This is a genomic window from Desemzia sp. FAM 23990 (assembly GCF_045528485.1).
GTDB lineage: Bacteria > Bacillota > Bacilli > Lactobacillales > Carnobacteriaceae > Desemzia.
This window is the reverse complement of the sequence record NZ_JBGQQW010000029.1, coordinates 1-49863: the sequence shown is the minus strand read 5'-3', so window position 1 is coordinate 49863 and position 49863 is coordinate 1. Positions and strand designations below refer to the sequence as shown.

The following is a 49863-nucleotide window of genomic DNA, read 5'->3' as shown; positions in this document are numbered from 1 at the left end:
GCTTTTATTACTTTATATTTCTTATCTTCATTCATCGTTAGTATTATCCTTTTCATGATTTTATTTTATCATTTTGGGACATTTTATGCTTCGACCTACTTAGGACATTATCACGTTCGAACGATATTCTTTTTCAATTATTCATTTTCTGTATTGACAACCTTCCTGTGTATTGATACTTTTATAGTATTATTATTTTTTAGAAAAAGAGGCCGTTAAATGAACGAAGAAAATCGTTTAGGTACAGAAAAAATTCCGAAATTGTTAATGGAATTTGCTATTCCGGCTATTATTGGAATGATGGTAAACGGGATTTACAATATTGTAGACAGAATATTTATTGGAAACGCCCCTGGTCTAGGTTCGCTAGGTTTAGCAGCTGTGTCGATTACCTATCCGGTAACATTGGTGTTATTAGCCTTTGCGTTAATGGTTGCTGTTGGTGGAGCTACTATTTTCTCCATTAGCTTAGGTAAAAAAGAAACCGATAAAGCGCAGCATTATTTAGGAAATGCACTGACCTTGGCTATTCTTTTAGGGGCTCTATTTATGATCTTCGGAAATATATTTATTGAGCCGATTTTGGTTTTCTTGGGAGCTAGTGCTAATGTCCTGCCGTACGCAGAGGAATATTTAAGTATTATTTTATATGGAGCTATCTTCCAAGCTATTGCTATGACACTGAATAATTTTGCTCGGGCAGATGGTAGTCCTAGAGTTTCTATGATTAGTATGCTCATCGGAGCAGGTTTCAATATTATTTTTGACTATATCTTTATCGTCCAACTGGGTTGGGGCATGGCGGGAGCTGCTTATGCCACAATTGGTGGTCAATTTCTTTCTATGATTTGGCAGTTATTTTACTTTTTGAGTGCTAGAAGCAATGTTAAGTTAAAGATCAAAAACATGGCTTTAAAAAAATTCTACATCATCTCTATTCTTTCTATAGGTATCCCCGCTTTTATGCTCCAAATCGCTAATAGCGTGTTAAACATTATTCTAAATAATACTTTAGTAAATTATGGAGGAGATGTAGCCGTATCTGTGGCCGGGATTATTACCAGTGCCGTTACTTTGATTATCATGTTTGTTTCAGGCTTGATACAAGGGATGCAGCCGATCACAAGCTACAATTATGGAGCTAGGAAAGGTGACCGTGTCAAAGAAGTATTGAAATTGGGGTCCATTATTGGTGGAGCCATTACCACCCTTGGTTTTTTAGCGATTCAGATCTTCCCAGAATTTGTAGTGATGATGTTTAATCAAGAACCAGCAGTCGTTGAACTAGGAGTACCTGCTATTCGTATCTGGGTACTGGCATTTCCTCTAGTTGGGATTCAAATTGTCTGGGCCAATTATTTCCAAGCTATTGGCGAGGTTCGTCTGGCTAGCTTCTTGAACTTGATGCGGCAAATTATTGTGCTCATTCCATTAATTCTTTTATTCTCTAATCTCTTTGGTTTATATGGAGTCTATTTTGCAGTACCGACCGCTGATTTATTGGCTTTTGGGATTACAACTTACTTATTTAGAAGCCAGTTTAAAAAAGACCGTTTCTAAATTGCAAAATGCTTAATCTAAAAAAAGAGTCATTAGGTTTTCAACTCCTAATGGCTCTTTTTTTGTGAGCATTTGTTAACTAAATCCCCTATAACTCGTAATCTTACAATCTGTAGAGGTTATCTCCAGTCTGCTTAGATGCGTTGTGCTGACCAAAATTTACTCTCTCGTAAGTCTTAACATTTTGCTCCACGCTCTGGTTTAAACGCGCTAATCAAGGCAGCTAAACGCCTTGATTAGCGCTCTGGTTTTTCATTATAGTAGAAAACGCCTACTCCGCCGATTCCTATGTGTGGCCCGAGTACTGCTCCTATTTTGAACAGTTCTATGTTGGCTTCTGGAATGATCTCTTTAATTTTTTCACCAATTATTTTTGCGATTTCCTCATCATCTGCATGACTAATTCCAATTGTTTGCTGCGTAAACTCTCCCACCCCATTTTGGACATCTTTAAGAATGCGTTTAAACACTCTTTTTTCTCCGCGAATCAATTTTTGAATTTTTATCCTGCCCTCTTCTAACTTCAAGTAAGGTCTGATATTTAATGCTGTTCCAACTTGGCCTGCTACTTTTGGTAAACGTCCACCCTTAACCAACCATTCTAAATTGGACACTGTAAAGTGGTATTCCATATGATCCGCACTCCATATGGCAAAGTCTACAATTTCTTCATAAGCACAGCCTTTTTCAATCATTTGCAACAGTTGCAGTGCAATCAAAGCACTACCACCAGCTCCACCTTTAGAATCTACAGCAGTAAACTTTAAATCTGGGTATTTTTCTTTATAACTTTGCATGATTTGATACCCTAAGTTATACGTTCCTGAAAGTTCCGATGATAGAGCTAAATAAATCACATCTTCTTTTTCTGCAACGTATTTATCCAATGCTTTCATCATAGACTCAGCTGAAATTTGCGAGGTCTTGGGAACTATTCCTTGTCGCATATAATCATAGACTGTATCTAATGCGATCTCTTCACCATCTAAATACGATTTTTCTGCAATCGTGATGCTCAAAGGCACCACTTCATAGTCATAATTGGCTTGCATCATTTCATTTTGATCGCAGCCGGAATCTATCATCAATCTTGTCATTCTCTTCTCCTTCAAAGATTGGTTTACCACCCAACCGTTTCTTTCGCATTTCTTTTAGTTCATGCCATGCTCTTTCTGCAAATAGTCTACAGACTCATTGATCAAACGCGTTAAAGCATCTATGTGGATATCTGATAGACGTTTGACATACACGCAACCTTTTCCTTTAGTGTACTTGCCCAACTCATTCAATAGTACAACTTTTCTCTCTTCATTCAACCACAAATAAAGCGAAAACTTTCCTTTTCGGGGAGCAAAACTTGCTAGAGCACTGTCACCTTCATGTCCAGAAGGATATTTATAATGGTAACTACCGAAACCAATGATGCTTTCTCCCCACAGCTTAGCATCAAAACCAGTCGCTTCTCTAAATATCCAGATCAATTCTTTTGTTTCTTGTCTCTGCTGTTCATTTTCAATAGAATCTACGAATGCATCCACATTATGATCTGTTTCTTTTGTTTTAAGTTTTGCCACAATCTTCATCCCACCTTATCTTTATGGATGTATCTGTTGATTTCATTTTAATGGATAGTGTTAAAAATAGAAAGGGCTGTCTCAAAATCGAGTATGGATACTCGATTTTGAAACAGTCCCTTTCGGTAACTCTATTCTATTTGTTTATTTTCCATGACACTTTTTGTATTTTTTACCGCTGCCGCATGGACATGGATCATTACGTCCAACTTTGTGCACCGTTACAGGTTGTTTCACCGGTTTTAAATTAGCAGATTGAACCATTTTGCTTGAGGCTAATTCTTGAATCGTAAAACCGTGATTGTGCCAAGTTCTTGAATGTTCTCTCAGCTCTTTAAACAATTCCACAAATTCCATAACTTCTTCTTTGCTGTCGAATGAGAATCCACGCTTAGTCAAATCTTGGTACAGTTTTTCTCCAGATTTGCCAATAACAGCTCCTTCAACAATCGTATACAAAGCGATATTCTTCGTATCTTCACCAAACTCCTTACGAGTAAGGAAGTTTTTCATGTTCAAGTATTGCAATAAATCCGCATTTATCCAATGGTCTTCATAATACTGAATATCTTCTATAGTCGGCATGAAGTAAGCTATGTGAAGGATACGTTTCAGACTTTCTTGTTCAATCCCCTCTGCATCAAATAATACCGAAGTGATAAGATTCTCATTGAAGATGAACTGAATATCCCAATCCGCTAAGTGAGTAATAGACTCACTGGCATTTTCTTCAGTGATGGCTTCACTATGGTGCTCATTCCACACCTTCACAAATTGTTCTACTGTGTACATGCCGTATAAATGGAGCAATGCCGTCACATACATTGAAAACTCTTGGTATTTAGCAGCTTTTACTGTATATTCTTCGTTATCCTCTAAGCTCTCGATTATTTCTTTTACTTCATCTGCTAAGAAAGGTTGAAATTCACCATCTTCTTCTTCCACATATAAGTATCCATACTCAGCTAAGGCAGCTAAGGGTTTAGCATCTAGGACATCAAAAATCGTTTCATTTTCTTTAAACGAAAGAACCTTTCTAAGCGTTCCTTGACTGTTGTTATCCATAGAGCTTAATAGATGAGGAAGGTTTTCCAGCATCTTTTCTTTCATACTTTCAGCCATTTTAGTTTTTGTATGACTTTTGTAAACTTTTATAGTGTGCTTGTCTGCAATATTCATCATCACGTCTTTTGTGTTTGATTGCAGCAATGTTACCAGCCCATTAGTTGAAGTGCTGGCTGTTGTTTCTTTACCATTCATGAATATTACTCCTGACCTTTTTATATCTTTCATTAGTCTATCTTATTATTTGCTGTAATAGCAACCTTTTTTAGAAAAATAATGCTTTTTCAAATGATTTTTTCATTAAGATAAGATATTCTTCTCTTTCAGCATTTTGCCAGCTTCTTCTATTTCTAATTTTGTTTCATAATACCGATTCCAAACCGTTACTAAGTAATGGACATTTATGTAGCCGAATATTTGCTTAAAAGTTGCGGCGTTACGATAAAAAGAACCAAAATTACCTGTCTCATTGCTAGTTGATACAGTTGAGTCTTGGCTTATTTGTTCAGTCCACTCGTTCGGCATTTTCATTTTTATTTGTCCACTGTCTACATATACAAATAAATAACCTTTTTCAATCCATTTTTGCAGTTGTCTAAACTCTGTTTCTTCAGCATTCTGCAGTTGCAGAAACGCTTCTTTTTCGGTTGAAGAAAAGTAGCTCCATTCAGTTGAAAAATGTTCTTTGATTACTGGAATCAATAACTCGGTGATTTTTGCCTTAGTATAACTTTTTCTTACCTCTACTTGATGCTGTACAGCTAATTGGAACAAAGTATCTTTTTTGTAACTCATTAAGTGATCTGTTAAAGTTTCCTTAGGCATTCCCTTAATGATCCATAAATCTATTGCAGATTCCATACTAACCCCGACTTTCTATACATAATACTCTCATTTTACAACAAATTCGCCTTTTCGTAAAATAAGCGTCAAAAAAGAGGGCTCAACAACAGTCTCCCCCTCCTCACATTGTCCTATTTAGTTATCCATAGGTTGTATATTCTGTATTATCGAATTGATTGAAATCCATAAAACTAATTTCCCACAAATGACCATCTAAATCACTGATGCGTTTAAAATACATCATTTCTTCTTCTCCAGGATTTGATTTGTCTTTTCCTCCTGCTTCAAGAGCTTTATTGAATACTTCGTCTACTTCTTCTTTAGAAGAAAGATTAATGGCTAGGATATTTTCGTTTTCTTTAGTGGTATCTGTTATGCCTTTATGGGTGAAACTGCTGAAGAATTCTTCCATCAATAACATAACATACATATTAGGTCCCAAAACTAAACAAGCTGCATTCTCATCCGAAAAACGCTCATCAAACCCAAAACCTAGTTGCGCGAAAAATGTTTTTGACGCTTTTAGATCTTCCACTGGTAAATTAACAAATAGCTGACTGGCTTTTACTACCATCTGTTTTCACCTCTCTTCTTCATTATCCTGAGTTACCTAAGTAAGCACTGCTGCTTTTCAAAAAAGTCGCTATTTTAGGGCGCTCTGTTATTTGCTTACATTATACTGCTTTTTGTTTGATAGCGCGAAAGTTACGTTGTACATTTTTATATTCGTGAATACTGCTTATATTATTACTGGGTATAGAGTTTTCCGTTACTTCGCAATATCATATAAATTGACAGCGTTTAACACACTGTGCTAGATTTAGGATACTAGCATTAGGTTGCATTAAGGGAGTGACACACATATGGGTAGAGGTGGCGGCAGTAGAGGCGGCGGTAGTCGCGGAGGAGGAGGATCTTTCGGGGGCAGTCGTGGTGGAGCCGGCCGAAGCGGAGGCGGCTTCGGGAGTGGCAGAGGAAGCAGTGGCGGTTTTGGAGGCTTTGGAGGTTCTTCGAGAAACAGAGGTGGTTACAACCGCCCTTCAAGACCAATCTTTATTCCAACTCGTCCCTTCTATGGCTCAAGACCCCGCAGTGGACGTTATTATGGTACTGGTGGCGGCGGAGGAGGTTGCGGCAGCTCTGGTTGCAGCACCCTAATTATCGTTTTACTGGTTATCGGAGCTATTCTGTATTTCTTTGGTTCCAGTTCAATCGGTACCAGCGGCAGCAGTGATATCACCCGTTCCACTATAGAACGAGAAGCACTACCTGAAGGTTCTGTAAATGAAACTGATTACTACACTGATCAAGCAGGTTGGATTGGTAATCAAACCGTTATGACAGACGGACTACACCATTTCTATAATGAAACTGGAGTTCAGCCGCATGTCTATATCACAGATAACATAAACGGTTCTACATCACCTACCAGCGCTGAACTAGAGGAATTCTCGCGAAATTTATATGATGAATTATTTACCGATGAAGCTCATTTATTATTGGTATTCTTCCAAAGAAGTGAAGCTGACTACGGCAATTACATGGATTACTATGTGACTGGAACGCAGGCAAAAAGTGTGATCGATACTGAAGCCGGAGACATTTTGTTGGACTATCTGGATAGGAATTATTACGATGAGAGTCTAACTGAAGAAGAATTTTTCAGTAACTCGTTTCGTGATGCAGCAGATAGAATGATGGAAGTAACCCGCTCTCCATGGATCACCGTCTTTATCATTTTAGGTATCGTAATATTGATTTTCTTGCTTTACACTTGGTGGAAACGAAAACAACAACAAAAGAACTTAGAAGCTAAACGTACAGAAGAAATGTTGAGTAAACCTCTAGATACTTTTGGTGATTCTGCAGCAGAAGATTTGGCAAAAAAATATGAGAACGACAATAAAAAATAAACCCACTTTTAGGAGGAATGCAACATGGCAATTTTAAATCGGTTCCAAGATATCATTAGTGCAAATATCAACGCAATCATCGACAAAATGGAAGATCCGGAAAAAATGATTGACCAGTACCTGCGCGACATGATGGAAGACTTAGCAGAAGTGAAACAAAATACCGCTGGTGTTATGGCTGAAGAAACCAAATCAAAACGCTTAGTAGATGAGAATGAAGCAGAAGTTATGAAATATACAAACTTTGCCAAAAAAGCTGTTGAAGCTGGTAATGATGATGATGCTCGTGTTTTCCTAGCTAAAAAACAAGAATTGGAAGATATCGGGACTGGGTTGGCGAAATCATACGCTTCCGCACATGAAAATGCCTCAAAGATGCGTCAAATGCATGACAAATTGGCTTCGGATATTGAAAAACTTAGAGGCCGCCGTTCAATGATCAAAGCACAAATGTCTGTGGCAGATACACAAGAAAAACTTAATAATGTCAGTGACTCTATTGGAAAAACAGAAGGTGCTATGAGTGCTTTCCAACGGATGGAAGAAAAAGCATCTCGCAGATTGGATGAAGCCAATGCCATGTCTGAATTAAACCAAGAACCCGAAGATCCAGCAAAATCATTGGAAGAAAAATACTCTTCTCAAGGATCTGCTGCAGTTGAAGACGAGCTAGCTCGTCTAAAAGGGGAAATGGGTAAATAATCTTCATTTTAAAGAGCTGGATTCAGGATAGGAATTCCTATCCTGAATCCAGCTCTTTTTTTGATACGGTGATTAAATGGAGAGAAACATGTGCTTAGGATAGCCAGCATGACGGTTATGTTATGTTTATTCCTCAAGTAGGGCTTTATCTTATGTTCACTTGAGGAATAAATCTACTTTATTAGTCAAGTGATAGTTTAATTGGTTGCGGCTTGAAGAGTAAACGTACTTTATTAATCAAGTGAGCAGTCATATAATACTCAGTTGACTAATAATCCACGTTTTCTATTCGAATCCGTGCCCTTTTCTCTCCAGAAGCATTCATAAACATGACTAAAATTAAAATTGGCTGGCATAAGTCCAATAGAATCTCAAACCCAAACCAGCCAATCAGCTACGCATGAACTACACGCTGTTCCTTTGCTCTTTTCTTAAAAAAGTTGCGCAGATCTCTCATTCACGCTTCAAATCGTTCAATTTTATACACTTCTATTGCATATGTTTTTTCGATTTCGCCCAGCACTCTGTCTAAAACTGTATGGCATTGTTGATATTCATTTCCAACTACACTTATGCCAATAACACCCTGATTCAGCATATCCTGCTTGTCAATCTCCGCTATACTGATATTGAATTTGCCATGCATTTTATGAATCATGCTTTTGACTACGCTTCGTTTATCTTTTAGAGAAAACGAATCATCGATCCGAAACATTAATTCCATTCCAACTATTGCCATTGAGTCCACCTCGATTGCCTCTTTTGATTTAGTTATCTTTTTCAACTTCGCGTTTTGCAATGCTCAATGCTCTTAATTTAGGGGTCTTTTTGTATTCGTGCTCGTGCATTTGTTTAATGATTTCGGCTAAGAAGTCTACGCTTTCTACTAAATATTCTCCTTTATTCAACATCACACATTCTGAACGACTACCTTGGGCTGCATCCGTCACTTCTGCTCTAGTGGGGATTCCGCTGGCAACCATATTTTCCAATACTTGCGTTCCCCATACTACCGGCACGTCTGCCGCTTCACAAATCCAGAGAATCTCTTGCTGCAATTCAGCTAATCTCAAGAAACCAGCTTCAACTGCCAAGTCCCCACGAGCGATCATGACGGAAAAAGGATTTTGTCCGGCTGCTGCTACTATGATTTCAGGCAACTTCAGCACACCTTCAACGGTCTCTATTTTAGCCATCAAAGGAACAGAAAGAGCCTTTTCCTCCGTCATTCGTTTTTGCAATTCTTCCTGAATGTGCTGCACATCTTCTGCATTTTTTACAAATGAAAAACCTATAATTTCTGCATGTTTGCAGACAAAATCCAAATCTTGTTTATCTTTGTCAGTAAGGAATTCCATTTTTAATTCCGATTCTGGAAAATTCAGTCCTTTCTCTGCTTTTAAACGAACCCCTTTTTTAGAGTCCACTTTCTTGACCTCGATCATGACTCCCTCATCAATGACTTCTTTCACTATCCCTTCTACAATTCCATCATCTATTTTTATAGGGTCGCCCTTTTTTAAATCATCTAAAATTTCAGGAACACTGCAGCCTAATACCAAATCAACGCCATTTACTTTTTCAGGTATTTCAGCACCCGTTAATAGAAACTTATGCCCCACTTTTACTTTTGGTTTCTTTAACGTAGTGAAAGTCCAACTGACTCGAGCTTTAGGCCCAGCTATATCCATCAGCACCTGGCACTCTTGCCCCAATTTTTTCTCACATTTGCGGATCATTTTAATCATAGCTGACCAGGTTTCAGGGTCATCATGTGCACAATTGATGCGGCCGACATTCATTCCTGCTTTCATTAATTTCTCTATCAGAGAACTGTCTTTGGCCGCTTCATTAGGCAGGGTCACCATGATACGGGTAAAGCGTTCTTTTGGTTTCTTTCCAAATATCGTGGCTGTATTCTTTTCCAATTCTTCATTTCCAGAAATGTAGGACTCGATAGACGGATATTCCAGTTGTTCCGAGCCTATATCCTTTTCCAATATCTTTCCTAAGCTCAAAATAACAGCATTTAGATTGTCCAACACTCTGGATTCCAGTCTTCCAAGTGAGGATAGTCCCCACGGTGTTAAACCTTCTTGGATTTTACGGATGTCATGATTCCGCAGTACTAGATAATAAGCCAAATTACGAACACTTAACTCCTTATGCTCTTTTTTTAAAAACGGTTGCCATTTGTCATATAATTTATTGCCTTCTTCAACAACCTCTTCTCGTAAGGCAATCAGTTTGTCATACAATTTTTCTGGATATTCTAAATAGGTGTTTTTAGACACTTTAGTTCCTCCTAATTCGATTCTTGATGTTCAGCAATAATCTTTTTTGCTTGATTAATAAACGTTTCGAGCACTTGGATACGAGCGTATTTTTTATCTTTTCCTGCTACGATTGTCCATGGTGCTGTTGATGTACTCGTACGTACCAGCATTTCATTCATTGAATCAATGTATTCATCCCATTTTTTACGATTTCGCCAGTCTTCATCGGTTAGTTTGTACACTTTATCTGGCTCGTTTTCACGATCTTTGAAGCGTTGTAATTGTTCCTCTTTATCAATGTACAGAAAGAACTTGACGACAAGCGTACCAAAATTAGTCAACTGAGCTTCCATTTGATTGATTTCTTCGTATGCCCGGTCCCATTCTTCAACCGATGCAAATCCCTCCACTCTTTCGACCATTACACGACCATACCAGCTGCGGTCAAAGATCTTGATATCTCCTCTTTTAGGAAAATTCTGATAAAATCTCCATAGATAATGGTATTGTTCTTCTAACTTATTGGGCGCAGATGTAGTGATCACTTCATAGCCTCGAGGGTCCATTTCTCGAGTCAGTCGTTCAATAGCACCGCCTTTTCCAGCCGCGTCCACTCCTTCAAAAACAAGAATAGTCGGTATTCTTCTAGTATAGAGCTGGAAAGCCAGTTGTTGCGCTTCTAGTTGAAGGGCATCTTTTCGTTCGTCGTATTCCTGATCTGATAAACTAAGAGTCAAATCGACTTTTTCTAACGGTCTTTCTACCTCAGAGTATTCCCGAAAATGCTGAACGCCTCCATTTTTCATCCCCATGATACGGTCGATTCCTTGATGAATTAAATCTATTGACATGCCTAATACTTGTTCAGAAGCTGCTTTTTTATCTTCCGTAGAAATGATATGCCAACGACTGAAAGGAAAATCAGATTTTTCCAGAACCTGTTCAAAGTGTTCCAAATAATCTTTATAATGCTGATACTGTTCTTCATCCCGCTCACTGATCATAAATTCTCTATAAGGATCTTTTTTCAATTCATCGATCCTTTTTTGTTGCGTCTTTTCTTTTTGATGCAAGAAGAACTTCAAGATGATCGCTTTATCATCCAACAGTTCTTTTTCAATGAGACTAATGTCTTGAATTCCTTGCTCCAATTCCTCTTTATTGATCGACAAATCCGTTAATAATTTGAAATAAAAACTGCGGTCAAAAATAGCAACATCTCCTTTTTTAGGGATTTTTTCCCAAAAACGCCACAAAAATGGTCGGGCATTTTCTTCTTCTGTTGGTGTTTCAAAAACACTCACTTTATAAGATTTCGGATTTAATTCACGGACTAAGTCTTTGATGACATATCCCTTTCCAGAAGACTCCCAGCCGTCAACAATGATCAGCACAGGAATGTCCAAATTTTTCACTAGGCGTTGTGCTCTTGCTAACCGCTCCCCTAATTCTTTGCGTTTAAAATTGGTATACAGATTAGCGGTTTCTTTAAATGAAAAGTCCTTTAACATTCTCCCACCTCCGTTTTAGTGTAGCTTTGTATTTATTATAAATTCTTAGCGACATATTTACGAAGAAAACGGTTTATACACCTTCTATATACACAGTCCTGTCTTTGTCAATTGTTGATCATTAAAATAAAGAGGCAGCTTTTCCCTGATCAGAGAAAGCTGCCTGCTTAATTAATTATGCATCGTTCTTCATTCTTTTATCCTTCATTTGCCCAAAAGATCATTGGTTTTGGTGAATAAATAATGGTTCATTTTTTCTGAACTCCACGTCATGAGAATGATACTGAATAAAATATAATAGGGAAAAAGCGCAATGGTATTCATTGAAACTAATCCGCTGAAAACAAGCGGCATAATAGAACTCCCAATATAGGCAAATGCCACTTGCAGCCCCATGACTGACTGAGATGCACTTCTGCCAAATCGATTTGGCGTATCATGCATCATGCTGGGATACATAGGCGCACATCCTAAACCGACCAACAACAGTCCAATCATTGAAAAGAAGTCAGGCAACGGCAAAATCAATACCACACTACCAGCCGCACAAATCACTTGTCCGATACGAATCAAGTTTTTATTGTTGATCGTATAGGTTAAAAAGCCGGAAACCAGTCTTCCTACCGTTATGCCTAAGAAAAACAGCGACGTCCACCGAGCTGCCAGTTCAGGTGGTAAGGCTTTGTATTCTACGAGATAAGTACTGCTCCATAATCCAGTAGTCGTTTCTATGGCGCTGTACAAAAAGAAAGACAATACCGATAATTTAACACTCGATTGTTGGATAACACTTTTTTTAGATTGCTGTTTCTCTTCGTCTTCTGCAGCCATCCGAGTGTCAGCTTGCTCTATTTTCTTCCATCTAGGTAATGCAGTAGCTATAATCACTACTAAGGCCAGCTGTAGAATACCAATCGTTAAATATCCGTTTTCCCAACTGCCACGCGCAATGAAAAAAGACAAAATCAGTGGCCCGAGCGTTGCTCCCAATCCCCAGAAACTATGTAACCAGCTCATATGGCTGGCTTTGAAATATAATGCCACAAAGTTGTTTAGTGCCGCATCCACCGATCCTGCTCCCAATCCTAAGGGAATCGCTAAGACACATAACCACCAAAACGCAGGTAAAAAAGCAAAACCGAGTAAAGCAACCGCTGTAAGGAAGATACTGACCAGTGTCACTTTTCCTGTACCGAATCGTTTCAACATTCTCCCACTTAGTAAGCTGGACACCACTGTTCCTACAGTCGTAATAACCGAAATCCAGCTGACTGAAGAAATCGAAACCCCTAACCCCTGATACATAGCTGGCCAAGCAGAGCCCAGCAATGAATCTGGCAGTCCTAAACTGATAAAGGACACATACACAATCACCAAAATCAACGTCATTTAATTTATTCCTTTCATTCTTACAGAAATGTTGTAATCGCTTTTTATCTCTTTAAGTGTACTGTTTTTCTTTAAAATAGTACACGAAAAATAAAAGAAAAATCCAAGGATCTCATTCTTGGATTTTTCTTTTATTTCGATACGCTTAATTTGGGATTGTCAATATCTGTCCGATTCGAATCAGATTGAGATTAGCCATATTATTGGCTTTCGCGATCTCTAAGGCTGTCGTGTTGTATCTTTGTGCGATTCGATATAACGTATCTCCAGCTTTAACTGTATATTTGACAGGGGTCGTAGGCGGTGGTGTGGTTTGAGAGCGTGTTGGAATCGTCAATATTTGGCCGACTCGAATCAAACTTGGGTTGGTGATTTTATTTGCTACAACGATTTGTTGTACCGTTACACCATATCTTAGTGCAATCGCATAAAGTGTGTCTCCAGCTCGAACAGTATGTCTTAGACTAGTAGGAGGAGGTGTTGTCCCGCCAGATCCTGGAATCGTCAATACTTGCCCGACTCGAATCAAATTCGGATTAGCCAAGCGATTGGTTGTTGCCAGTTGTTGAACGGTCACTCCATAACGTAACGCAATGCTGTACAATGTTTCTCCTGCTTTAACAATATGTGTTCTCCCACTTGTAGAAGAACTTTGATACGTTAATAGTTGAGAAACAGTCACAAATTTATATCCCAAAGCTTTTAATTTACTGATCATTCCGGGTAAAGCTTCAGGAGTAAACGTATCTTGTCCTGCATGCATCAACACAATAGCACCTGGTACGATGTTATTAATCACTTTATTAGTCATCGTTGCGGCAGAGTCTCCTCGCCAATCAACCGTATCAATTGTCCACATGATCGTTTTGGTATATCCCATTTCTCCTACCGTATTCAAAACGGTAGTACTGGACGCACCAAACGGCGGTCTAAAGAGCGGCTTAGTTGTTTTCCCGGTAGCATTTTTGACCATGGTCTCGGTTCTATTCAATTGGTCTTTCATTTGAGTGGTTGAAATTTTAGTAAAATCAGGATGGTTGAAGGAATGGTTCCCAATCTCGTGGCCTTGATTGACAATATTGCGAATCAAATTAGGGTGTTGTTGAGTGGCGGCTCCAGTAAGGAAGAAAGTTGCTTTAATATTGTTTTTAACTAAAATAGCCAAGATTTCGTTGATATGTCCGCCATCACTTCCGTCATCAAATGTGAAAGAAACGACTTTAGTGGTAGTATTTACTCGATAAACAGCTTGAGAGGGTGCTGCAAAGACCGGCACTGCTAAAGAAAACATCACCAGCAAGGAGGCAACTAGTGCTGCAATTACTTTCACTAGTTGAAATTTTTTTATCATCTCTATCACCCATTCTTTCTCATTCAAGCCTTAGCATGCGGGTGTGGAATAAACAGACGACAAAAGGAAGGATAGCTTTTTTATCATGGACATTCCTCCTACAGCTCATTATTGGTTCATCTTTTTTCACCTTTATTATACTTTATTTTTGCATCCATATACATCACAACAGACTATATAACAGCACAAATTAATTCGTTTCTTGAAGGCGATACAGTTTGCCGTTGAAGTCTACAATAATCAATTCTCCCTTTTCATCTAAGCCAAATGAAGAAATCATTAAGTCTGTATCAGCAATCTCCACATTGTCTACAGACTCATTGTCCGTCACCCAAAGTGCCCATAGTTTTCCGGACACAAAATCTCCGTATATATACATCCCTTTTAGGCTGCTATTGTCTTCACCATTATAAACATATCCTCCTGTAATAGATTGCCCTTCAGAATGATCGTATTCCCAAATAGGTTCTTCCAGATCAAGTTCTTCCATTGAATCCTCAGACGCATATTCCATTGTACCTTCCATCAAACGCCAACCGTAATTTTTGCCGGTTTCTATCAGCTTGATTTCTTCCATAGCATTCTGTCCGACATCCGACAACCATATCCATTTACGTTGTACATCAAAGCTAAACTTCCAAGGATTACGCAGTCCATAAGCAAAAATTTCTTCTCGATAACCTTGATCGTTTCCAGCAAATGGATTATCTTCAGGAATCCCGTAAGGCAATCCGTTTGTTGAATTATCTACATCAATCCGCAGCAATTTGCCATAAATTTCATCTAGTGATTGTGCATTGTCTTGAGGATCTCCGCTTCCTCCTCCATCTCCGGTTCCAACATACAAGTAGCCATCTGGTCCAAAAGCAATATGTCCCCCATTATGATTTGTATAAGGTTGTGGAAATTCCATCAGAGTCATTTCACTGTCCAGCGCTGTTTCGTAAGTCAATGGGTCAGCTTCAAAACGAGACAACTTAGTTCCTTGTCCATTTGTGTAATTCACATAAAAATACCCATTTTCACTAAATTCTGGATGAAATGCCAATCCCAATAGTCCCATTTCATTTCCCGCTAAACTGATCTTATCGCTTAGATCGATAAAAAGTTCTTTTTCAGCCGCATCCGGTAAATTTTCAAACGCATAAATCTTGCCAGTCCGCTCGACTACAAAAACAGTATTCGAATGGTCACTTGCTGCAGTAAAAAAGAGCGGTTGTTCAAAAGTTAGATTTTCATAAGCTTCTATTATTTCATAGGCTGCAGGTTCAAATTCTTCAGAGACATCTTCCGATTGTTTTGGAGATTCTGAGGCTTTTTCAGCGGATTCACTTGAAGATTCAACTTGACTGTTTGAGGGCATTTCTTCATCTTTTGAGGATTCGCACGATACGAGTAAGGGGAAAGAAAATAGTAGGAATAACAATATTATTTTCATCATATGGAACTCCTTTCAGTAAAACAACTTTCTTCTATTGATATAGGCGGTTTCGATACTCATTGAGGACAGGTAGCTGGAAATAGACAGGTTCATTTTAAAAATAAGCGGATGGATTAAAAAAGGAAGGAACCTCTGTTAGGCTCCTTCCTCTCATATGTGCAACACGTGTACTCACATTTTTATTTTCGATGCCACTTCTCATAAATGGTCTTACTACAACTAGATAGATGTCACTAAAGATTTTCTGAACTAAACTTTTTACATCTTGGTTCTTTGAATCTTTATTCTTAGAAGAGTGTTCTTTGAATAGTGTTTCTAAAAATCTAGCTGTGAGATACTCCGTGCTGCTATGATAGTAGATCCTAGTTTGATGTCTTCAATAATATTATAAATCTACGAAGTACATCAACTAAGATACTTTGGGTCAACAGCTCTACTTAAACCGTTAACCTAAGAACCTTATAAAAAGGTTCTTCTAAAGAGCGGCATGCTCTTTCTTTTCTTATCTAATGTTTCTGGCATGTCCCTCTTTACACATAGAATATAACATGAAAGCGTTTGCTTGTCAACCGAATAACCACTTTTTTTAAAATAAATTGCACAAAAAGCTAGTTATTTTACGTTGCTACGTATTTTTCCCTTTTATTTAGAAACCCCAAAATTTTAACGCGTATCAAATTGACTATTCTCAATTTCTCATAAATTTCTTAGAGAGCTTCCACAACAGTTTTCGTAAGCGATAACAATCCGATTTGCGTCCAAGTGTTATTTTACATGCCAGTTTCATGTATGTTACGGTTAGTTTTGTGTTCAAGACGCGGAAATAAAGAAAAAACATTTAAAAAGACGATGGAATCAACCTTTTGCACACCTTAATACACTATTTGATTTCATTTAGTTTTAAAATAAAGGAGTTGAACTTTTTTGCCTAAAGTAACTGTTGAAAATTTGTCAAAAGTTTTTGGAAAAAAAGAAGAACAAGCTTTAAAATTGGCTGACCAAGGAAAATCGAAAGCTGAGATCCTTGAAAAAACAGGGGCCACTCTTGGTGTAAACAACGTTAGTTTTTCTGTTGAACAAGGAGAAATATTTGTTATTATGGGGCTTTCTGGAAGTGGTAAATCGACACTCGTTCGTTTGTTGAACCGCCTGATTGAACCTTCTAAAGGAAATGTCTTTATCGACGGAAACAATGTTTCTAAAATGGGTAAAGACGATTTACGGAATATGAGAAGAAAAGAAATGAGCATGGTTTTTCAAAATTTCGGATTATTTCCTCAACGTACAATATTGGAAAATACGGAATATGGTTTAGAAATTCAAGGAATGGATAAAGCTGAACGTCGTCACCGTGCAGAAAAAGCATTAGATAACGCAGGCTTACTTCCCTATAAAGATCAATTTCCACATCAGCTTTCAGGTGGGATGCAACAACGTGTTGGGTTAGCGCGTGCTTTAGCTAACGATCCTGAAATCTTGTTAATGGACGAGGCCTTTTCAGCATTAGATCCTTTGATTCGTCGTGAAATGCAAGACGAATTAGTTGAGATGCAAGATAAAATGAATAAAACCATTATTTTTATCACTCATGATTTGAATGAAGCCTTGCGCATTGGAGACCGTATTGCATTAATGAAAGACGGGGAAATTGTCCAAATCGGGACTGGTGAAGATATTCTTACGAATCCAGCAAATGATTATGTAGAACGATTTGTTGAAGATGTTGATCGCGCTAGAGTGTTAACTGCTGAAAATATTATGGCTCGTCCTACAGTATTAAAACTAGGTACTGACGGTCCGAATGTTGCCTTGCGTCGTATGGAACAAGAAGGTATATCCAGTATATTAGTAGTCGATGACAACCGTAAATTATACGGATATGTTACAGATGAAGGTGCTGCTGTTGCCGTTAAGAGACAAGAAAAAACATTTGACAAAGTCTTGAGAACCGATATTCCTACAGTAGAACGTGGCACTCTGATCAGTGAAATTTTTGAAGTTATCCATGATGCTTCGACTCCAGTAGCTGTTGTAGAAGATGGAAAATTATTAGGAATCATTGTTAGAAGCCTTGTCATTGGCGCACTAGCAAAAGATAGCGAGGTGTCTTTATAAGATGGAAAACAGTATATTAGATAACATCCCAGAATTACCTGTTGCAGAATACGTTGAGACATTTATGGATTGGCTGACAGAAGTATTCGAACCATTATTTGATTTTATTCAGTCTTTTAGTGAAATAATCATGGAAGGTTTGACAGATCTTTTGCTTCTCGTTCCCCCTCTTCTCTTTATTGTTATCATCGCGGCAATTTGTTTCTTCGCATCTGGTAAAAAATTTGGATTAGCAGCTTTTTCAATTGTTGGTCTATTGTATGTTCAAAACCAAGGTCTTTGGGAAGACTTGATGAACACAATTACTTTGGTAATCATATCTAGCTTGATATCCGTTATCATCGGTGTGCCACTAGGAATCCTAATGGCTAAAAGCAAATGGGCAAACTCTATCGTTACCCCTATTTTAGACTTTATGCAAACTATGCCCGCCTTTGTGTATTTGATTCCTGCTGTAGCTTTCTTCGGAATCGGTATGGTACCAGGAGTTTTCGCTTCTGTTATCTTCGCTCTTCCTCCTACAGTTCGTATGACAAACCTAGGTATTCGTCAAGTTTCAGGAGAATTAGTAGAAGCTGCTGATTCATTTGGTAGTACTGGTTCACAAAAATTATTCAAAGTAGAATTGCCATTGGCTAAATCAACTATCATGGCTGGTATCAACCAAACCGTTATGTTAGCTCTATCTATGGTGGTTATCGCATCAATGATCGGTGCACCAGGATTAGGTTCCGAAGTACTTTCTTCTCTACAAAGAGCACAAGTAGGAACAGGATTCGTATCGGGACTAGCATTAGTAATCCTAGCCATCATCATTGACCGACTAACACAAAAATTCACTAAGTAAGACTAGAGAGTGGAGCAAAGCGTTTTAGAGCAGAGAGTGAAATAAGGCGCTTAGCTCACACTATTATTCAACCGAACAAACCCGCATAGCGGATAAAAAAAGCACAAAAAGGAGAGTTTTAATTTGAAAAAAATGAATTGGAAACGTCTAGGATTAACGGCCACATTAGGAACATCGTTACTATTAGCAGCTTGTTCTTCAGGCGATGAAACATCTCAAGAAGATACTGTTGGAAAAGGTGAAGAAATCGAGTTATCTTATGTTGCATGGGATACAGAAATCGCTTCTACAAACGTTATTGGTAAAGTATTGGAAGACTTAGGTTATGACGTAAAATTAACCCAATTAGACAATGCTATTATGTGGGAATCAGTGGCAAGCGGAGAAGCTGATGCAATGGTAGCTGCTTGGTTACCAGGAACTCATGGTGCTCAATTTGAAGAGTACGGTGACCAAATGGTTGACTTAGGCCCTAACTTAGAAGGCGCTGCTATTGGTTTAGTTGTTCCATCTTACATGGATGTTGATTCTATTGCTGATTTAACAGATGAAGCTGATATGACAATCACTGGAATCGAACCTGGTGCTGGTGTTGTAGCTGCTACACAACAAGCTGTTGAAGATTATGACAATTTAGAAGGATGGGAAGTTCAAACTTCTTCTTCTGGCGCTATGACAACTGCTTTAGGACAAGCTTATGAAAACGAAGAAGAAATTGTTGTTACTGGTTGGTCTCCACATTGGAAATTCCAAAGCTATGACCTGAAATACTTGGAAGATCCAGAAGGTTCATTTGGTGAAGCTGAAACGATCAACACAATGGCTCGTGAAGGCTTAGAAGAAGAAATGCCTGAAGCTTACCAAGTGTTGGACCAATTTGAATGGACAACAGCAGATATGGAAGCTATTATGTTAGACATTCAAGAAGGAACAGATCCGGAAGACGCAGCTGCAACTTGGGTTGAAGAAAATCAAGACAAAGTTGCTGAATGGACAGAAGGCGTAACAGCAGAATAATTTTAATTGTAAAAATAGCTTAGCCCACATTTGTTGTGGTGTTAAGCTATTTTTTTACATATTCCCTTTTCTATTAGGCTCTTCATCTTCTAGCGTTGGTAAAGAAATTTCCTCCGGCCTATGGGGTTGCTTATGGAAAGCCATGGGACCGCCTTGAGCCGAAGCCGTTGGAGCGTTAGCGACGTACGGATACGGTATGCGAAGCGAAGCGGAGAACAAACTTAGTGTAACGGCTAAAGCCTAACACTAAGTAATTACCATGCTTGGGCGTATGCCCACAGTGTTTCCTTTTTTTTCCTCCTCTTCATGGCTATAAGCAACCCCCTATTCCTCCTGAAATTTCTAAGAATGAATTTCTAACAAGGTTTGAATGGAAAAACCAGTTTTTACTTACCAACGCCATAAATTGTAGAACCTTCTATTAATCATATCCATCCTAAATCTATTTCCATGGGATCAATATACGGACTTTATTCATAAAAAACAGTTCTTTTGACGGTCTGAGTGACCATCAAAAGAACTGTTTTTTTATTTTACAATGGAGAAATAAACTCTTGAAGTCACTCGATAAATGATCCAGTATAAAAGACTGAAGCACAGTACTACACCTATAATTGATAAAATAATCAATCCTTGATCTACCAACCCGAACAGCAAGAGTAGCTTGCTGATAATCGGAAACGCAAAAGCTGTGTGTATAACAGCTAATATCAACGGTAAAAAGAACATCCATACAATTTGGGAACGTGTAGATTTTTGAATGGTTTTCTCATCAAGACCTACTTTTTGCATGATTTGGAATTTTTCTCTATCGTCGTATCCTTCTGAAATTTGTTTGAAGTATGTGATCAAAGCGGCTCCAAATGTGAATAATCCTCCTAGAAATATTCCCATAAACAACAGTCCGCCATTCATTTGATACCATTCCTCTCGTAAAACTTCTTTAGCTCTATAACTTAACGAGTACTCTTCCAAATCATAGATAATATCTGTCAAGTCTTCGGCATAAGCCATTTTTTCTTCTGCTATACCGCTAGTATCCCATTGCACAGTAGCAAAACCATCAAAATAATCATCTGGATAAAGTTCTGCGTAATCTTTTACGATCGACTGCATCTCTTCTGCTCCGTTTGTCAACACTACTGTAGTTCCTACAACATCAGTTCTTAACATTCTCTCTATTTGATCGGTAATTATATTGCTCATATCAGAATCTTTGATTTGGTGGACTGGGTAAGCTTGTTTTCCTAATTTTATAGTTGGCTGGGTATATTCGTTCTTAGAATCTAAAACTACTACTTCATTGCCTTCTAGATCTATTGAAACACCTGTTATGTTTTCAATGTCCTCTTTAGGAATGAAAATCGCCTGAGTCTCTACAATATCCCCCTGTAGACTAGATTTAAAAACAAATTCATCTCCTTCTAAAACTCCTGTTAACGAGTTGTATCGGTAAGCTACTATATCCTCTATTGACAATTCTCTTCTCTCTGTTTCATTCACAACCAACTCTTGAAAATTTGTCATGTCTTCAAAGTCAGCTTCATACATAGCAACCTCATTTTCATAAGGGAATTGTATGTTTATTGACGCTTCCGAACCTACAAAGATAGCTGCTGTTGTTGAAACAGCTACAATCACCATCGTGGCCAATACAGAAATATTGGCTAATCCAACTGCATTTTGTTTCATTCGGTACAACATACCTGAGATAGAAATAAAAGCATTTGGACGATAGTACAATTTCTTGTTCTTTTTCATTGCTTTTAGAATGAAAATAGATCCAGAAATAAACAATAAATAAGTTCCAATAATGACTAAGAGAACAGCTAAAAAGAAATAAATTATCGCACTCATCACATCTTCAGTGGAAAGTGATATCCAATAGCCGGCTCCTAAAGAAACTAATGAAAGAAGAAACAATAGAAGCGAACTCTTAGGCTCTTTCTCTCCTGTTTGTTTACCTCTAACCAGTTGAATTGGATTTGAAAATGTCACTTGACTGATATTATACAAAAAAGCTAAAAAGAAAATCGCAGTAAAACCAGCCGCAGTAATTCCTGCTGTTTCGATAGAGAATGGATATTCCATACTGACTGGAAGTTTTAGTACATAATTTAATCCTAAAAATACAAATCGGCCTATAATCTGCCCACTAATAATTCCTATAAAGATACTTCCGATACTCGTAATCAATGATTCGATCAATAGAACAAACGCAACGTGTTTTTTCTTCATCCCTAAAATAGCGTAAAGTCCGATTTCTTTCTTTCGTCTTTTGATTAAAAAACTATTCGTGTACAAAATAAAAATCAAGGAAAAAAAGCCGATAATTACTGATCCAAGCGAAAGTAATTGAACTACAGTACCCGAACGTTCTCTCAGGTAATCATTCTGCACTAACGACGTCATCAAGTAAAACATAGTAACTGTTGCAATCGATGACATGATATAAGGAACATAAATTTGTTTATTGGACTTGATATTTCTGACAGCCAACTTCGCAAATAATTGCTTAGTCATGTTGCTCACCTCGATTGATCAATACCATCAGAGTTTGAGTGATTTTTTCCATAAATTGATCGACAGTTTGGTTACCGCGATAAATTTCATTGAATACCACCCCATCTTGGATAAACAATACTCGGTTGGAATGAGCTGCTGCTCGCGTACTATGCGTTACCATCATAATCGTCTGTCCAGCTTGATTGATATTTTCAAACGTCTCCAGCAAGCTTTGAGAGGCTTTAGAATCCAATGCACCTGTCGGCTCATCAGCTAAAATCAATTTTGGTTGTGTGATCAAGGCTCTAGCAACTGCAGCCCGTTGTTTTTGTCCACCTGAAACTTCATAAGGGTAATGTCCGATCAATTCAGCGATCCCTAATTTCTCTACGATCGGCAATAAGCGGTTTTCCATTTCTTTTACTGGAGTGTTGGATAACACTAATGGCAAAAGAATATTGTCTTTGATCGAAAAATTATCCAGCAGATTAAAATCTTGGAACACAAATCCAAGGTCATTTCGCCTAAATTCAGATACCTTGCTGTCTTTAATATCTGCTAAGTTTTTTCCTTCTAGTAATACTTCTCCAGATGTTGCAGTATCTAGAGTAGACAAAATGTTCAATAAGGTGGTTTTCCCCGATCCGGATTCTCCCATCACAGAAACAAATTCCCCTTTTTCAACTGTAAAGTTGACATCTTTCAACGCTTCTACTTTTTGATTTGAGAAACGAGTTGCATATGTTTTTTTCAAATGATTTACTTCTAATAAAGTCATTCTATTTCCTCCTCTTGTTCTAACTACATCTATTGTATGCTACTAGAACAATTGGCGCCTTTATCTATCCTTACAAAATGATGGACAACCTTACAATTTTGTAAGATTGCCGTTAATCAAAAAATTTCCAATTTTTCTTGATCCAAATTGATCCTCACCATAGTTCCTTGATTCAATTTGGACTGAATGTTTAGCGTATGCCCTAATCGCTGACAGATTTTTTTGCTTAAAAAAAGTCCCAACCCAGTAGATTTTTCTTGGATCTTGCCATTCCATCCCGAATACCCTTTTTCGAATATCTTAGGTAAATCTTCGGAACGGATGCCTATTCCATTGTCTTCTATAATCAATTGCTTTTCTTTAAGGGGATCCATATATATTTTTATATGCCCATTTTCTGGAGTGTATTTTAAACTGTTTGAAAGAATCTGCTCTACTAAAATAAGCAGCCACTTTTCATCTGACAACACACTTTTTCCAAGTGGTTGGTAATCCAGCGTAATGCGGTTGTAAATAAATATAATAGAGAACTTTTTAAGTGTCTTTTTGATTACAAGATCTAAATCTACTTTATCCAAATCTAGTTCTTTCCCTGATTGCTCCAATTTCAGATAATTCAACGCCATATGAGTGTAATTTTCTACTCGAATCAGTTGTTGTTGTACTTTTTTAGATAATACAGGGTTCTCTTTATTTTGTTGCATTAATAAACTCATTGCCGCGATAGGAGTCTTGATTTGATGCAGCCATAGTGTGAAGTAGTCCATTTGCTCAGTGTTTTTTTCTTGTTGACTGTACCTCAATTCTTCTATCTGCGTCATTAAATGATTGATTTCTCCCAAAAGGTACTTCTCTGAAGGATCTATAGACTGCTCCAGTTCTTTCAAAACTGTTAAAGGCTGGGTCTCGATGTACTTCAATATTGTGTATCGTTTAGTATACTGGACAGATTGAATGATCAAAAAACTCAAAAATAAAAATCCCGTTAATAGTACGCCGTAAAAGTAAAATTCCAAAGGCAAACGTCCTAAAATAAATAAAATACCAAAAATGAGGACCATACTCAAATAAATTCCTATCTCATATCGCTTAGCCGATAAAAAAGCTCTAAGCAATACACTCTGTTCTTTTAAATTGGTCATTTTATTCTCCTTTCATCAATCCGTAACCATAACCTTTTTTGGTAACAATAAAATTCTCCACGCCTATACCAGCTAATTTTTTTCTTAAGCGTGCAATGTTGACGGCTAAGGTATTATCATCAATAAAAGCTTCATTTTCCCATAAGCTGACCATGATCGCTTCTCGAGAAACAAACTCGCTTTTATGCAAAAATAATTGCTCTAATATTTTCATTTCTGTTTTAGTTAGGGGTAATTCCTCTTCTTCAAATTGTAATGTCAGTTCATTTACTTTCAAATACACTCCTTGATGATTCAAAAAAGAATCGCTCTCGTTGAAATCATAAGCCCTTCTAAACAAGGCTTGTATTTTAGCGATCGCAATCGTTAAATCGAAAGGTTTACTAATAAAGTCGTCTGCCCCCATCTGAATCGCCATAACAATATCCATTCGCTCATTTTGCGAAGAAATAAAAATGATAGGTACTTGAGAAATTTTCCTGATCTCTGTACACCAGTAATAACCATTAAAGTAAGGCAATTTAATATCGATCAGTACCATTTGCGGCATAGTTTCTGTAAATTGTTCCATCACTTGATTAAAATCTGTCGTATAAAATGCATCATAATTCCATTTCGTTAATTCTTCCTGCAAACTCTTGGCAATCGTTAAATCATCTTCTATGATCATAATTTTTTGCATTTTTCCACCTCGTTCCTGCTCACTGACGTATTTTATTATAACGGAAATCATCACTTGCTTGAACCCAAACTATTCTTTTACTTAGCAGAAACTGCTGGCTTAGGAGTAATTTCCTCTTAAGCCAGCAGTCTGTTCCTACTATAAACACATGATTTTTTAATTTGAAACGACGTTTTCAGGCTTTCCATTGATAAATTGCTTTATATTGTCAACCGCGATCTCTATCAATCTGGCACGACTTTCTTTAGTAGCCCATGCAATATGTGGTGTAACGAATACATTCTTCGCTTTTAATAAAGGATTAGTACTTTCAATCGATTCTGTACTGACCACATCTACACCTGCTGCGTATATTTTTCCATTATTCAAAGCTTCTGCAACAGCTTCTTCATCTAATAATCCTCCACGAGAAGTATTTAGCAATATGACTCCATCTTTCATTTTAAAAATCGTATCTTGGTTGATCAATGCTTCTGTTTCTTCTACCAATGGAATGTGTAAGGAAATGACATCCGATTTCTCCAATAATTCATCCAGTTCTACATAAGTTGCAAGCTTCTTTCCTTCTTCACTTTGGCTACGATTATACGCTAGTACTTCCATTCCCATAGCCTGAGCAATTTTAGCCGTTGCTTGTCCAATACTGCCAAACCCGATGATCCCTATGGTTTTTCCAGATAATTCTATCAAAGGATAATCAAAGAAGGTCCAATCTGGATGTTCTTCCCATTTGCCTTCATGAACAGCTTGGTTATGATGACCAACTTGCTGGCAAATTTCTAATAATAAGGCAATTGTCATTTGTGCAACGGATTGAGTACTGTAATCAGGAACATTGGTTACAACAATATTCTTCTCTTGAGCTGTTTTCACATCAACTACATTATACCCCGTTGCGAGTACCCCGATATACTTTAAAGATGGGCAAGCTGAAATGACTTTTTTCGTAAGAGGTGCTTTATTCGTCAATACAACTTCAGCATCGCCAATACGGTCGATAATTTCTTGTTCATTAGTTAAAGATGTTCGATCATAAATCGTTACATCTCCTAACTCGTTTAGTCCTTCCCAACTTAAATCTCCAGGATTAGTGGTATAACCTTCTAATGCAATGATTTTCATAAACTGCCTCCCAAAAAAATTTTATCCTCTATCTTTTCGTTCTCTATTAACTTTACTAGATACGACGTAAATTTGCGAACAACAATTATTAATTCGTGAATTTTTTTCAAACACTAGTAAAAACACTGGTTTTTGAATACCGCTTGTTATATGATTGGGTTACCACCAACTGCGTTGAGAGGAGAAATTCATGAAAAAATATGGAATCATTATTTTTTTACTGCTTTTATTTTTTGGAATTGTTTACATAGGAGTCAATCAAACACAATCTTTCAGCAAACAAACTTCTGCCGCAAAAACATCAGAACTTGAAACAACTGTCAAAGCAGAATCTGACACCAACGAACCTATCCAGTTTGACAAATTAGAGTCTGTTGACCGCCTAAAAATTCGCGGAAGTAAATTAGCTTCAGAGATGGGATTTAGCGTTTCCAGCAGCCTATGGGTTGTTGAAGAAGAAATCATTGAGGAAGAAATAGAAGAAGAACTTGTAGAAAGCGAAGAAATCACAGAAGACGAAGAAGATGAATCGAGTGTATATACAGAAAGTAGTAGTTCTGCTTATACACCAAAGAAAAAAACAAATTCATCTACTACTAATTCTTCTAGTTCAAGCAGCTCTACAATTAAAAAACCAGCTCCTAAACCAAAAGAATCTGAAGAGAGTATTGAATCTAGTAAGCCAAAAGAATCCTCTGAATCTAACACACCAGACGTACCTGTAAAAGATGAAGATACCATCAAAGATGAGGAAGATGAAATACCGCCAGAGTCAGATCTTCCGACCAATGAAGGTGATCCGTTGCCTCCAATCAATGGAGATCAAACAGGTTCAGAAAAGCCTAACGAAGAGAAAAATTCAGAGGAAGTAACTGAATAAACTATACTTATTAAAAGAGCTAGACCGACTGTTCAGTTGGTCTAGCTTTTTTAGATAACCTTATTACTTATTCATGGTGCATTTCTGCTTTTATTTTTGCCAATACAAATTTGATCTCATCATATGAAATAGACTCTGAGACAGCTTCTTTGATTGGTTTCAGCGGAGTCATGCCCACTTCAGCTGCCGCTGCTTTTATCTCAGCTTCTGCTTCCTCACTGACCAATCTCGAATACTCCAACTCAGTGCCTTCTTGAATCAAGACGCACAAGTGATTCACGATAGTCGTTGGAGATAAATCTCGAACAACTGCAATCTCAGCAATTGTTTTACCTTCTTTGAAATAGGATAATGTTTCTTCATGAGTAGCGCCTTTTTTCGAGGACTTACTTGACTGAGAACCAGGTTTTACGACTACTTCTTTCACTGACAAGTTTTCTTTTCTCAGTTGTTCTATGTCCAAAGACTGTTCTGTTGCATAAGTTTGGATGACTTCAAGAAATCGTTCTCCATATTCTTCTAACTTGGCTTCTCCTACACCATGGATATTCAGGAATTCTGTATCTGATGCTGGGAATTTAGCCGCCATATCGATCAAACTTCTATCCGAAAAGACCACAAACGGAGGTTTTCCCATTTCTTGAGCAATCCCTCTACGCAATTCTCTTAACAATTCAAATAATCCTGTATCGTAATTTTCAATATTTTCTACTGATTTTTTCGTAGCAGTTGTTTCTTCTTTCAATGATTTTGTCATCGTCAATCGAACTGTAGCTTTTAACAAATCATTCGTTTTAGTCGTAAATTGCAAAATAGGGTATTGATCTCCGCCCAAATGCAGATATCCTTCACTGATCATAATCGAAATGATATCCTTAATATCTCCTTCAGTATATTCTTTCATTATTCCATAGGTCGATAGCTCATTAAAATGCATTTGTTTGATCCGACTCGTCGCTTTTCCTCTTAAAACATCTGTCACCAGACCCGTTCCATAGGTCTGATTCATCCGATAAATGCAAGACAAGATTTTTTGGCATTCTACAGTGACATCCGTTTTGACCATTTCACCATCGCAATTCGAACAATGGTCGCACTCAATCCATTCCGGTATTTCGTCAAAATAGTTTAATATCGTTTTCCGCAAGCAACTTCCTGTTTTGCAATAAGTGATCATGGTATTGAGATTCGCTTTAGCATGCGGATTATTTCCTTGTTCGATCAAAAAAGTATTGGTGATGATGTCTTGACCAGAATAAAATAAAATGGCTTCAGAAGGAGCTCCATCTCTCCCGGCACGACCTGCTTCTTGATAATAGCTTTCCATGTCCAACGGCATATTGTAGTGGATCACTCGACGGACATTCGATTTATCGATCCCCATCCCAAATGCATTTGTCGCTACCATGATGGGTTTACGGTCATAAAGAAAATCTTCTTGATTTCGCGTTCTTTCTTGATTACTGATTCCAGCATGATAAAGAGTTACCGGATACCCTTTTTTATTCAACGTTTCATAAACTTTTTCCACATTTTTCCGTGTATTGCAATAAATAATACTCGACTCTTTATTGTCTACCATGCGTAATAATTCATTGGCTTTCTTTTTGGGTTTTACCACTGAAAAATAAAGATTCGGCCGATCAAAACTGGAGATGTATTGGTAAGGCTGGTTCAAGTTTAGTTGCTTCACCATGTCTTCTCGCACAGGTGTCGTGGCAGTAGCTGTAAAGGCCGCAAAAGGTGGTCTCGTATTTAAGACATCCATCAATTGAGGGATGTTTTGATAACTGGGCCTGAAGTCATGTCCCCATTGAGAAACACAGTGCGCTTCATCGACAGCCACTAAATTGATATTCATTTGCTGAGCATAAGAAATAAAGACTTCGTTTTGCAGTCTTTCTGGGGAGACATAAATCAAATCCAATTCCCCTTGAAGAGCACTGTACAAAATATTTTCTTGCTCGTTAAAAGTCAACTGGCTATTGATGTAAGCCGCTTTTACGCCCATCGTTTGCAAACCATCCACTTGGTCTTTCATTAAAGAGATCAACGGCGAAATGACAATCGTTACACCATCCATACAAATTGCAGGGATTTGGTAGCATAACGATTTCCCGCCACCCGTAGGCATAACGCCTAAGACGTCTTCTCCTCTTAAAATAGCATCGATCATTTGCTCCTGTCCTGGGCGAAAGGAGTCATATCCATAATAGTGTTTTAAAGTCTCTAAAATTGCTGTCATATAATCCTCCAAAAATTGTTCGTTTGCACTTGCATCTCTACTAGCCTATCATACTTTTCTGAGTTACAAATAAAAAATACGAAAAAACTTTGTTAATTTTTTTATGCGAACCAGTTTTTTATGTATTTGTTCAGTCCAGTATCGTTCCTTGTTTTTTGTGTTTTTCAATGCTTATAAGTTCTCGCCAATGGAGTCGTGAAAATAATAAAATAGATTCCTTTTCTATCCATATTAGATGGAAGAAAACTTCTTGATGAAGAATACCTTTTGAACATCAAGGCAGTTCTATCCTTGATGTAAGTATAAGATGGCATCATTAGTTGAATTCAAAAATGCCAAAAGCGGTAGTTTAGCTTTTGGCATTCTTGGATTTGACAGCTGGATTTATAATGAATTTTTTGTTTGAATACTGCTTATTTACCCTCTATAACATAATTTAACATGCTAGCGAAGCTGCGAAACAAGGATTTCCCCTTTTTTCGACACTTCATAATCCAAGCAAATGGGGTAGCGCTCATCTTCACTGATTTGCAGCTTAGCTTCGATCCCATACAGTTCATGCAAGCTTTCTTTAGTAATTGACTTGCAAGGCGGACCTTGACAAATCAGTTTCCCGCTCTTCATTCCAATGATGTTGTCTCCGTATTTGCAAGCATTATTCAATTCATGCAGGACCATCACTATAGTAAGTCCTACTGTTTGATTCAATCGGCTCAATAATTGCAGTATTTCTTGCTGATAAGACAAATCAAGATATGTCGTTGGCTCATCAAGCATGATAATATCTGTCTCTTGGGCAATCGTCATAGCGATCCAGACTCGTTGTCGTTGTCCTTGAGACAACGTGTTTAACTTACGATGGGTAAATTCTTGCAGCTCTGTTTCTTCTATAGCCCAATCGATCATCTCTTTGTCATGCTGGGATAATCCGCCAATACTTTTTTGATAAGGAAATCTTCCATAGGACACCAGATCTCGAACAGTCAATCCAATTGGGCAAATTGGTTCTTGTGGTAAGAAAGAGATTTGTTTGGCTAATGTTCTCTCTTTTTGCCCGATAATGTCTTTTCCATTGATGTAAATATTACCAGATTGTGGTTTGATCACTCTAGCAACGCTTTTTAACAGAGTAGACTTTCCACACCCATTTGCACCAATGATCACATTGATTTTTCCTTTCAGAAGGGAAAGATTTAATTGTTCTATTACAGGCTGCTCTTCGTACCCTACCGATAGATCTTTTACAATTATAGCTTCCATTTAGTTCTCCTTTATAATTAAATAAATGAAATAAGGCACTCCAAATACAGAAATAATGATTCCGACAGGTATTTCTATGGGAGAAAACAAGTTTCTAGAAACAGCATCTGCAACTAACATCATAACAGCACTAATCAAAGCAGATACAATCAAGACATATTTATGAGAAGAACCTACCAACTTTCTGGCAATGTTTGGAGAGATTAATCCTATAAAACCAATATTCCCAGCAAAAGCAGTTGCTCCTCCGGCTAAAATGACTGCATACGCCAATAATTTTTTACGCTCATGGTTTCGGTTTAACCCTAGAGCGGTGATGTGTTCATCTGAGAATTGTAGAACATCCAATTTTTTAACATTCCATAGCACTAAACCAAAAAACACGCTCACTAATGGCAAAATGATCTTAGCATACTCCCATCCTGTCCCCCATAAACTTCCAGAGGTCCAAATGAGTACTCTGTTGTATTCTCCCACTCCTCCTCTAAAAATAAAGAACGTCATAAAAGCACTCAATCCTGCATTGATTCCCAGACCTACTAAAATCATTTTTTTAGGTTTTATGCCTTTATCGCTCGAAAGAACATAAATGATGGTCGCCGAAACTGCTGCTCCAATAATGGCCATAAAAGGCAATAAGTACACAGAAAAAGAGCCAAGCTGGTTGTAATAATAGGTTGTTTGAAAAGAAACAACTAAAATAGCAGCAACAGCTGCTCCGGCATTTATTCCAATGATCCCGGGATCAGCTAGTTCATTTTTGGTAATAGTTTGGATGATTCCTCCAGATGTCGCTAATGCTATGCCTATACATATTGCCACCAACATACGCGGCAAGCGTAAATTCAAAAGAGCTGTTTCTTGAAAGGCATTGCCTCGGCCGATAAAAGTCAGAAAAATATCTGTGATACTGATTTGATAGCTTCCCCAGCTGAGGTAGACAGCTGCAGAAAGGATAAAAAATACCACCAGCAGAATCAGGATCTTCTGAATGCGTATTTCTTTCATATCAAGCTGACTCCTTTCTTGCTGCTGCGATGAAAAAAGGGACCCCTATTAAAGCAGTAATTATTCCGACAGGCATTTCATAAGGAGCATAGACTAAACGAGCACCCATGTCGGAATAAACCATCAAAACAGCCCCAAGTAAAAAGGATAGCGGAATATTTTTAGCATAATTTTCACCCACTAGTCTCCGATTGATCTGCGGAATGATCACACCGACAAAGCCAATATTCTTTCCAACCGCTACCGCTGCAGCGCACATAGGGATCAAGATAAGAAAGGTCAATAACCTTGTTTTACCAGGGTTCACACCTAAACCTGCAGCGGCTTCGTCACCTAGACTAAGAATATTGATTTTTTGAGCCAATAACAGACTACACAGTAAGCCAAAGGTACCTACACTAGCTACCAATTTAACATCCGTCCACGTAACATTTCTGAAACTGCCTGAAATCCAAAAAGCAATGAATTGAGATTTATTGGATAGAATTCCAATAGTCGTAGTCAACGAGATAAAAAATGTGCTTATGGAAATACCGGCTAATAATAATTTACTGACACCCTTTCCTTTGACTTCTTTGTAGAGAAAAAAAATCACCAATGCTGCACTGAAAGATGTGCCGATTAGAGAAGCCAACAGGATATTTTGAGTATTGATGGCGATATCGGCCGCATAAAAGAAAGCAATCATCAGTGTAGCTCCTTGGCTCACTCCCAGCAAAGAAGGTTCTGCTATAGGATTACGCGTAACTCCCTGTACCATTGCTCCTGTAGCTCCTAGAATGCCTCCAGTAAAGAGAGCTGATAGTACTCGAGGGATTCGAACGTCTCTAGCCAGTAATTGATCCAGCTCATTTGACTGACTCACTATACTGTCAACCAGTTCTGACAGACTGATCGGTATATTTCCCAGACAGATACTCAGATAAACGCCTACAAGCAGGAGCACAAAGCAACCACTGACAAAAAAAGCCGTTTTATTTTGCTTCATCTATCATCACCGCTATTTCATCTAGCAGCAACTCTCTGCCTATAGGGCTGTAGCCTTGATTGAAGTATGGTGAAGCATCTAAAGTGATCACATGACCAGATTTTACTGCAGGCAAATTGTTCCAAATAGCATTTTCTTGAAGAACGGCTAAATCTTCATCTGTTGCGATCGCAAAGATAACATCTGCTTCTATCGCAGCTAACCCTTCATACGTCACTACCGGTAAACTAATATCCGTTTGCTCCGGCATTCCGCTAGGTTTCCGCAACCCCATGTCTTCATAAAGGATATTTCCAAAACCGGCTCCATCAAATACAAAAAATTGTCCTCCGCTAGCTAAAAAGGCTAGATAAGTAGTATCCTCTCCATGAGCTCTTTTGATCCGATTTCCTATTGCTAAGGCTTTTTCATTATACCCATCTAGCCAATTCTCAGCTTTGTCTGCTTGGTTAAATACTGTCCCCACAGCTTTCACATCTTCTTGCCAATTTAAGGCTTCCAATTGAATCATCACAGTAGGTGCGATGTCTTTTAACTGCTCGTAGACTTTTTCTTGCACGGTAGACAGAATGATCATATCCGGTTCTAAATTCATAATAGCCTCGATATCAAAAGTATCTTGCATACTGTAGCCTAATATAGCAGCTCCTTCTAAAATATCTTCTAAGTAAGAAGGAAATTTAGTGTAATCATAGGCATCACTATTTGCAGTTCCAACAACTTTATAACCTAAAATAGATAAAATATCACTGTTTCCACTTAAATCGACGATTTTTTTTGGATCTTTAGGAATCTCTACTTCTCCTTTAGCATCAGTGATTGTGATCATCACTTCTTTTTCTGGAGACTCATTAGCCTGACTTGAACAACCAGTAAAAATCAATAACGATAGAAAAACAAATAAAATCATTTCAACGCTAACCTTTTTTTTCATGAATTAATCTCCTCTTGCTTCTCGTAAAGCTCAACACTTCACATTCTTATCTATTCAGTTTTATTATACTCGATATTCTAAAAATGTTAAGTCATTTTTACTATTTAGTGGAAGAATATTTGTCTTAAATAAATCTTTTCCCTATCTATTTTATCAAGCAATGAAACACTAAAAAAAAGAAACAAAAACAATGCACTAAACATTGTTTGTTGTTTCTCTAAATCGCAGGAGCATCTATTAAAGTTTAAACGCACTCACTAATCCTGTTAGTTCTTCTGCTAACTGCGCTAAGAACGTCGCTGAAGATGTCACTTCTTCGGCAGCAGCTAATTGTTCTTCAGTAGCAGCTGCAATTTCTCCAGATTTAGCGGAAGAGTCTTTCGCCAATTCCGCTACTTCTTCAATCGCTGCATTAACTTGTTGTACACTGGCTGATATTTGTTCAGAAGTCGCTGACAATTCTTGAGTTTGAACATTGGTATCTTCAATAGAATGTACAATCAGTTCAAATGCTTTTCCAGTTTCTTCTGCAATAGACATACCTTGAGTAATTTCATCGTTTCCATGTTGCATCATTTCAACAGCTTTTGTAGTATCAGCTTGGATGTGTTGGATCAATTCTGCAATTTGATTCGCAGATTCTCTAGATTGTTCGGCTAATTTACGGACTTCATCAGCAACGACTGCAAAACCTTTTCCATGTTCACCAGCACGCGCTGACTCAATGGCAGCATTGAGAGCTAGCAGGTTCGTTTGATTAGAAATATCTGTAATGACATTGATGATATTGCCAATTACCATTGATCTCTTCTCTAAAGATTCCATCACTTGATTGGTTTCTTTATTTGCTTGATAAATAGTCGTCATTTGCTGAACGACACTTTGGATTTTTTGAGTTCCTTGATCTGCTTGTTTTTTAGTTTCAATCGTCGTTTGAGCCACCACATTTGTGTTGCTGGTAATTTGCAGAATCCCTGTAGCGATTTCACTCACCCCATGCGAACTCTCTTCTGTGCTCTTGCTTTGCGTTTCAACACCATCTGCAACATCTGTAATAGAAGTAGCTATTTGATTCGTTACCGCTGTAGTTTCTTCTGCGATCGCTAAAAACTCTTGTGAAGAAGAAGCTACTTGTTCCGATGTATTGCTGACTTGTTGGATCATGTTTCTCAAATTAATAATCATTCTATTGAATGTATGTCCTAATTGACTGATTTCATCTTTGCTGGTGATGGTAATTTCTTCAATGGCTAAATCACCATCAGCAATTTTTTCAGCTACTTCTGCTACTTGATTTACACGACTGGAAATCATTCGACTCAATCGTAGAGCAATAATGACTCCTGCAGCAACCGCTAAGATGCTAATGATCATAATAACGGTTAGCATTTTTTTTATTTGATTTGTCAAATCATCACTTACTTTTGTAAAAGCATCTTGATGGTAAAACAGTAGTTCTTTCCCAATAGACTGTATTCGATTAAATATTTCATTTCCTCTACCATTCATCAAGGCAGTGTAAGCTTCAGTGTTTCCTGCTTGTTTATAAGAAATAGCTTCCTCCGCTATTTCTCCATATTCTGCTTCTGCTGAAATTATTTGGTTTGTTAACTCTAATCCTTCTTCATAATTAGTATGTGAAGTAAGATTAGCAACATTTTCTTGAAATTCTTTTTGATTCACAGAAAACGCATCAAGATTCTCTGAATTCCCGGCTGTTAAATAAGTCTGCAACTCTATTTCTTCTTGATAAGTCTCAAATAAAGTATATGAGGTCAATCGAATTTTATTTGTACCTTCTGCTATTGCAGAAGTATATTTATCGTTTACGTCCTTTAATTGAACATATGTAATTCCGCTGATTAAAATCAATAATGTCGTGATCGTAAAAAATCCTGTTAGTAATTTTTGCTTTAATTTCATTTTTGATGCCCTTCCTCTTCTGTATTAACCATTTAAATCCCTAAAATCATTTTTATCTTCTTGATTCCCCTGTAGGATTAATCGGACAAATTTTATATTATTTTACTTAAAACTAATAAAAATACGTTTTCAATACAACTAAAAAGTGACTACTTTGTTACAATTATTATTGATCTGTCTTTCTCCTATTACTATAAACGGTGCAATAAACACATTGAGATAGCTTTTCCAATGCATAATTATTCAAGTTTATCATCATTTCTTAAATTGAAACCTGATTTTAAAATCCGTTTTAATGCTGCTTTATCGATTCCTTTCGCTTCCCTATTTTGATATGATAGTTGCGAGGTGGATAAAGTGAAATTGACCATTCGAAAAAGAATGTTAGGCAACATCCCATTATTAGAAGTTGTCCCGACAAAACAACGCAATGAAAAGTTGCCTTTAATTATTTATTATCACGGCTGGCAATCTGTAAAAGAACTGAATTTGACACAAGCTCGTTATTTAGCACGCGAAGGTTTTCGAGTATTATTGCCTGACGCTGTGAATCATGGAGAAAGAAAACAACCGATTTCCAACATTCCTTCTCTCACTTTTTTCCAAAGCATTCATTCGAATTTATTTGAATTCGGCTTTATCGTTGATCATTTTCGCAAGATTGGGTTTGTCGATGATATGATTGGTGTTGGAGGAACGTCTATGGGCGGCATCACGACATGTGCGTTGTTGACACATCACCCTGAAATCAAAGCGGCAGCTTGTCTGATGGGTTCGCCTAAATTACTGGCTTATCAAGAACGCATTGTCAAACATGCAACTCGGCTTAAGCGCCATTTGCCAGAGGATTATTTTGACTTGCTGAGTTGGATTCCGAATTATGACTTATCTTTACGTCCTGAAACCTTACAAGGCCGTCCGTTGTACATTTGGCATGGTACGCAAGACCAGATTGTGCCTTATGATCACGTAGCTGAATTTGCGGAAGAGCAAAAGCACACGCCAAATATTTACTTTACGGATGAAGAAGAAGATCATTTAGTGAAAACAAGTACGATGCATGATGTCACAATATTCTTTGTGAACGAGTTGTTGTAATCGAAAAAAACGTCATTCAGAGTGTTCCCAAAAACTTTTAGACTGCTTAAAAGACCACGTCAACATTTAGGCGAACATACCTGGATGTTGACGTGGTCTTTAGTTATAGAAAAGATTTATTTCCTTGTTCTTAAAAGCTTTAATTATATTGAGTCAACTCTTTTTCGATTGAAAGAGGTGTCGTTGTTGGCGCAAATCGTTTGATGATAGTCCCTTTTTTGTCTACTAAGAATTTTGTAAAGTTCCATTTCACAGCTTTTCCAGTGATGCCTTTTGTCTCTTCCGTTAATAATTTAAAAAGCGGATGAGCATCAGATCCATTGACCTTTACCATATCATGCATCGGAAAAGTAACTCCGTAAGTCATGCGGCAAGATTCTGCAGCATCACTAGCTGAGTCGATTTCTTGTTTGAATTGATTGGTCGGAAAGCCTAAAACAATGAAATCATCATCCTTATATTTATCATACAATTTTTGCAGCTCATCAAACTGTGGCGCCAAACCACATTTAGTAGCTGTATTGACAATAAGCAGTGTTTTGCCTTTATATTTATCCAATTTATAAGTTTCTCCGTTTTCGAGTGCTACTTCAATATCATAAATATTCATCTGATTATGCCCCCACTTTGATTAGCTTTTTATACTAACTTACTTATATCACTTATCTGATGAGATTAATACATATTTTATCTGTAAACACAAAAAAAGTTAGAATCCCCATGTGTTTTGTCACGGATATTCTAGCTTCTTTACTAGTGCTGTTTTTCTATAAAAAATCTTTATTGGCTTCTTCAAATGCATCCAACAAAGTACGAGCCTCGTCAATCGATTGCGTCTCCATTAATTGTGTTCTTAAGTCGCTTGCCCCACGAATACCGCGAACATATATCTTGAAGAAGCGGCGCAATGGTTTAAATGAGCGATCTTCATTGGCAAAATGTTCCTCGAAAAGATCCAAATGAAGTCTAAACAAACTCAACAACTCTTTAGCTGAATGCTCTTTCGGTTCTTTTTCAAAAGCATACGGATTGGTAAAGACACCGCGGCCGATCATAATTCCATCAACGCCGTACTCTTCCACTAACTTCAATCCTGTTTCACGGTCAGGAATGTCTCCATTGATAGTCAGTAGCGTATCAGGAGCCACTTCATCACGCAATTTTTTGATGCCTGCAATCATGTCCCAGTGAGCATTCCCTTTACTCATTTCTTTTCGGGTACGCAAATGAATCGACAAGTTAGCAATGTCTTGTTGTAAAACATGTGTCAACCAATCACGGTACTCATCGACATGAGTGTAACCAAGTCTGGTTTTGACGCTGACTGGCAACCCTCCAGCTTTTGCGGCTTGGATTAATTCTGCAGCTACTTCTGGACGTTGAATAAGACCGCTCCCCTTGCCTTTACCTGCTACGTTAGGTACTGGACAACCCATGTTGATATCAATTCCGCTGAAGCCTTCCTCTGCCATCCCGATACTCATTTGACGGAAGTGTTCAGGTTGATCTCCCCATATGTGAGCTACCAGTGGTTGTTCATCTTCAGTAAACGTTAAACGACCGCGCACACTGTCTTTTCCTTCAGGATGACAGTAACTAACCGTGTTTGTAAATTCTGTAAAAAAGACGTCCGGTCTTCCCGCTTCACTGATGACATGACGAAAAGCAACATCTGTTACATCTTCCATCGGTGCCAAAATAAAAAACGGTCGCGGCAACTTATTCCAAAAATTCTCTTTCATCTAAAAAACCCTCTCGTTATAGGTGTAAATGTTTATCTCAAAAATAAAAAGCAGAAAAATCCTGCTTTTTAGCTTATATTAGTCTATACTATTTTATCCGACCGACTACAATAGTCTATTCTAACAAATTTGAGTTAAAAACGAAACTGTTTTTTATGAGAATCTTGTAAAAGCTGTGTGAAGCTAAAGGAAAACAGTTTATCAATCAAAGTTATTTACCAACTAATGGCCATATCTACGCTTAAAATCTTCTACACCTAATCTACAAGCAGTTTTATCGCCGACCATTCGAAACATCTCAAAATAATCCAGACTATCAAACGTAGGTGTGTCAATACGTTCGACCCCAATACGATTCCCGGCCCAGCTTCCTTCTTCGAATTCACTTTTTTGTTCCGCTTGGGCAAGAATAAAGTAAGGCATCAAATTATTTTTCATCCTGAACAGCCGTTGATCAATGGTCATGAACAGATGTGAATCATAATTAATAAGAACGTATTGATTCATAAATTTTTCCCATCTCTTTTGTATTCTGTTTGCTTCTGCAGGAGGAATCGTAATCAGATGGATTCCATTTTCTTTGCGAACTCTACGTTCTATTTTGTGTTTGTATTTTCGGTGATACGTATATCCTTCTTGTTCAATGAGGTATTCCTTTGCATTTTTTGAGTCCTCCACTACGGCGATCCTGTCACCTTTCCATTCATCCATCAACAAATGAAACAATTCATATTGAAATGGATTCCCAAATCGCGGATGAACAAAAGAAATAGCCATAACATTGCTTTCACCAGACAGAATCAATTTTGCCGGCTCTAGAATGCATTTTTTATCTAGGTTTACCAGTAACTTATTTTGCTCCATTGTTTCTATAATCAACGCCTCCAATATATTTTATAGGATTTTATTCCTCAATATAAAGTACGTGATTTTGGTGAATTTCATTTTTTTAAACAAAAAATATCTACGAAATTTATCTCGCTAACCTTTAAAATAGAAAAATTCCAAAATATCCTTTAGATATCATGGACCTAAATTAGCGGTAAAACATAAACCTTATTATTTTAGTGAAAAAAGAATTGAAGTTCGATATAAATAAATTCATGCTACTCTTTTATATATATTTTTTCTTCACGATACAATATTTCTACCTTTTGATTTTGAATTTTACTGTATTGTTCAATAGCTAAAGGTATCGCAAGTAAATCTTTTGGATTTGAGTAGTCATCTATATATTGCTGCATCTCTGAAATGTTTTCTTGCTTACTGACTTCTTTCTTTTTATTTTCTTTATTCAATATCCAATCTGCACTCAATTCTGCAAATGTTGCCAATAATTCTATTTTCATCCCTCCAGTATCTTTTAACATTTTTGGGAATACATTATACCATGCTCCATCTTTACTTTTTAAAATTCTAAGACCTTCGAAGTATTCCGGAATCAAATCATATGTTTCCGCAAATTCTATCGTGCTATCTATTATGTTATCTAATAATTTTGTTAGCCAAACCTCATCAGATTGCCCTGACATAAGTATTTCAATTAAAATAGCTAAATTATAAGATTTCAAAGCATAATTATACGCATAATAGTTCTTTTTAAATTTATGTTTGTTATCTTGAATCTGTTTCTTTTTATCTTTATCCGACATTTTACTTCTTAAATCTTTTATCTGACTATGATAAAATTTCACATCCGCTAATGATTTAATCCGAATAGATTGAATATTTGTAAGTGTTGCCTGTGTATACAATGAACTAGTCATATAATACTCTAAATTTGAGTATACTTCCGTTATAAATTCAGTGTTAGCTTCAGCCAGACTTCTTTTGTCAGCCTCGAGAAAATTTTGAATTTCATTTATATTTTCTAACAGGCTTTTTAGACTTGTATTTATTTGACTTAAAAAATATTGATTAGTTGCAACTGAACAGACATTATAAACAGATAAAATTATGTTTGAAATTCCCATTACTTGTGATGGAGAGATATGTTGCCATTCAGCTTGTCCTAAAACTTTATTATTTGTGCCATATTCAACAATATTTCCTCTGACTAAATTGACATTATTAGCAGATTTCTGTAACTGACCTAATCCTTTATCAAAAACAACTTTGTACGCACCTTCATATTTTTGGGAATCACTTACTTGTTTTAACACATTAGGAAGTTGTTGAAATACAGCCAGATTTTTACTTGTATTTAGATTCTCCAAACGTTTCCATTCTTTTGTATCAAATTCTGAGACTGGTTCGAAACCTACTAGTCCATTAATATTTTGTATAATTAATTTATAGTCATTGTTATCAATTACTTCTTTATCAAAGTCCATTTTAGCCATCCCTAACTATTATCATTATTTTCATCTCTAGTTTACCAACTACTATGATATTAATCTTAAATTCTTTTCGAAACATATCCTTTTTTTTTAAATTAACCTTCAATATTATCCTAGCAACATCAGTATAAGGAAAAGTCATAATTTTAAAGTAAAATTGCTTTCAAAGCATCACCCATTAATTTTTGTCGTTTTTCCATAAACTCTTCAAATTGTGATAGTTCATAAGAAGAATCATCCGGCATATATTTAGCATTCTCACTATTCTCTAGAATCTTAATCCAGTCTACTAGGGGCGTTGCATTTTTTCTAACATTCTCGCGCCCTTCTAATAATTGAAGATTCGCTAATGTATTTCTTCTACGTCTCCAATCATCTTTTCTATCATCATCAATTACTAATCCATTAGCAAGCTGAAGACTTGCAATCTTGTTCTCTTCAAAACCGGTATGTGGATGTAAGTGATCTTGATGGAAACCTTTCTGACTATATTTTAAATTTGGATAAAGCAAAGATAACAACATAAAGGTATATGCGCCAATTTCATACGTATCAAATAGTGCATCTATCTCTTCAGAAGTGTAGCGCAATGTTCTTTCACCAGTAAAGCGTACATTTAGTAAATTACTCATCCTAAATGAATCTGTTGGCACTACTTTCAAAGCTTCTCGTATACTTGTTAGTGCTGAGTTTGTAGCTGCACCAAAAACCTGTTTTACCTGTGCAATAACTATATACTTTCTTAATTCTAAAATGCTTTCATTATCAAAATTTCCACCATTAAAACGATAATATACCATTGGTGATACAGCCACATAAGATATAATATTCTCTGAATTAAAGCCGAATTCATTAAGTAGATCTACTGTGTCCTTGATAGCTTTACGAATGCTCTCCCAATTATCTTTTATCTTTAATACGCTTTCCTTCTTGAATGTCTCAACTTTAAGCGTAACGGACATATCGAGGAGATATAGACAAGTACGCATGATAAAATCATTGGAAAACTTATATCCTTCACCAATTTTATTAATTTCTGCAAGCAGTTTATCTATTTCATCTCTAGCTTTGTCCCAATGCGAAACAATGGTAGAGAATAACAAATCACTCTTCGATAAAATAGTACCACCAGAATTCACACGAACGAATATATCGAGGACGCTGTCGATATAGTCCGTTTGAACTTCAAAATAGTTAATTATTTCGTCACCCACAAGTCGAGTATGTAGCAAAGATATATTCTTCATTGCAATTTTATTCGCAGCCCAACCGCTCGGAATAATTAAATCTGTTACTAACTCATCTTGAGAATACTTTAATATATCTTTAACTAGGTACCATAGTTTATCATCTTTTTGCTTTTCAGCCTCTATTTGTGTCAGAAATTTAAACTCGTAAGAGATATCCTCCTCATCAGTTCTCTGACTATGCAGATTTAAATACAATTCTTTTATAGGGAATGCATCATCATTTTTCCATCGCTTGTTTGGTAACTTCCTGCTCATGCTACCTTGCAAAGCTATGTACAAAGAGGTTAATCTTTGTTGACCATCAAGAACAGCCCATATTGTTTCTTCATCACTTCCAATAGGAAATGGTTGTGGTGCAGATGGGTTTTTATAGATATCTCTTTCATGAAAATTTTTTATAAATTCGTACATTGAGTACTCTTTTTTGTTAATGATTGATTTTCTAACTTTCCAAAATAGAAAAGTTCCTATAGGATATCCAAGCATGATAGAATCCATCAACTTTGTTATTTGATCATTATTCCACACATATTTTCTTTGTATTGCCGGAAGATAAATTTTGCGACTATTTATTTCTTCGATTACAGCTCTTATATTTTTCTTTTCATATGCCATAAGTGTCTCTCCATTTTCCCTTTATTTTACTTTTTCTTATTGTAATTCTTATCGATCTATCAAACATACTTGTCACTCTGCAGATCCTTTAGTACAGCTATGAAAGTTCTATTTTTGATATCATTTAATAATGAGAATGGTTCTTCGTCTTCCTATAATTTTGTACCGGCTTTCAATTCATCCGATGTGAATCACTTTTTAATTTCCTATTAAAATTCTATGCCTTTCCCAAACTCGTTTTGCAAGTTCAGCAACCCTTATATATTCGTACATTAGGTTAATCATATCTGCTCTAGTTAGCATACAACATCTCCAATATACACTAATTATACTGTAATTCACTTGATTGTTGAACATAACAAATATTTCATATTTAAAGAAGCAGTCTTTGGACTTATTGATTTAATTGTGCATCACTACAAAAAAGTTCTAAACAAACTTTTATTGCCTTTGATAGAGATATGGTATATTCAATACATATTTACACTATACTTCATAAAACGATCGTTACTTATTCTGCTAAAACAAAAATGATTTATTTGAAAACATATGAGGGAAACCAAACAAAATTATTGTGAAAACATGCTCCTTTTGGTGTCCTAAGAAAGAATGTTATACTATTGATATCGTAAAATAACATCTTTTTTAATTCTCTACCTTTCAGTTACTCATTCCTAAAAATTTTTGGAGAAATATGGGGTTGCTTATAGCCATGAATAAGGATGCAATGAGAATTACTTAGCGTTAGGCTTTAGCCGTTACGCTAAGTTTGAAGCTTGCAAGCCTTGAGATGCGGTTTTCAGCTCAAGGTGTTCCCATGGCTTTCATAAGCAGCCCCATAGGTCGGAGGAAATTTCTTTACCAATATCAGAAGATAAAGGCATAAAAAAAAGAAGCTACTCAATAATAAAATCAAGTTAGCTTCTTTCTATTTTAAAGTACTAGTGCATTCACTACATATCTTGTTATACGAAGTTTACTAGTCTTCTATTCTTGTCAACAACGTTACCGACTCTATATGAGTAGTTTGTGGGAACATATCTACTGGTTGTACTTTTTCAACAGAATAGCCGCCTTCAGCTAGTAAAGCCACATCACGAGCTAATGTTGCTGGGTTACAGCTGACATACACCATTTTAGTAGGTTTCATTTCAAGTACAGCATCAATAAATTGTCCTTCTAATCCTTTACGTGGAGGATCTACCACTAGTAAATCTGCCGTACGTTCTTCTTGACTCCATTCAAGCATCACTTCTTCAGCCGCTCCAACTTGGTAAGTTACGTTTTCGACGCCATTTAACACAGCGTTGCGTTTTGCATCTTCAACGGCCATTTCAACGATTTCGATTCCGTATACTTCTTTAGCTTTTTTAGCCAAAGCAAGAGTAATGGTACCAATACCGCAATAAGCATCAATAACAGTTTCTTCACCCGTCATATCTGCAAAATCAAGGACTGTTTGGTACAATTTCTCCGTTTGCAATGGGTTGACTTGATAGAAAGAACGGTGAGAAATCTCAAACGTATTTCCCATCAATTCATCCGTAAATTTGTCTTCACCATGCAATACGATAGCTTCTTCTCCTAAGATCACGTTTGTGCCTCTTGGATTGACGTTTTGAACGATACTGACAACCTCTGGCAATGCTTCAAGAATATCTGGAATAATCTTGCTTGTCGGGAACAATTTCGCTGTACGTGTTACCAACACGATCATCATTTCACCAGTATGGTATCCTCTGCGAACCACAATGTGGCGCAAGTTCCCTGTGTTGTCTTTTTCGTTATACGGTTTAACACCGTATTCACGTATAATATCTCGAACCGCAATAATCGCTTGATCGATTTTAGGATCTTGAATCAGGAAGTCTTCAATCGGAATCAAGTCATGACTATTTTTACGGTAAAAACCGGTTGTCAATAGATCTCCAACCTTACGAACTGGAACCTGTGCTTTATTGCGGTATCCCCAAGGTTCTTCCATACCGATAGTGTCCAATACCGGAACTTCAGGCATTCTTGCAATACGCTGCATCACATTCTCAACTTGTTGTTTTTTGAACGCTAATTGAGCCGAATAAGACATGTGTTGCAATGGTGTAATTCCTGTACGTGTATACATTTGGTTTCTTAAAGGTACACGATCAGAACTTGAAGTCAAACGATTCATGACTTTTCCATAACCATAAGTTTTTCCTGTTTTGTGAATTTTGATTTCTACTTTTTCTCCGGGCAAAGCATCTTCAATAAAAAGCGGGTAGCCATTTATTTTTCCAACACCCATCCCTTCAAATGTTAAATCTTCAATCGTAACCGTATGCTGTTCGTTTTTATTTACTGGAATAGTTTGGTCTTTTTTCAAATCCTTTTCTCCTTCCACTCAAAAACATTCTCTGTCTTTGGTGCGCTTGTTCTCATTTGCAACGGCCGTTTTTCTTGTGCTGCATGAAGCGAAAGTGATCTAAAAAGAAAACTTTCGTGTATTATTTTTCTTCTGGCAAATCCCCAGTTAATTCTTCCACTTGTTTCAAGAAAGCTTCTTCTACATCATCTGCAAATTCATCTTTTTCTTCTACATCATACGGAATCAAATCAACATCAGCAAACATTTCAATATGCTGTTGCAAATTGGTGAACTCTACTGGTGAATCTCCGCCATATTCTCCATCTAAATTGATCATCAATGGCGCTGAATCAGTTGTTTGTGCTTTAATCTTATTCGTTTTGATGTACATAATTTTAGAACTGTTGATGTGTTTTCCACCATTTAATAATTCTGCTATCAAACGGAATATTTCTAACAAATTGGCCGTTTTAACAATAATCAACGTAAATTTCCCATCATCTAATCGGGCATCCGGCGCAATTTGCTCAAAACCGCCTACTGAGTTGGTCAAAGCCACGAAAAACATAGAAGCATTTTCTTCAAAAATACCATCATCGTATTCAATTTTCATAGGAACAGCTTTAATGCGGGGCAACATTTCTGCGCCTTTAACAAAATAAGCTAAATACCCAAATACAGATTTTAATTGAGACGGCACTTCATAAGTCAATTCAGTAAGATATCCGGCAGCACCAATATTAATAAAGTAAGACAATTGCTTTTCTGTCTTCGCTTGACCAATATCCATATGAATGGTTTGTTTTTTTTCAATGATTTTTGCTGCAGCGATCATATCATTTCTCGGAATGTGCAATGCTCGAGCGTAATCATTCGTCGTACCAGCAGGAATAATAGCCATTTTAGGACGTTTTTTTAGTCCAGCCAATCCATTGACAACTTCATTGATCGTCCCGTCACCACCAGCAGCGACAATCAAATCGAAACCTGCTTTAGCAGCTCTTTCGGCTTCTATTTGAGCAGAAAAAGGTTCTGGTGTAGTAGCAAAAGTACTGGTTTCATAACCAGCACTTTCGTAAACACGCAATATTTCAACTAGGTTTTTCTTTAATAATTCACGCCCAGATGTTGGATTATAAATAATTCTCGCACGCATCTGTCTACCTTCTTTCCAAATTACCGTTTGCTTAACTCTTGGTTTAACAGTTTATTCACAACACCAGGGTTTGCTTGTCCTTTAGTTGCTTTCATAATTTGACCCACGAGGAATCCGATAGCTCGGTCTTTTCCGTTTTTGTAATCTTCAATAGACTGTGCGTTATTGTCTAGAATCTCATTGATGATCGGCAACAATTTAGCAGGATCACTTAATTGAACCCAACCGTTGGCTTCTACAACAGTTCCGGCATCTCCGCCATTTAGAATCAATTCACGGAAAACTTTTTTCGCAATTTTTGAACTGATAGTTCCATCAGCAATCAAATTAATCATCCCTGCTAAGTTTTCAGGAGTCAATTTCGTATCGTGCAACTCTAATTTTTCACTGTTTAAGTAAGCTGATACTTCACCCATCAACCAGTTGGCTGCTTGTTTAGCGTCAGCTCCTTTTTCAAGAGTTTCTTCAAAAAAGTCTGACATTTCTTTAGTAGCCGTTAATTGAGACGAGTCAGTTTCAGAAAGTCCAAAGTCATTAGCGTAACGAATACGACGTTCTTTCGGCATTTCAGGAATCGATTCTCTGACACGTTCGATCCATTCATCTTCAATGTATAAGTTTGGCAGATCTGGTTCAGGGAAGTAGCGGTAATCACTCGAACCTTCTTTGACACGCATCAAAATTGTTTCACCAGTAGATTCGTCGTAACGACGCGTTTCTTGTTGAATAACGCCTCCAGCTAGCAATACTTTCTCTTGGCGTTTTTCTTCAAAGGCTAACCCTCTGCGCACAAAGTTGAAGGAGTTTAAGTTCTTCAATTCGGTTTTCGTCCCAAATTCTTCTTGACCGAATGGACGAATCGAGATATTGGCGTCACAACGCATAGAACCTTCTTCCATTTTAACATCACTTACACCAGAGTATTGGATGATTTGTTTAATCGCTTCTAAATAAGCGTAAGCTTCTTCCGGTGAACGCATGTCTGCTTCGGAAACAATCTCAATCAAAGGAGTTCCTTGACGGTTTAAATCGACATAAGAATAGCCGTCTGTACCGTGAGTGTTTTTCCCAGCATCTTCTTCTAAGTGGACGCGTTCGATACGGATTTTTTTCTTTTTGCCTTCCACTTCAACTTCGATCCATCCATCATGTCCAACAGGTTGGTCAAATTGAGAAATTTGGTACGCTTTGGGATTATCTGGATAGAAATAATTTTTACGGTCAAATTTAGTGTCTTGTGAAATTTCACAATTTAAGGCTAATGCAGCACGAATACCAAATTCTACAGCACCTTTATTGATGGTTGGTAAAACTCCTGGGTAACCCCAGTCAACTACGTTTGTATTGGTATTCGGTTCAGCTCCAAAATGTGCTGGAGATGGCGAGAACATTTTAGAGTCGGTTTTTAATTCTACGTGGACTTCTAGTCCAATAACTGTTTCAAAATTCATGTACTTTCTCTCCTCCTACAAGTTTGGTCTTGCTTTGTGGAATTCTGTTGCTTGTTCGAAAGCATAAGCTGCTTGGTAGATCGTTTGTTCATCGAAATGGTTTCCGATCAACTGCAATCCAACTGGCATGCCTTCTGAGAAACCACAAGGGATAGAAATTGCAGGAACTCCAGCTAAGTTCACTGGTACTGTTAAGATATCTGACAAGTACATAGCAATTGGGTCATTAACTTGTTCTCCAATACCATATGCAGTTGTGGTTGTTGTTGGACCTAAAATCAAATCGTATTCTTTAAAGACATTTTCAAAGTCTTGGCGAATCAATGTACGAGCTTTAGAAGCTTGTTTAAAGTGGGCATCATAAAAACCAGAACTTAAAGAGAATGTTCCCAGCATAATACGACGTTTCACTTCTGGTCCAAAACCTTCCGTACGTGTTTTAACATACAACTCTTCTAAAGATTCTGCATCTTTAGCTCTATATCCATAACGAACGCCATCAAAGCGTTGTAGGTTAGAAGAAGCTTCAGAAGAAGAAATAATGTAGTAAGCTGCAATACCGTACTTAGAATGCGGTAAGCTCACGGTTTCAATAATAGCACCAAGTTCTTTATATGTTTCAATAGCTTTCAAGACTGCTTCTTTCACGCCTTCTTGCAGACCATCTTCTAAGTATTCTTTAGGAACACCAATTTTCATTCCTTTAACGCCATCGGCAATCCCTTTGGTAAAGTCTGGTGTTTCTTTTGTGGAGCTCATTGCATCTTTTGGATCGTGACCGCTGATCGCATTTAATGCAATCGCATTGTCTTTTACATTACGCGTAAAGGGTCCAATTTGATCTAAACTAGATCCGAAAGCAATCAATCCAAAACGTGATACACGTCCATAAGTTGGTTTCATTCCAACCACACCAGTAAAGGCTGCTGGTTCACGAATGGATCCACCGGTATCCGTTCCTAATGAAACGGGAACTTGTCCAGCTGCTACTGCTGCTGCAGAACCACCTGAAGAACCACCGGGAACTTTAGATAAATCCCATGGGTTGCGAGTTAATTTGAAGTAAGAGTTTTCTGTACTTCCACCCATCGCAAATTCGTCCATGTTTAATTTCCCAACTGAAATCATTCCAGAATCCGTTACTTTTTCAGTAACAGTTGCATTATATACTGGAATAAAGTCTTCTAACATACGACTGGCAGCTGTTGTTAAAGTTCCTTCAGTAACAATATTATCTTTGATTCCAATAGGCAATCCAGATAGAATATTTTCAGGGTCAATCCCTGCTTCGTCCATTTCACGAGCTTTTAATAAAGCTTCTTCTTCTGTCAATGTAATGAAAGAACCCACTTGATCTTCTGTTTCGGAAATACGGGCAAAAACGGCTGTCATAATTTTTTCTGCTGTCGTTTCTTTGTTGACCAGCATGGTATGAAGTTCTTCTAACGAATGATCTAATAAACTCATCTTATGCTCCTCCTTCCGCATTGTCTATCATAGCTGGAACTTTTATTAAACCGTCTTTTTCAGATTTTACATTTTTAAATAATTTTTCGCGATCTGTACCAGGAGCTGCTTTGTCTTCACGCATGACACTGTAAGTTCTCATTCCGTGTGTCATAGTGGGTACATGTTCAGTATCTAATTCACTTAATTGTTCCACCATTTCAATGATTTTATCCATTTGATCGGTGAATTTTGCAATCTCATCATCTGGGATTTCTAATTTTGCTAATTTTGCAACGTGTCTGATATCTTCTTCAGTTACTGTCATTTATTATTTCACTCACTTTCTAAAAGTTCACAGATTTAAAACTTCCTTCCTATAATATCACAAACCGCGTACAGACTCTATGAATTCTTCATTTCAATGGCGAGAATTTAACGGTTGTTTAATCTCCTAGAACTTTTTTCGATCCTTTTTCAACTTATTTTTCATGATGAATAAGATAAAATCGGTTCTACAATAGTTGCCATTGGTAAATAGATAATATCCTTCTTTTTAACTCTAAGCCTATTAGAAACACATTTCTAGAAATTTCAGGAGGAATATGGGGTTGCTTATAGCCATGAAAAAGGATGCAATGGGAATTAATCCCGAGTTAAAGCTTCAGCTTTTACTCGGAGTTTGTTCTCCGCTGCGCTGCGCATACCATTTCCGTACGTCGCTAGCGCTCCAACGGCTTCGGCAACGCTCGCAAACCTTGAGTCGCGGTTTTCGGCATCAAAACGCGCTTTAAACATCAAGGCTAAAATTACCTTGATGAAAAACACGCTTTGAACATCAAGGCTAAAACTTCCTTGATGAAAAATTCACTTTGAACATCAAGGATAAAATTACCTTGATGAAAAATACGCTTTAAACATCAAGGCTAAAACTTCCTTGATGAAAAACACGCTTTGAACATCAAGGATAAAACTTCCTTGATGAAAAATACGCTTTGAACATCAAGGATAAAATTACCTTGATGAAAAATACGCTTTAAACATCAAGGATAAAATTACCTTGATGAAAAATACGCTTTGAACATCAAGGCTAAAACTTCCTTGATGAAAAACACGCTTTGAACATCAAGGATAAAACTACCTTGATGAAAAACACCATTTAAACATTAAGAGCAAAATTGGCCGGCTTGAATCGGTTAAATAACAAACTTAAATCAGTTAATCGTAAGCCCGTTAAAATTAACCGCATAGAATTGTTGTCTCCCCTCTTGTAAGATTGACTTATCTCAATCAGACAGGAGGGATTTTTACTATGCGAGATCAAAAAAATAATCAACCCATCGTCCCCGTC

37 protein-coding genes and 2 pseudogenes are annotated in these 49863 nt (G+C 37.2%); 7 read left to right on the top strand and 32 right to left on the bottom strand.

The features are described 5' to 3' along the window. Positions 1–219: 219 nt before the first annotated feature. Entirely contained in the window at positions 220–1560 is a 1341-nt protein-coding gene (locus ACEN4I_RS11355) for an MATE family efflux transporter (protein ID WP_407102986.1), read from the top strand. A 236-nt stretch (positions 1561–1796) separates the two neighbouring features. Here ACEN4I_RS11355 and ACEN4I_RS11350 read toward each other — a convergent pair whose 3' ends face one another. The 5 genes and pseudogenes from ACEN4I_RS11350 to ACEN4I_RS11330 form a co-directional block, all read right to left on the bottom strand. Further along, positions 1797–2657 carry a DegV family protein gene (locus ACEN4I_RS11350; RefSeq protein ID WP_407102987.1) on the bottom strand — a complete coding sequence of 287 codons (861 nt, stop codon included), beginning with the start codon at positions 2655–2657 and terminating at the stop codon, positions 1797–1799. Positions 2658–2711: 54 nt separating this feature from the next. After that, positions 2712–3134 carry a DUF1801 domain-containing protein gene (locus ACEN4I_RS11345; RefSeq protein WP_407096437.1) on the bottom strand — a complete coding sequence of 141 codons (423 nt, stop codon included), beginning with the start codon at positions 3132–3134 and terminating at the stop codon, positions 2712–2714. Between the two features lie 144 nt (positions 3135–3278). Beyond that, positions 3279–3374, bottom strand: a pseudogene (locus tag ACEN4I_RS11340) (SEC-C metal-binding domain-containing protein); the annotation flags it as partial. Positions 3375–4499: 1125 nt separating this feature from the next. Beyond that, positions 4500–5060 (bottom strand): hypothetical protein, encoded by a 561-nt coding sequence (locus ACEN4I_RS11335; protein ID WP_407102988.1) that lies wholly within the window; start codon positions 5058–5060, stop codon positions 4500–4502. Positions 5061–5181: 121 nt separating this feature from the next. Then, on the bottom strand, positions 5182–5616 hold the full coding sequence (locus ACEN4I_RS11330) for a VOC family protein (RefSeq protein ID WP_407102989.1): 435 nt from the start codon (positions 5614–5616) through the stop codon (positions 5182–5184). Between the two features lie 289 nt (positions 5617–5905). On the opposite strand from ACEN4I_RS11330, the gene ACEN4I_RS11325 reads away from it, so the two are divergent. Both ACEN4I_RS11325 and ACEN4I_RS11320 read left to right on the top strand, forming a co-directional pair. Next, positions 5906–6955 (top strand): hypothetical protein, encoded by a 1050-nt coding sequence (locus ACEN4I_RS11325; RefSeq protein WP_407102990.1) that lies wholly within the window; start codon positions 5906–5908, stop codon positions 6953–6955. Between the two features lie 24 nt (positions 6956–6979). After that, a complete protein-coding gene (locus tag ACEN4I_RS11320) occupies positions 6980–7657 on the top strand; it encodes a PspA/IM30 family protein (RefSeq protein ID WP_407096441.1) in 678 nt (225 codons plus the stop codon). A gap of 457 nt (positions 7658–8114) precedes the next feature. Here the strand turns inward: ACEN4I_RS11320 and ACEN4I_RS11315 are convergent, their stop codons facing one another. The 6 genes from ACEN4I_RS11315 to ACEN4I_RS11290 form a co-directional block, all read right to left on the bottom strand. After that, the gene (locus tag ACEN4I_RS11315; protein WP_407102991.1) at positions 8115–8396 is read right to left on the bottom strand and encodes a DUF503 domain-containing protein; all 282 of its coding nucleotides are present in this window, start codon (positions 8394–8396) and stop codon (positions 8115–8117) included. 28 nt (positions 8397–8424) lie between these two features. Continuing rightward, the gene (locus ACEN4I_RS11310) at positions 8425–9951 is read right to left on the bottom strand and encodes a pyruvate kinase (protein WP_407102992.1); all 1527 of its coding nucleotides are present in this window, start codon (positions 9949–9951) and stop codon (positions 8425–8427) included. An 11-nt stretch (positions 9952–9962) separates the two neighbouring features. Continuing rightward, complete coding sequence (locus ACEN4I_RS11305) at positions 9963–11444, bottom strand: phosphate:AMP phosphotransferase (protein ID WP_407096444.1); 1482 nt, start codon at positions 11442–11444, stop codon at positions 9963–9965. Positions 11445–11648: 204 nt separating this feature from the next. Further along, entirely contained in the window at positions 11649–12833 is a 1185-nt protein-coding gene (locus tag ACEN4I_RS11300; RefSeq protein ID WP_407102993.1) for an MFS transporter, read from the bottom strand. 145 nt (positions 12834–12978) lie between these two features. Beyond that, positions 12979–14184 carry a LysM peptidoglycan-binding domain-containing protein gene (locus tag ACEN4I_RS11295; RefSeq protein ID WP_407102994.1) on the bottom strand — a complete coding sequence of 402 codons (1206 nt, stop codon included), beginning with the start codon at positions 14182–14184 and terminating at the stop codon, positions 12979–12981. 190 nt (positions 14185–14374) lie between these two features. Then, positions 14375–15625, bottom strand: coding sequence for a PQQ-dependent sugar dehydrogenase (locus ACEN4I_RS11290; protein WP_407127748.1), 1251 nt, complete (start codon positions 15623–15625; stop codon positions 14375–14377). Between the two features lie 924 nt (positions 15626–16549). Here ACEN4I_RS11290 and ACEN4I_RS11285 point away from each other — a divergent pair. Together ACEN4I_RS11285 and ACEN4I_RS11280 are read left to right on the top strand one after the other, a co-directional pair. After that, the gene (locus ACEN4I_RS11285) at positions 16550–17740 is read left to right on the top strand and encodes a glycine betaine/L-proline ABC transporter ATP-binding protein (RefSeq protein WP_407102996.1); all 1191 of its coding nucleotides are present in this window, start codon (positions 16550–16552) and stop codon (positions 17738–17740) included. A 1-nt stretch (position 17741) separates the two neighbouring features. Next, positions 17742–19604, top strand: a pseudogene (locus ACEN4I_RS11280) (glycine betaine ABC transporter substrate-binding protein). Between the two features lie 528 nt (positions 19605–20132). On the opposite strand, the gene ACEN4I_RS11275 reads toward ACEN4I_RS11280, so the two are convergent. From ACEN4I_RS11275 to ACEN4I_RS11255, 5 genes are all read right to left on the bottom strand, one after another. Beyond that, positions 20133–22127 (bottom strand): FtsX-like permease family protein, encoded by a 1995-nt coding sequence (locus tag ACEN4I_RS11275; RefSeq protein ID WP_407102997.1) that lies wholly within the window; start codon positions 22125–22127, stop codon positions 20133–20135. Then, positions 22120–22887 (bottom strand): ABC transporter ATP-binding protein, encoded by a 768-nt coding sequence (locus tag ACEN4I_RS11270; RefSeq protein ID WP_407102998.1) that lies wholly within the window; start codon positions 22885–22887, stop codon positions 22120–22122. The genes ACEN4I_RS11275 and ACEN4I_RS11270 overlap by 8 nt, the downstream gene beginning before the upstream one ends. Positions 22888–23003: 116 nt before the next feature. Beyond that, on the bottom strand, positions 23004–24029 hold the full coding sequence (locus tag ACEN4I_RS11265; protein ID WP_407096451.1) for a sensor histidine kinase: 1026 nt from the start codon (positions 24027–24029) through the stop codon (positions 23004–23006). A gap of 1 nt (position 24030) precedes the next feature. Then, complete coding sequence (locus tag ACEN4I_RS11260; RefSeq protein ID WP_407096452.1) at positions 24031–24711, bottom strand: DNA-binding response regulator; 681 nt, start codon at positions 24709–24711, stop codon at positions 24031–24033. Positions 24712–24867: 156 nt separating this feature from the next. Continuing rightward, positions 24868–25833, bottom strand: coding sequence for a D-2-hydroxyacid dehydrogenase (locus tag ACEN4I_RS11255; protein ID WP_407102999.1), 966 nt, complete (start codon positions 25831–25833; stop codon positions 24868–24870). Positions 25834–26023: 190 nt separating this feature from the next. Between ACEN4I_RS11255 and ACEN4I_RS11250 the strand changes: the two genes are divergently transcribed. Continuing rightward, positions 26024–26713: a hypothetical protein gene (locus ACEN4I_RS11250; protein ID WP_407096454.1), complete on the top strand. Its 690-nt coding sequence runs from the start codon at positions 26024–26026 to the stop codon at positions 26711–26713. Positions 26714–26780: 67 nt separating this feature from the next. Here the strand turns inward: ACEN4I_RS11250 and recQ are convergent, their stop codons facing one another. From recQ to ACEN4I_RS11220, 6 genes are all read right to left on the bottom strand, one after another. Continuing rightward, a complete protein-coding gene (recQ, locus tag ACEN4I_RS11245) occupies positions 26781–28958 on the bottom strand; it encodes a DNA helicase RecQ (protein ID WP_407103000.1) in 2178 nt (725 codons plus the stop codon). Positions 28959–29402: 444 nt separating this feature from the next. Next, positions 29403–30218 carry an ABC transporter ATP-binding protein gene (locus tag ACEN4I_RS11240; RefSeq protein ID WP_407103001.1) on the bottom strand — a complete coding sequence of 272 codons (816 nt, stop codon included), beginning with the start codon at positions 30216–30218 and terminating at the stop codon, positions 29403–29405. Next, entirely contained in the window at positions 30219–31226 is a 1008-nt protein-coding gene (locus ACEN4I_RS11235) for a FecCD family ABC transporter permease (protein ID WP_407103002.1), read from the bottom strand. A 1-nt stretch (position 31227) separates the two neighbouring features. Next, entirely contained in the window at positions 31228–32214 is a 987-nt protein-coding gene (locus tag ACEN4I_RS11230; protein WP_407103003.1) for a FecCD family ABC transporter permease, read from the bottom strand. After that, on the bottom strand, positions 32201–33148 hold the full coding sequence (locus ACEN4I_RS11225; protein WP_407103004.1) for an ABC transporter substrate-binding protein: 948 nt from the start codon (positions 33146–33148) through the stop codon (positions 32201–32203). The genes ACEN4I_RS11230 and ACEN4I_RS11225 overlap by 14 nt, the downstream gene beginning before the upstream one ends. A gap of 237 nt (positions 33149–33385) precedes the next feature. Then, the gene (locus ACEN4I_RS11220) at positions 33386–35071 is read right to left on the bottom strand and encodes a methyl-accepting chemotaxis protein (RefSeq protein WP_407103005.1); all 1686 of its coding nucleotides are present in this window, start codon (positions 35069–35071) and stop codon (positions 33386–33388) included. A gap of 357 nt (positions 35072–35428) precedes the next feature. On the opposite strand from ACEN4I_RS11220, the gene ACEN4I_RS11215 reads away from it, so the two are divergent. Beyond that, on the top strand, positions 35429–36169 hold the full coding sequence (locus tag ACEN4I_RS11215) for an alpha/beta fold hydrolase (protein ID WP_407103009.1): 741 nt from the start codon (positions 35429–35431) through the stop codon (positions 36167–36169). A gap of 139 nt (positions 36170–36308) precedes the next feature. Here the strand turns inward: ACEN4I_RS11215 and ACEN4I_RS11210 are convergent, their stop codons facing one another. The 10 genes from ACEN4I_RS11210 to gatC form a co-directional block, all read right to left on the bottom strand. Then, positions 36309–36779, bottom strand: coding sequence for a glutathione peroxidase (locus ACEN4I_RS11210; protein WP_407103006.1), 471 nt, complete (start codon positions 36777–36779; stop codon positions 36309–36311). Positions 36780–36936: 157 nt separating this feature from the next. Next, the gene (locus ACEN4I_RS11205) at positions 36937–37911 is read right to left on the bottom strand and encodes a tRNA dihydrouridine synthase (RefSeq protein WP_407103007.1); all 975 of its coding nucleotides are present in this window, start codon (positions 37909–37911) and stop codon (positions 36937–36939) included. Between the two features lie 222 nt (positions 37912–38133). Then, entirely contained in the window at positions 38134–38790 is a 657-nt protein-coding gene (locus ACEN4I_RS11200) for a hypothetical protein (protein WP_407096461.1), read from the bottom strand. A gap of 227 nt (positions 38791–39017) precedes the next feature. Beyond that, positions 39018–40244 carry a hypothetical protein gene (locus ACEN4I_RS11195; RefSeq protein ID WP_407096462.1) on the bottom strand — a complete coding sequence of 409 codons (1227 nt, stop codon included), beginning with the start codon at positions 40242–40244 and terminating at the stop codon, positions 39018–39020. A 152-nt stretch (positions 40245–40396) separates the two neighbouring features. Further along, positions 40397–42115, bottom strand: coding sequence for a DUF262 domain-containing protein (locus ACEN4I_RS11190; RefSeq protein ID WP_407096463.1), 1719 nt, complete (start codon positions 42113–42115; stop codon positions 40397–40399). Positions 42116–43094: 979 nt separating this feature from the next. Then, complete coding sequence (gene rlmD / locus ACEN4I_RS11185) at positions 43095–44477, bottom strand: 23S rRNA (uracil(1939)-C(5))-methyltransferase RlmD (RefSeq protein ID WP_407103008.1); 1383 nt, start codon at positions 44475–44477, stop codon at positions 43095–43097. A gap of 121 nt (positions 44478–44598) precedes the next feature. Further along, positions 44599–45615: a diacylglycerol kinase gene (locus ACEN4I_RS11180; RefSeq protein ID WP_407096466.1), complete on the bottom strand. Its 1017-nt coding sequence runs from the start codon at positions 45613–45615 to the stop codon at positions 44599–44601. A 20-nt stretch (positions 45616–45635) separates the two neighbouring features. Next, entirely contained in the window at positions 45636–47066 is a 1431-nt protein-coding gene (gene gatB, locus ACEN4I_RS11175) for an Asp-tRNA(Asn)/Glu-tRNA(Gln) amidotransferase subunit GatB (RefSeq protein WP_407096467.1), read from the bottom strand. 15 nt (positions 47067–47081) lie between these two features. After that, a complete protein-coding gene (gene gatA, locus ACEN4I_RS11170; protein WP_407096468.1) occupies positions 47082–48533 on the bottom strand; it encodes an Asp-tRNA(Asn)/Glu-tRNA(Gln) amidotransferase subunit GatA in 1452 nt (483 codons plus the stop codon). Position 48534: 1 nt separating this feature from the next. After that, positions 48535–48840 carry an Asp-tRNA(Asn)/Glu-tRNA(Gln) amidotransferase subunit GatC gene (gene gatC, locus ACEN4I_RS11165; RefSeq protein WP_407096469.1) on the bottom strand — a complete coding sequence of 102 codons (306 nt, stop codon included), beginning with the start codon at positions 48838–48840 and terminating at the stop codon, positions 48535–48537. Between the last annotated feature and the right edge of the window lie 1023 nt (positions 48841–49863).

Bases quoted from the DNA above. Each gene is read 5' to 3' on its own strand.
- ACEN4I_RS11355 (WP_407102986.1), top strand. From the start codon at position 220: ATGAACGAAGAAAATCGTTTAGGTACAGAAAAAATTCCGAAATTGTTA.
- ACEN4I_RS11350 (WP_407102987.1), bottom strand. From the start codon at position 2,657: ATGACAAGATTGATGATAGATTCCGGCTGCGATCAAAATGAAATGATG.
- ACEN4I_RS11335 (WP_407102988.1), bottom strand. From the start codon at position 5,060: ATGGAATCTGCAATAGATTTATGGATCATTAAGGGAATGCCTAAGGAA.
- ACEN4I_RS11330 (WP_407102989.1), bottom strand. From the start codon at position 5,616: ATGGTAGTAAAAGCCAGTCAGCTATTTGTTAATTTACCAGTGGAAGAT.
- ACEN4I_RS11325 (WP_407102990.1), top strand. From the start codon at position 5,906: ATGGGTAGAGGTGGCGGCAGTAGAGGCGGCGGTAGTCGCGGAGGAGGA.
- ACEN4I_RS11320 (WP_407096441.1), top strand. From the start codon at position 6,980: ATGGCAATTTTAAATCGGTTCCAAGATATCATTAGTGCAAATATCAAC.
- ACEN4I_RS11315 (WP_407102991.1), bottom strand. From the start codon at position 8,396: ATGGCAATAGTTGGAATGGAATTAATGTTTCGGATCGATGATTCGTTT.
- ACEN4I_RS11305 (WP_407096444.1), bottom strand. From the start codon at position 11,444: ATGTTAAAGGACTTTTCATTTAAAGAAACCGCTAATCTGTATACCAAT.
- ACEN4I_RS11300 (WP_407102993.1), bottom strand. From the start codon at position 12,833: ATGACGTTGATTTTGGTGATTGTGTATGTGTCCTTTATCAGTTTAGGA.
- ACEN4I_RS11295 (WP_407102994.1), bottom strand. From the start codon at position 14,184: ATGATAAAAAAATTTCAACTAGTGAAAGTAATTGCAGCACTAGTTGCC.
- ACEN4I_RS11290 (WP_407127748.1), bottom strand. From the start codon at position 15,625: ATGATGAAAATAATATTGTTATTCCTACTATTTTCTTTCCCCTTACTC.
- ACEN4I_RS11275 (WP_407102997.1), bottom strand. From the start codon at position 22,127: ATGACTAAGCAATTATTTGCGAAGTTGGCTGTCAGAAATATCAAGTCC.
- ACEN4I_RS11270 (WP_407102998.1), bottom strand. From the start codon at position 22,887: ATGACTTTATTAGAAGTAAATCATTTGAAAAAAACATATGCAACTCGT.
- ACEN4I_RS11265 (WP_407096451.1), bottom strand. From the start codon at position 24,029: ATGACCAATTTAAAAGAACAGAGTGTATTGCTTAGAGCTTTTTTATCG.
- ACEN4I_RS11260 (WP_407096452.1), bottom strand. From the start codon at position 24,711: ATGCAAAAAATTATGATCATAGAAGATGATTTAACGATTGCCAAGAGT.
- ACEN4I_RS11255 (WP_407102999.1), bottom strand. From the start codon at position 25,833: ATGAAAATCATTGCATTAGAAGGTTATACCACTAATCCTGGAGATTTA.
- ACEN4I_RS11250 (WP_407096454.1), top strand. From the start codon at position 26,024: ATGAAAAAATATGGAATCATTATTTTTTTACTGCTTTTATTTTTTGGA.
- recQ (WP_407103000.1), bottom strand. From the start codon at position 28,958: ATGACAGCAATTTTAGAGACTTTAAAACACTATTATGGATATGACTCC.
- ACEN4I_RS11240 (WP_407103001.1), bottom strand. From the start codon at position 30,218: ATGGAAGCTATAATTGTAAAAGATCTATCGGTAGGGTACGAAGAGCAG.
- ACEN4I_RS11235 (WP_407103002.1), bottom strand. From the start codon at position 31,226: ATGAAAGAAATACGCATTCAGAAGATCCTGATTCTGCTGGTGGTATTT.
- ACEN4I_RS11230 (WP_407103003.1), bottom strand. From the start codon at position 32,214: ATGAAGCAAAATAAAACGGCTTTTTTTGTCAGTGGTTGCTTTGTGCTC.
- ACEN4I_RS11225 (WP_407103004.1), bottom strand. From the start codon at position 33,148: ATGAAAAAAAAGGTTAGCGTTGAAATGATTTTATTTGTTTTTCTATCG.
- ACEN4I_RS11220 (WP_407103005.1), bottom strand. From the start codon at position 35,071: ATGAAATTAAAGCAAAAATTACTAACAGGATTTTTTACGATCACGACA.
- ACEN4I_RS11210 (WP_407103006.1), bottom strand. From the start codon at position 36,779: ATGAATATTTATGATATTGAAGTAGCACTCGAAAACGGAGAAACTTAT.
- ACEN4I_RS11205 (WP_407103007.1), bottom strand. From the start codon at position 37,911: ATGAAAGAGAATTTTTGGAATAAGTTGCCGCGACCGTTTTTTATTTTG.
- ACEN4I_RS11195 (WP_407096462.1), bottom strand. From the start codon at position 40,244: ATGGACTTTGATAAAGAAGTAATTGATAACAATGACTATAAATTAATT.
- ACEN4I_RS11190 (WP_407096463.1), bottom strand. From the start codon at position 42,115: ATGGCATATGAAAAGAAAAATATAAGAGCTGTAATCGAAGAAATAAAT.
- ACEN4I_RS11180 (WP_407096466.1), bottom strand. From the start codon at position 45,615: ATGCGTGCGAGAATTATTTATAATCCAACATCTGGGCGTGAATTATTA.
- gatB (WP_407096467.1), bottom strand. From the start codon at position 47,066: ATGAATTTTGAAACAGTTATTGGACTAGAAGTCCACGTAGAATTAAAA.
- gatA (WP_407096468.1), bottom strand. From the start codon at position 48,533: ATGAGTTTATTAGATCATTCGTTAGAAGAACTTCATACCATGCTGGTC.
- gatC (WP_407096469.1), bottom strand. From the start codon at position 48,840: ATGACAGTAACTGAAGAAGATATCAGACACGTTGCAAAATTAGCAAAA.